Below are 51,066 nucleotides of genomic sequence, written 5' to 3' on the forward strand. Positions count from 1 at the left end.
GGTCAGGACCGATTGTCAGTGGTAGCCCCCACTATGGGTGGCACGGAGAAAGGAGGCTCGCCATGGCAGCTCCCGTAAGCGACATCCATCCTGTGCTGCGCCGCGCCACCGCGTCACCCGCCGCCCTTGACCTGCTCACCCAGGCACACCTCGGCCTCGAAGAGGCCGCCGTCCTGGAGACTCCGAACGAGCGCTACGCCACCGCCCACCTCGCCGCCCTGCGCACCGCCGCCGCGGTGCTCGCGGTACGCGGCCGACCCGAGCCCGCCCCGCGCCGCCGCCAGCGGATACGCACCGCCTGGGAGGTGCTGCCCGAGGTCGCGCCCGAACTGGCGGAGTGGAGCGCCCTGTTCGAGGCGGGCGCGGCCCGCAGGGCCCGCGCCGAGGCCGGCATAGCCGGAGCCGCGGGCCCCCGCGACGCCGACGACCTGCTGCGCGCCGCGACCATGTTCCTGCGCCTGGTGGAGCGCATGCTGCTCCTCCAGCCCGCGCTCGCGGGCAAGCCGCCCCTGATCCCGGCCCCCGCGGCCGCGGAGCCACCCCGCAGACGCGCCAACTGACACCCGGCCGCGCGCGGCGGCCCCGTCGTCCTGGTCACGCACGAGCACCCGGACCACGACACCCGGCCGCGCGCGCGGCGGCCCCACCTCGGCCGGGGGCTCTAGAGTGGAGCCGCCCAATGTGACCAGCCCCTGCGAGGAGCCGCGCGCCATGTCCCGTCAAGGAGGGGTGGACCCGATGCGCCCCCGTGCCAGTCTGCGTACCGCCGTGGTGTGGGAGGTCCTCAAGGACGCTCTCGAACGGCGGGCCAAGACCGCGGACACGGCGGCACTCGACGTCCTGGACACCGGCGGCGGCACCGGCAACTTCGCGGTGCCCGTCGCCCGGCTCGGCCACCGCGTCACCGTCGTCGACCCCAGCCCCGACGCGCTCTTCGCACTGGAGCGGCGAGCCGCCGAGGCCGGGGTCACCGACCGGGTCAGCGCCGTCCAGGGCGACACCCACGGGCTGCCCGACATCGTGCCCCGCGCGAGCTGGGACATGGTGCTGTGCCACGGCGTCCTGGAGTACGTGGACGACCCGGCGGAGGCCGTGCGCAACGTGGTCGGAACGCTCCGGCCCTCCGGCGCCCTCAGCCTGCTCGCGGCGGGCCGCGGCGGCGCCGTACTGGCCCGCGCCCTCGCCGGGCACTTCGCGGAGGCCCAGCACGCCCTCGGTGACCCGGACGGCCGATGGGGCGACGGCGATTCGCTGCCCCGCCGCTACACCGCGGACCAGCTCACCCGGCTGGTCACCGACGCGGGCCTGCGGGCCGCCGCCGTGCACGGCATCAGGGTCTTCGCCGACCTCGTCCCCGGCGTCCTGGTCGACACCGAGCCGGGCGCCCTGGAGGCGCTGCTGCGGCTGGAGCTGGCAGCGGCGGAGGAGCCCGGATTCCACTCGGTGGCCACCCAGCTCCACGTCCTCGGCGAGCGCGGCTGACGGACCCCGCGCGACCCCCGGAAGGACCTCTTCCGCTTCACCCGCCCCCGCCACCGGCCGGAGTAGTCGGTCACAGGCCCCCCGTACCGCCATTGCTGACCGTATGCTGGCATGACGTAACGGCGGACGGGGAATGAAGCCCCCGTCGGATTGGCGTAGTGGGGCGGGTTTCATGGGGGCGAATCCCTGCCTATCCTGAAAGGGTCGGACCGGTCGCCCCCCTGCGACCGACGAGTAGGAGGACTCCGTGCCGCTCTCGGAGCACGAGCAGCGCATGCTCGAGCAGATGGAGCGAGCGCTGTACGCCGAAGATCCCAAGTTCGCGTCGGCGCTTGAGGGAAGTGGGCTGCGCACGTACACCAGGCGGCGTGTCTACCAGTCGGTGGCGGGCTTCCTGGTCGGTATCGCGCTGCTCATGGGCGGCATGATCGCCAAGCAGCCCTGGATCAGTGTGGTGGGCTTCCTGGTCATGCTGGCCTGTGCGGTGCTGGCCGTCACCGGCTGGCGCAAGGCGGGCAAGCCGGGCGAGGCGGCGCCCGCCGCCGGGGTTCCCGGTGCCCCCGGCGCACCCGGCCGGCGGCTCAGCCGCCGCAACCAGGCCAAGCGGGGCAAGGTCATGGACCGGATCGAGGAGCGGTGGCAGCGCCGCCGCGACGAGCAGCAGGGTGGCCGCTAGAGGGCCACTTCCGCCAGCACGGCGCACCGTCCGAGGGTCCCGCACCCTCCCGACGGTGCGCCGATCTTTATGCCCCCCGTGCGCCCACCTGTCGCCGTGCGGCGAGCCGATCCCTGAGGGTCGCGGCTCTGAGGCCGTGCCGACGCAAGGCGTGTGCCCCGGAAGGGCGCTGGGGGCACCTCCCAGCGTTAGCTGGGGGAGGAACCGCGCGGTCCGCCGCCGGCCGCGCTGAGGAACCGCGCGGTCCGCCGCCGGCCGCGCTGAGGAACCGTGCGGTCGGTCGCCGGCCGCGCTGAGGAACCGCGCCGTCCGCCGCCGGCCGCGCTCCCGCAGGTCACCACCCGCCCCGGCGGGGCAGTCCGGTCGTTCCCGGACTACCGGCCCCTGGGGGCGGGCGCGCAGGTCCTCCCGCCCCTGATGGGGGCACGCCCCGCGCGGACGGCGCAGCCCCCTGAGGGGCGCCCCACCCGCGCGGTGGTGACTCACGCCTGGCGGGCCAGGCGCCTCCTCAGCGGAGCGACAAGGCGATGCCCGGCCTCGGACAGACGGAGAGTGACCGCGGACCACCGGTCAGAAAGGTGCCAGATCACCCGGGCGGAGGAACGCGGCAGAAGCACCGCCCGAAGGCGACCGCGGCGCCCGGCCGCCGCGTGCAGGCCCTCGCGGACGTGCCGGACATCGGCCGGCAACCCGGTGACCGGCTGGGGCCTGGGCGAGTAGAGCACCTGCTCCACCGCCGTGGCCAGGGCGCCCGCGGAGACCGCGGCCTGGCCGGTCAGACCGCCGTCCTGGACCAGCCGGGCCATCGCCCGCCGCGGGGTCTCGGAGTCGTCCGGCGGGACGCCGTAGTCCCAGCCGGTGTCGACCACCTCGCGCCAGGCGGACAGGGCGAGCCCTTCGGCCCTGTCCCGTCCGCCGCCGAGCCGTCTGGACCGCTGTCGGCGCCGCCAGAGCATGGGCAGCAGCGGGACGGCCAGCACCAGCAGCGCGAGCAGCGTGAGCACGGCGATCCTGCCGCCGCCGAACCCGCCGCCGCCGGAACCGCCGGAAGCGGCCACCGCCGTGTTGTCGCAGGAGCTCTGCGCCCGGTTGTCGCTGCCGCAGCTCGCGCTCGCCGACGGCGTCGGGGTCGGCGTCGTCGCCGTGCCGTGCTGTCCCTGGTCGGCGGGCTCGTTGGTGCCCGAGGGCGTCGTGGTCTGGGTGTACGAGGGGGCCGTGCCCCGGTACGGGGTCGGCTCGAACCGGGTCCAGCCGATGCCCTCGAAGTACAGCTCGGGCCAGGCGTGCGCGTCCTTGAGGCCCACCGACATCGTGCCGTCCGAGCCCTGCTGCGAGCCGGGGGTGAAGCCGACCGCCACCCGCGCCGGGATGTGCAGCGTGCGGGCCATCGCCGCCATGGTGAAGGCGAAGTGGATGCAGAAGCCTTCCTTGGTGCGCAGGAACCGCGCTATGGCGTCCACGCCGGTGCCCGACTGCGCCTTGGTGTTGTAGACGAACGCGCCCGAGGTGAAGTACCGCTGGAGCGCCAGCGCCTTCTCGTAGTCGTTGTTCGCCGACTCCGTCACCTGCTGCGCGGTCTGCGCGACCACCTTCGGCAGCGAGCCGGGCACCTTGGTGTACTCCTCGGCGACCCGTCCGGTGGCCGGGGGCGCGGCGGCGAGCTGCGCGGCCGTCGGCTGCACCTGCATGCTCGTGACCGAGTACGTCAGACCCGAGGTGTTCTGCCCGCGGTCGCCGATGATCGTCCGGCCCTCGGGCTCGAACCGCCAGTGCCCCGACACGTCGACGCCCAGCGCCGGGAAGGGCATCGGCAGCCAGCCCTGCGCGTAGCCGTCGTCGACCTTCACCGTCGTCTGGACCTTGGAGTACTTCACGTCGGAGGCCATGCCCGCGGGCTGCGGCAGCACCGACGGGATGTCCTCGATCTTCCGCTTCGACGGCTGCCACTGCGTGCCGTCGAACTGGTCGAGCGCCACGATCCGCAAGTACATGCTGGACAGATCGGTGGAGTTGGTCCTGTACGAGAGGACTTCGCGGTTGTCCTGCTGGTTGAGGTTGTCCTGGAGGGCCACCACCGGGTTGACCGCGGAGATCGTGCCGCCGCGCCCCGGTCCCGTACCGGTGCCCGAGGTGTCCAGCAGGCCGCTGCCCAGCGACGGCAGCACGGCGGGCGCGACCAGGGCCAGGCCCAGCGCCATCACGCCGATCCTGCGGCCGGTGCGCACCGGGGCCAGCGCCCGGCTGCCGGAGGCCGGGTTGGCGGAGCCGCCCCAGCCGTTGGCCGGCGGACCGCCGCCGAAGACCCGGCCCCAGCGCGAGAGCCGGTCCCGGCCCTCGGCCAGGAGCAGCAGCAGGTAACCGGCGGCGGCGACCACGAAGTACAGCCACTGCGCACCGCCGTTGGACAGCCCCGCGGCCACCGAGTACAGCGCCAGCAGCGGAAGTCCCGCGGGGGCCGCGCTGTTGTACGTGACGGCCAGCGCGTCCACCGCGAGCGCGACCACCAGCACACCGCCGACCAGCAGCATCCTGATGCCGGGGGTGACCGGCGCCGGGATGGCGAACTGGCTGACGTCGGTCAGCCCGTCGCGTACCAGGTCGCTGAGGTGGACGAAGGCGTTGGGACCGGGGATGACGCCGCCCAGTGCCTGGTGCGGCGCGAACATCACGGTCAGCACGAGCAGTGAGACCACCGCCTGCGCGAGGACGGTCAACGGCCGGGCCAGCGGCACCCGTCGGGCCAGCGCGCCGACCCCGGACTGGAGTGCCACGAAGAGCACGGCCTGGAACATCCAGCCCGCGGGGGTGGCCAGCGGCAGCAGCGAGCAGGCGGCCATCACGGAGGCGGCCGCCGCACACACCGTCAGCCGGGCACGTCCGCTCATGTTGTGGCCCCTGCCTCTTGCTGTTCCTCGCGTGAGCGGTAACGGTCGGCCCGCTGCCACAGTTCCGGCAGCGAGTCCCCGGCGCGTACCGACAGCACCGTCCAGCCCGCCTCGCGGAGCATCCGCAGCGGTGTCGGGGTGTCGTCGTCCTCGGCGCCGGTCTCCCGCGCGCCGTGCTCGGCCGGGGGCTCCGACCTGGCGCCCGGCTCGCGGGCCGTCCAGTCGTCGCTGTCCAGGACGAACGCGACGGCGCCGCCCGCCCGTTGCCGCATCCGGCCGACGTTGGCCGCCTGCTCCTCGTCCAGGTCGCCGAGGAAGGCCACCAGCAGCCCCTCGTGGCTGGACCGCAGCACCTCGTAGGCGCGGGACAGGCCGTCGCTGTGCGCGGCGTCGGGGCCGGAGCCGGAGCCGGGCGACTGCGCCAGGTCGTCGGAGTGGTCGACCACGGCGAGGGTGTCCAGCAGGACGCCCGCCATGTCCGAGGAGTCGCCGACGTAGCCGCCGGTGCCCTCGGGGCCGGGGACGCTGCTGCCGGTGTCGGTCAGCAGCCGTACCGCGAAGCCGCGTTCCAGCATGTGGGTGGAGACCGAGGCGGCGGCCGAGACCGCCCACTCGAACGCCGAGTCGGGGCCCGCGCCGTAGTAGGCGGAGCGCCGGGTGTCCAGCAGGACGGTGCAGCGCGCGCGGTGCGGCTGCTCCTCGCGGCGCACCATCAGCTCGCCGTACTTGGCGGTGGAGCGCCAGTGCACCCGGCGCAGGTCGTCGCCGTGCCGGTAGCCGCGCGGGATGACGTCGTCCTCGCCGGCGAAGGCCAGCGCGCGGGTGCGGCTCTCGCCGTAGCCGTTGGCCTCACCGGCCAGGCGTACCGGCGGCAGCGCCTCGACGCGCGGCACCACGGTGAGGGTGTCGAACGCGCTGAAGGAGCGGGTCAGTTCGCACATGCCGAAGGGGTCGGTCAGCCGCAGTTGCAGCGGGCCGAGCGGGTAGCGGCCCCGCAGGTCGGAGCGGACCCGGTAGGACACCTCGCGGTGGCCGCCGGGCTCCACCCGGTCCAGCACGAAGCGCGGGCGCGGGCCGAGCACGTACGGCACCCGGTCCTGGAGCATCAGCAGTCCGGTGGGGATGCGCGAGACGTTGTCGACCCGCAGGTGCACGCGGGACTCCGACATGGCGGGCACCCGCGACGGGGCGAGCCGCCTGCTGCCCGCGACCCGGTAGCGGGTGCGGTACAGGACGGCGACGCAGACCAGCGGCAGGATCGCCAGCAGCAGTCCGACCCGCAGCAGGTCGGGCTGGCCGAGCACGTAGGCGCATATCCCGGCGGCGACCCCGGCCGCGACGAAGGACCGGCCTCGGGTGGTGAGTCCGCCGAGCGCGGTACGGAATCCGCCGCTCGCCTGCTGCGGTCCCGCGGCGCCCGGCTGGCCGCCCTGGCGGCCCTGCGCCGGACCGCGCTGCGGCTGCGGCGCGGATTGTGGCGGTCGGGTCGGCGGCGGGGTCCCGGCGCCGGGCGTCGCCATCACAGGCCCCGCAGGCCCTGCGGGCGGGCGGACGGCTTCTGCGGCCAGCCGCCGGCCGCCGGGTCGGGCACCGGGACGCGCTGCACGATCTCGGCGACCACCTGTTCGGGGGTGCGCCGGTTCAACTGCGCCTGCGCGGTGGGCAGCAGGCGGTGCGCCAGTACGGAGGAGGCCAGGCCCTGCACGTCGTCGGGCAGCACGTAGTCCCGGCCGTCCAGCGCGGCGGAGGCCCTGGCGGCCCGCACCAGGTGCAAGGTGGCGCGCGGCGAGGCGCCGAGCCGCAGATCGGGGTGGTTGCGGGTGGCGCCGACCAGCGTCACCGCGTACCGCCGTACCGGCTCCGAGACATGCACCATCCGTACGGCCTCGACGAGCTTGACGATCTCGTGGGCGTGCGCGACGGGCTGGAGGTCGTCGAGCGGCGAGACACCGCCGTGCACGTCGAGCATCTTCAACTCGGCGTCCGGGCTGGGGTAGCCGATCGAGACCCGGGCGGTGAACCGGTCCCGCTGCGCCTCGGGCAGCGGATAGGTGCCCTCCATCTCCACCGGGTTCTGGGTGGCGATCACCATGAAGGGGCTCGGCAGTTCGTACGTGGTGCCGTCCACGGTGACCTGCCGCTCCTCCATCGACTCCAGCAGCGCCGACTGGGTCTTGGGCGAGGCGCGGTTGATCTCGTCGCCGACCACGATCTGCGCGAAGATCGCGCCCGGCTTGAACTCGAAGTCCCGCCGCTGCTGGTCGAAGACGCTCACTCCGGTGATGTCGGACGGCAGCAGGTCGGGTGTGAACTGGATGCGCCGCACCGAACAGTCGATCGACCGTGCCAGGGCCTTGGACAGCATCGTCTTACCGACACCCGGCACGTCCTCGATCAGCAGATGTCCCTCGGCGAGCAGCACCGTCAGTGCGATGCGGACGACTTCGGGCTTGCCCTCGATCACGTTCTCCACACTGCGGCGTACCCGGTCAGCGGTCGTCGTCAGATCGCTCAGGCTTGCTCGTGCGTCAAAGGTCGTCACCCGGTACTCCTCGGCCATGTTCCTCGGGACACGGTCATCCCTGGACCGGCCCACCCCACTTGCGTGCCGCTCGTGCTCGCGCCGGGCGAGGCAGTGCGGTGCCGCACGATGCATTCTTCCCTTACGCGGCACCCCACGTCACTCGCCTGCCGTTACTTGTTCGTGATTTCCCGGAGTAGACCAGTGTGCACGTCGAAGACGAACCCGCGCACGTCGTCGGTGTGCGCGAGGAAGGGCGAGGTGCGCACCCGGTTCATCGACTGCCGGACATCCTGGTCGATATCGGTGAACGCCTCCACCGACCAGGTCGGCCGCTGGCCGACCTCCCGTTCCAGTTCGGTACGGAAGTCCTCGGTGATGCTCTGCAGGCCGCAGTTGGTGTGGTGGATCAGCACGACGGAGCGGGTGCCCAGCGCGCGCTGGCTGATGGTGAGGGAGCGGATGGTGTCGTCGGTGACCACGCCGCCCGCGTTGCGGATGGTGTGGCAGTCGCCCAGCTCCAGGCCGAGCGCCCGGTGCAGGTCGATGCGGGCGTCCATGCAGGCCACGACGGCGACCTTCAGAACGGGCCTGGCATCCATGCCGGGGTCTTGGAACGCGTCGGCGTAGCGCTGGTTGGCTGCGACGAGCCGGTCGGTAACGGACGCGGTGGCGGTGTCTCCGGAGCGGCCGCTGACGTCGGTCGGCGCTGGGGAACCACTGGCAGATATCGACATGTCTCTGACGGTACGGCTCCGGGTGCCGTTCCACCTGCTGTGAGTTCCCACGAAATTTCGGCTCAAAAAGGATAAGCATCGGCAATTCCACGATGTGTGAGGTAGCCCACACGCCCTCCGGGGCTCACCGGAAAGGGGTGACGCGAGGGGACGCGAGGGGTGACGCGGAGGTCGCGGGGGACGTGACGCGCCCGGCTCCGCTCTGCGTTGACCGTGGGGGCCGGTGGAGTAAAGTGGCGCGAAGTGGTGCCGTCTGCTGGAGGTGTGCATGTTCCTCGGGACGTACACCCCGCGGCTCGACGACAAGAACCGGCTGGTGCTGCCCGCCAGGTTCCGCGAGCAGTTCGCCGACGGACTGGTGATCACCAAGGGGCAGGAACGCTGCTTGTGCGTGTGGTCGGTCGACGGCTTCAAGGCCGCCACCAGGAGCCTGTCCGACGCCCCGCTGACCTCGAAGGGCGCGCGGGACTACCTGCGCGTGCTGTTCGCCGGGGCGCATGACGAGGTCCCCGACAAGCAGGGCCGGGTCACGGTGCCGCAGCCGCTGCGCGCCTACGCCGGGCTGGTCAGGGACTGCGCGGTGATCGGCGCGGGCAGCCGGGTGGAGATCTGGTCCGCGACCGCCTGGGAGGGCTATCTCGCGGCCCAGGAAGACACCTTTTCGGCCCTGTCCGAGGAGGTTCCGCCCGGATTACTGTGAGCGCGGCCCGACCGGTCCGCGCCCCGGCGCACCTGCGCGCACCCCACGCTTGACTCCGTACCACCGCGCGGACGTACGGCCCGGCCTCCTCCCGCTCTGCCGCTCCGCTGGCACCACTTCCCCGGTGCCAGGGGAACGTTTCCTTTCGAGCGGGCGGGGACCCGGTTCTACGTCCCTCGTACCGCCGAGAAGGGCCCCATGAGCGACACCACCCCCGCGCAGCCCGAGCCGCGCCATGTGCCGGTCATGCTCCGGCGCTGCCTGGACCTGCTGGCCCCCGCGCTCGCCGAGCCGGGCGCGGTCGTCGTGGACGCCACCCTCGGCCTCGGCGGCCACAGCGAGGCGCTGCTCAGCACGTTCCCCGCCGCCCGGCTGGTCGCGCTCGACCGCGACACCGAGGCGCTGAAGCTCTCCGCCGAGCGACTCGCGCCCTTCGGCGACCGCGCCACCCTCGTGCACGCGGTCTACGACGAGCTGCCCGACGTCCTGGACCGGCTCGGCATCGTCCGCGTCCAGGGCGTCCTGTTCGACCTCGGCGTCTCCTCCATGCAGCTCGACGAGGCCGGCCGCGGCTTCGCCTACGCCCAGGACGCGCCGCTGGACATGCGGATGGACCAGACCACCGGGATCAGCGCCGCCGAGGTGCTCAACACGTATCCGCCGGGCGACCTGGTGCGCATCCTGCGCGCGTACGGCGAGGAGAAATTCGCCCGCAAGATCGTGGACGCGGTGGTGCGCGAGCGGGAACGGGAGCCGTTCAGCAACAGCGCGCGCCTGGTGGAGCTGATCCGTACGGCGCTGCCGCAGGCCGCGATGCGCACCGGCGGCAACCCGGCCAAGCGGACCTTCCAGGCCCTGCGGATCGAGGTCAACGGCGAGCTGTCGGTGCTGGAGCGCGCGGTCCCGGCGGCCGTCGGGGCGCTCGCGGTCGGCGGCCGGATCGCCGTGCTGTCGTACCAGTCGCTGGAGGACCGGCTGGTCAAGCAGGTCCTCGCGGCCGGGGCCGCCACGACCGCGCCGCCCGGCTTGCCGGTGGTGCCCGAGCAGTACCAGCCCCGCCTGAAGCTGCTCACCCGCGGCGCGGAACTGCCCACCGAGGACGAGATCGCCGAGAACCGGCGGGCCGCGCCCGCCCGGCTGCGCGGCGCCGAGCGGATCCGCGAGGACGCGCGGTGAGCCAGGACCGGCCGGGGGACCGGCGACGGCCCCCCGGCGACGACCGGGCACGCCGGGACCGGTCACCTGAGGGCCGGCCGGGCGACGGCCGGGCACGCGGGGAACCGGCGCGCGGACGCACCCCGCGCGAGGACCCCGCCCGTGGCCGCGCCCCGCGCCAGGAACCGCCCCGTAAGCGGGCCGCCGGTCAGGAACCGTCCCGCGAGCGGCCCGCCCGCCAGGACCGGCCGCCGCGCCAGGACCGCGGGGAGCCGCGCCGCGGGACCGCGAGGGTGCCCAGGCCGCCGCGCCCGCCCGGCCTGTCCGTACGGCCGTCCGCGGGCCGCGGGTCCGCCCGGTCCGCAACCGCCGCCCGTATGCCGTTCGTCCTTCTTGTCGTGACCCTCCTCGCGGGCGGCCTGCTCTCCCTGCTGCTGCTCAACGGAGCGGTCAACCAGGACTCCTTCGAGCTGAACAAGCTTCAAAAGGAGACCAACGGTTACACGGACGAGCAGCAGCAGCTCCAGCAGGAGGTCGATCAGTACGCGGCCCCCGGCGGCCTGGAACAGCGCGCCCGGCAGCTCGGCATGGTGCCGGGCGGCAACCCGGCCTTCCTCAACCCGGACGGCAGCGTCCGGGGCACCCCCGAGGAGGCCACGGCGCCGCCCGCGCCGCCGCCGACCAGCAAGGCGCCGCCGGCCCCGACCGGCACGCCCACCGCGACCCCGCCGAGCGGCACCCCGACCGGGGCGGCCGACGCCGCCGCGACCGGGTCGCCGACCGGCGCCCCCGGCACCACTCCTTCGGCCCCCACGACCCCCGGCGGCGCGCACGCCGCCGCCACGACCACTCCCACTCCTCCCGGCAGGTGACTTCGTGAAGCCTCAGCCACCCTCCCCGACCGCCCGTTCCCCGCGCCCCGCGCGGAGGGCCGGCCGGTGAGCGAGCCGAGACGACCGCAGCCGGGCCGCGCCCCGCGCCCCGGCGCGCCCCGCCCCCGCGCGTCCGGAGCGGGCAACGCGGGCGGCGCGGCGGCCGGAGCCGCAGGAGCCCCCGCGGGCCGGATTCGCCGCCCCCGCCCCGAAGGCGCCGCGCCCCGACCCGCCCAGCGCGCGGGCCAGCGGCTCGGCCAGCGCCCCGCCGCCCCCCGCCCGCGCCGCACCGCCCCGCCGCCGCGGGCCCCCCGCGGCCCCCGGCTGGTCAAGCTCGGCAGGCCCAAGCCCCGGCTGCGGCTGGTCGGCGTCGCCCTCACCCTGGTGATGGCCGCCTTCGTGATCCGGCTGCTCCAGGTCCAGGCCGTGGACGCCTCCACCTACGCGGCCAAGGCCGCGGTGAACCGCTGGGTGACCCACGACGTCACCGCCGACCGCGGCACCATCACCGACCGCTCCGGCGTCGACCTGGCCACGACCGTGGACGCGTACGACATCACCGCCGACCCGTATCTGTTCACCCCGGAACAGACCAAGACCAAGGACGCGCCGCTCCAGGCCGCCGAACTGCTCGCGCCGATCGTCGGCGGCGACCCGACGGCCATCGCCAAGGCGCTGGCCACCCCCAAGTCCCGCTACCAGGTGATCGCCCGCCAGCAGTCCCCGCAGGTCTGGAACCAGATCAAGGACCTGAAGAAGGCGTTCGCCGCCACGTACGCCAGGGGACAGGGCGCCAACGTGCTGGCCGGGGTCTTCAGCGAGACCCACACCAAACGCGTCTACCCCGGCGGCGACCTGGCCGCGGGCGTCCTCGGCTTCGTCAACAGCCAGGGCGTGGGCGGCGGCGGCCTCGAATCCATGCTCAACAAGGAACTCGCGGGCAAGAACGGCAAGATCCGCTACGCCCAGTCCGACGGCCGCCAGGTGCCCACCGCGGGCGTCCAGGAACACCCCGCCGTGCCCGGCTCCGACGTCGAGCTGACCCTGGACCGGGACATCCAGTGGGCCGCCCAGAGCGCGATCACCGCCCAGGTGCAGAAGTCCAAGGCCGACCGCGGCTATGTGATCGTCCAGGACTCCAGAACCGGCGAGGTGCTGGCCATGGCCGACGCCCCCGGCTTCGACCCCGGCGACCTCGCCCACGCCGACCCGCGCGCGCTCGGCAACGCGGCGATGCAGGACGCGTACGAGCCCGGCAGCGTCAGCAAGCTGATGTCGATGGCCGCGATCCTCGACACCGGCACCGCCACCCCCGACACCCGGGTCACCGTCCCCGGCACCCTGCCGCGCGCCGACCGGGTCTTCCACGACGACGTCGACCACGGCACCTGGTACCTGACGCTCAACGGCGTCCTGGCCAAGTCCAGCAACATCGGCACCATCCTGGCCAGCCAGCAGCTCGGCACGACCCAGCCGCAGGCCAACCGGGTGCTCTACTCGTACCTGAAGAAATTCGGCATCGGCGACCCCACCGGCATCGGCTTCCCCGGCGAGACACCCGGCATCCTGGCCAAGCCGCAGGACTGGAACGCCTCCCAGCAGTTCACCATCCCGTTCGGCCAGGGCCTGTCGGTCAACGCGCTCCAGGCCACCTCGGTCTACTCGACGATCGCCAACGGGGGCGTACGCGTCCAGCCCACGCTGATCCGCGGCACCACGGGACCCGACGGCCGCTACGTCCCCGCGGACCCGGCCAAGAAGACCCGGGTGGTCAGCGCGCAGACCGCCAAGACGCTCTCCACGATGCTCGAATCGGTCGTCGGCGACGAACAGGGCACCGGACTCCACGCGCGGATCGCCGGATACCGCGTCGCGGGCAAGACCGGTACGGCCAACCGGGTGGACCCGGAGACCGGCAAGTACAAGGGCTACACCTCGTCGTTCCTGGGCTTCGCGCCCGCCGACGACCCGCGCGTCACGGTCTCCTGCGTGATCCAGAATCCGACTAGGGGCAGCTACTTCGGCGGCTCCATCTGCGGCCCGGTCTTCAAGCAGGTCATGGAATTCGCGCTCAAGACGCTGAAGGTCCCGCCGTCCGGCACCAAGGCTCCCCATCTACCGGTCGACTTCGACCCGGCCCAGCCCGCGACGCCGCCCGGCACCGCGAAGCCCGGCACGGACAAGGCGCGGTGATCATGAATTTTGGCTCGCACCCCGGCCAGCCCGGTAACCTCACCGCCGTGCCCAAAGCTGATCAGCCCACCCTCACCCAGCCGGGCGCGCCGCGCCCGACGCGTATCCGCCCCAAAACCCTGCACGAACTCGCGGAACTCACCGGACCTCTCGGTACGCGGGTGCCGGACGGCCCCACCGCGCAGGTCACCGGCATCACGCACGACTCGCGCGCGGTCCGCCCCGGTGACCTGTACGCGGCGCTGCCCGGCGCGCGCTTCCACGGCGCGGACTTCGCCGCGCAGGCCGCCGCCGCCGGAGCCGTCGCCGTACTGACCGACCCGGCGGGCACCGAGCGCGCCGCCGCCACCGGACTGCCCGTCCTGACCGTGGACGACCCGCGGGCCCGGATGGGCGAACTGGCCGCCGCCGTCTACGACCAGCCCGGCGACGGCCTGCTGCGGGTCGGGATCACCGGCACGTCGGGCAAGACCACCACCGCCTACCTCGTCGAGGGCGGCCTGCGCGCCGCGCGCGACGGCGGCACCGGCCTCATCGGCACCGTCGAGACCCGGATCGGCGACGACCGGATCAAGAGCGAGCGCACCACACCGGAGGCCACCGACCTCCAGGCGCTCTTCGCCGTGATGCGCGAACGCGGTGTCGAATCGGTGGTCATGGAGGTCTCCAGCCACGCCCTGGTGCTCGGCCGGGTCGACGGGGCGGTGTTCGACGTGGCCGTCTTCAACAACCTCAGCCCCGAGCACATGGAGTTCCACGCGGGCATGGAGGACTACTTCCAGGCCAAGGCGCAGCTCTTCACCCCGCGCCGCAGCCGGCTCGGCGTGGTCAACCTGGACGACGCGTACGGCCGCAGGCTGGTCGGCGAGGCCACCGTGCCGCTGGTCACCTTCTCCGCCGAAGGGCGGCTGGACGCGGACTGGCGGGCCGAGGACGTCGAGGCGGGGCTGCACGGCAGCACCTTCACCGTGCTCGGCCCCAAGGGCGAGCGGGTGGACGCCACCGCGCCGCTGCCCGGCCCCTTCAACGTCGCCAACACCCTGGCCGCGATCACCGCGCTGGCCGCCGCGGGCCTCGACCCGCAGACCGCCGCCGACGGCATCGCCGCCGTCCCCGGCGTCCCCGGCCGCCTGGAGCGGGTCGACGCGGGACAGCCGTATCTGGCGGTCGTGGACTACGCGCACAAGACCGACGCCGTGGAGCTGATGCTGCGCGCGCTGCGCAAGACCACCCGCGGCCGGATCCACGCCGTGCTCGGCTGCGGCGGCGACCGCGACACCACCAAGCGCGGGCCGATGGGCGCGGCGGTCGCCCGGCTCGCCGACACCGCCGTACTGACCTCCGACAACCCGCGGTCGGAGGACCCGCTGGCCATCCTCGCCGCGATGCTGAACGGCGCGTGCGAGGTCCCCGCGCAGCAGCGCGGACACGTCATCGTCGAACCCGACAGAGCCGCCGCCGTCGCCGCCGCCGTCGCACGGGCCGAGCCCGGCGACATCGTGGTGGTGGCGGGCAAGGGCCATGAACAGGGCCAGGACATCGCCGGAGAGGTACGCCCCTTCGACGACCGAGAGGTGCTGCGCGCCGCGATCGAGAAGGACCGACAAGCACTGTGATCCCCCTCACCCTCGCCGAGGTCGCACGCGCGGTCGGCGGGAGCATGCACGACATACCGGACACGGAAGTACGTGTCACCGGCCCGGTGGTCAGGGACTCCCGCGAGGTGGTGCCCGGCGCGCTCTTCGTGGCGTTCGCCGGAGCCAAGGCCGACGGTCACGACTTCGCCGCCGACGTGGTCGCGGCGGGCGCCGTGGCGGTGCTCGCCACCCGGCCGGTCGGCGTACCCGCGATCGTCGTGGACGACGTACAGACCGCGCTCGGCGCCCTCGCCAAGCACGTCATCGAGCGGCTGGGCGCCACCGTGGTGGCGCTGACCGGCTCCGCGGGCAAGACCAGCACCAAGGACCTCATCGCGCAGCTCCTGGAGCGGCACGCGCCCACCGTGTGGACACCGGGCTCGCTCAACAACGAGATCGGGCTGCCGCTGACCGCGCTGAGCGCCGACGAGCACACCCGGCACCTGGTGCTGGAGATGGGCGCCCGCGGTATCGGCCACATCAGCTACCTGACCGGACTGACCCCGCCGCGGATCGGCCTGGTGCTCAACGTCGGCAGCGCGCACATCGGCGAGTTCGGCGGCCGGGAGCAGATCGCCCAGGCCAAGGGCGAGCTGGTCGAGGCGCTGCCCGCGGCGGCCGAGGGCGGCATCGCCGTACTCAACGCCGACGACCCGCTGGTCCGCGCCATGGCCTCCCGTACCAAGGCGCGCGTCGTGTACTTCGGCGAGTCGGCCAGGTCGGTCGACGGCGTGGACGTCGAGGTGACCGCCGAGAATGTCCGGCTCAACGACCGGGGTCAGGCCGTCTTCACGCTGCGAACACCCACCGGGTGCGCCGAGGTGACCTTGCGCCTGTACGGTGAGCACCACGTGTCGAACGCGCTCGCCGCGACCGCCGTAGCCCGTGAACTGGGCATGCCCGTCGACGAGATCGCCACCGCGCTCTCCGAGGCCGGCACGCTCTCGCACTGGCGCATGGAGGTCACCGAGCGGCCCGACGGCGTGACGGTCGTCAACGACGCCTACAACGCGAACCCCGAATCCATGAGGGCTGCCCTGCGCACACTCGCAGCGATGGGCAGATCCTCACAGGCGCGCGGGGGGCGTACGTGGGCGGTGCTCGGAAAGATGGCCGAACTCGGCGGGGAAGCACTCGTCGAGCACGACGCGGTGGGGCGGCTGGCCGTCCGGCTCAACGTCAGCAAGCTCGTGGCCGTGGGCGGTACCGAAGCCGCCTGGCTGCAAATGGGCGCCTATAACGAGGGTTCGTGGGGTGAGGAGTCGGTGCACGTGTCCGACGCGGAGGCGGCGATCGACCTGTTGCGCAGCGAAGTGCGCCCGGGGGACGTCGTACTGGTGAAGGCATCGAGGTCGGTCGGCCTGGAGTCCGTCGCCCTGGCGCTGCTCGAAGCCGACGGCTTCGACGGCTCGGCCCGTGAGGGTGCCGCCCTGTGAAGCAGATTCTCGTCTCCGGCGTCCTGGGGCTCTTCCTGTCGCTGGTCGGCACACCGCTGTTGATCCGCCTGCTGGCCCGCAAGGGCTACGGACAGATGATCCGGGACGACGGTCCGAAGGCGCACCACAGCAAGCGCGGCACGCCCACTATGGGCGGTATCGCGTTCATCCTGGCCACGCTGATCGCCTACGCGGCGACCAAGCTGATCACCGGTGACAAGCCGACCATGTCCGGCGTGCTGGTGCTCTTCCTCTTCGCCGGTATGGGCCTGGTCGGCTTCCTCGACGACTACATCAAGATCGTCAAGCAGCGCAGCCTCGGCCTGCGCGCCAAGGCGAAGATGTCGGGCCAGCTCATCGTCGGCATCGCCTTCGCGGCGCTCGCGCTGAACTTCAAGGACTCCCGCGGCCAGACCCCGGCCTCCACCAAGCTGTCGTTCACCACCGACTTCGGCTGGTCCATCGGCCCGGTGATCTTCGTGGTCTGGGCGCTGTTCATGATCCTGGCGATGTCCAACGGCGTGAACCTCACCGACGGCCTCGACGGCCTGGCCACCGGCGCCTCCACCATGGTCTTCGCCGCCTACACCGTCATCGGCGTGTGGCAGTACGGCCAGTGGTGCGGGGCCCCGGTCAGCGCGAACGGCGCGTGTTACGAGGTCCGCGACCCACTCGATCTCGCGGTGGTCGCGGCGGCCCTGATGGGAGCCTGCTTCGGCTTCCTGTGGTGGAACACCTCACCGGCCAAGATCTTCATGGGCGACACCGGCTCGCTGGCCCTGGGCGGCGCGCTCGCGGGCCTGGCGATCTGCTCCCGCACCGAGATGCTGCTGGCCATCCTCGGCGGCCTCTTCGTCCTGATCACGATGTCCGTGATCATCCAGGTCGGCTCCTTCCGGCTCACCGGCAAGCGGGTCTTCCGGATGGCGCCACTCCAGCACCACTTCGAACTCAAGGGGTGGAGCGAAGTCCTGGTCGTGGTCAGATTCTGGATCATCCAGGGCATGTGCATGGCCGTCGGACTCGGCATCTTCTACGCGGGCTGGGTGGCCGCGTCGTGACGACCGATTACCCGGCGTCCCCGGCGTCCCCGGCGTCTCCGGCCTCCCCGTCCGCCGCCGGGCAGGGCTTCGTGAACCCCGACTTCACGGACCTGCGCGTCACCGTCGCCGGGCTCGGCGTCTCCGGCGTGCCCGCCGCGAAGGCGCTGCACGCCCTCGGCGCCCGCGTCACCGTCGTCAACGGCGTCGCGGGCGAGCGGCAGCGGGCCGAGGCGGCCGAACTGGAGGCGCTCGGCATCACCGTGCGCCTCGGTGACGGCGCGACGCTGCCCGAGGGCACCGAACTCGTGGTCACCGCCCCCGGCTGGAAGCCGAGCAGCCCGCTGTTCACGGCCGCCGCCAAGGCGGGCGTGGAGATCTGGGGCGACGTCGAACTGGCCTGGCGGCTCAGGAAGCCCGGCGCGGCCCCCTGGCTCGCGGTCACCGGCACCAACGGCAAGACCACCACCACCCGCATGCTCGCCGCGATCCTCACCGCGGCGGGCCTGCGCACCGCGGCCGTCGGCAACATCGGCGTCTCCCTGCTGGACGCGGTCCTCGGCGACGAGCCGTACGACGTCCTCGCCGTCGAGCTGTCCAGCTACCAGCTCCACTGGGCGCCCAGCATCCGCCCGCACTCCGCCGCCGTGCTCAACCTGGCGCCCGACCACCTCGACTGGCACGGCTCGATGGCGGCGTACACCGCCGACAAGGGCCGGATCTACCAGGGCAACCAGGTCGCCTGCGTCTACAACCGCGCCGACCCGGAGACCGAGCGGCTGGTCCGCGAGGCCGACGTCGAAGAGGGCTGCCGGGCGATCGGCTTCACCCTCGACGCGCCCCGGCCCTCCGACTTCGGCCTGGTCGACGGCATCCTGGTCGACCGCGCCTTCGTGGACGACCGGGTCAACAGCGCGCAGGAGCTGGCCGAGACCGCCGACGTCAACCCGCCGGCCCCGCACAACATCGCCAACGCGCTGGCCGCCGCCGCCCTCGCCCGCGCCTACGGCGTCGAACCGGCCGCCGTACGCGAGGGCCTGCGGGCCTTCCGTCCGGACGCGCACCGCATCGCCGAGGTCGCCACCCGCGACGGCATCACCTGGGTCGACGACTCCAAGGCCACCAACACCCACGCGGCCGAGGCGTCGCTGGCCGCCTACCCGTCGATCGTCTGGCTCGCCGGCGGCCTCGCCAAGGGCGCGGTCTTCGACGACCTGGTCATCAAGTCCGCCGACCGGCTGCGGGCCGCCGTCCTGATCGGCGCCGACCGCGCCCTGATCCGTGAAGCGCTCGCGCGACACGCCCCCCAGGTCCCGGTGGTCGAGCTGGGCCGGACCGACACTGGGGCGATGGCCGCCGCCGTCGCCGTGGCGCGCGACCGGGCCCAGCCCGGCGACACCGTTCTGCTGGCACCGGCCTGTGCGTCGATGGACATGTTCGCCAATTACAACGAGCGCGGCGATATGTTCGCGGAAGCCGTCCGGCGCCTGGGCGCCGCCGACAGCGACAGCGACGAGCCCTAGCCGCAGGTGTCGTGCGGCGCCCTCGCTCCGATGGAGGTCCCATGACGGCCACTGCGTCCCCCCGCCGCCCCGCGCACCGCCCCCGCGGGGGGCGGGTATGAGCACGTACCCGGCCCGGCAGCGCGGCAGCGCGCTCCGGGGCGCCGCCCGGCTCCCCGAGCGGGTACGCGCCGCCTGGGACCGCCCGCTGACGGCGTACTACGTCATCCTCGGCGCGGCCCTGCTGATCACCGTGCTCGGCCTGGTGATGGTGTACTCCGCCTCGATGATCCAGGCGCTGCGCTACGGCCTGCCGTCCACGTACTACTTCCGCAAGCAGCTCCTCGCGGTCGCCCTCGGCTCCGTCCTGCTCTACGCCGCCGCCCGGATGCCGGTCAGGCTGCACCGCGCGCTCGCGTACCCGCTGCTGCTCGGCGCCGTCTTCCTGATGTGCCTGGTCCAGGTCCCCGGAATAGGGCAGACGGTCAACGGCAACACCAACTGGATCTCCATCGGCGGCCCGTTCCAGATCCAGCCCAGCGAATTCGGCAAGCTGGCCCTGGTGATGTGGGGCGCCGACCTGCTCGCCCGCAAGGGCGACCGGAATCTGCTGATCCAGTGGAAGCACCTGCTGGTGCCGCTCGTGCCCGTGACGTTCCTGCTGCTCGGACTGATCATGCTCGGCGGCGACATGGGCACCACGATGATCCTCACCGCGATCCTCTTCGGCATGCTCTGGCTCGCGGGCGCCCCCACCCGGCTCTTCGCGGGCGTGCTGTCCGGCGCGGCGGCGCTGGCGGCCCTGGCCATCATCACCAGCCCCAACCGGATGGGCCGGCTGCACTGCATCGCCGCCACCGACCCCGGCACCAACGACCAGTGCTGGCAGGCCGTGCACGGGATCTACGCCCTCGCCTCCGGTGGCTGGTTCGGGTCGGGACTCGGGGCGAGTGTGGAAAAATGGGGTGAACTCCCGGAGCCGCACACCGACTTCATCTTCGCCGTAACCGGGGAGGAATTGGGTCTGGCGGGGACGCTGTCGGTACTCGCCCTCTTCGCGGCACTAGGCTACGCGGGTATCCGCGTGGCCGGTCGTACGGAGGACCCCTTCGTCAGGTTCGCAGCGGGTGGCGTGACCACCTGGATCACGGCCCAGGCCGTGATCAACATCGGTGCGGTGCTCGGCCTGCTGCCGATCGCCGGAGTCCCGCTCCCGCTGTTCTCCTACGGAGGTTCAGCCATCCTGCCGACCATGTTCGCGATCGGGCTGCTCATCTCCTTCGCGAGAAACGAGCCCGGAGCGCGAGCGGCCCTGGCCATGCGGGGGCGTAGTGCTTTCAGCGGGGCAATGACACGGACGATGCGGCGGTACGTCACCAGGCGGCCGTCCGGAGAGCGGTGAATTTCGGTGCATGTCGTACTCGCCGGCGGGGGGACCGCCGGCCACATCGAGCCTGCGCTCGCGCTCGCCGATGCCCTGCGCAGGCAGGACCCGACCGTGGGCATCACGGCCCTCGGCACCGAGAAGGGCCTGGAGACCAGGCTGGTGCCGGAACGCGGTTATGAACTGGCGCTCATCCCGGCCGTCCCGCTGCCGCGCCGCCCCACCCCGGAACTGATCACCGTCCCCGGACGGCTGCGCGGCACCATCAAGGCCGCCGAGCAGATCCTGGAACGCACCAAGGCGGACTGCGTGGTCGGCTTCGGCGGCTACGTGGCGCTGCCCGGCTACCTGGCCGCCAAGCGGCTCGGCGTGCCGATCGTCGTGCACGAGGCCAACGCGCGGCCGGGCCTGGCCAACAAGATCGGGTCGCGGTACGCGCACGCGGTCGCGGTCTCCACCCCCGACAGCAAGCTGCGCGACGCCCGCTACATCGGCATCCCGCTGCGCCGCACCATCGCCACCCTCGACCGGGCCGCCGCCCGCCCCGAGGCCCGGCACGCGTTCGGCCTCGACCAGAACCTGCCCACCCTGCTGGTCTCCGGCGGCTCCCAGGGCGCCCGGCGGCTCAACGAGGTGATCGCCACCGTCGCGCCGCGGCTCCAGCAGTCCGGCGTGCAGATCCTGCACGCGGTCGGCCCCAAGAACGAACTCCCGCGGTCCGACAACATGCCCGGCATGCCGCCGTACCGCCCGGTGCCCTACGTCGACCGGATGGATCTCGCCTACGCCGCCGCCGACATGATGCTCTGCCGGGCCGGTGCCATGACCGTCGCCGAACTGTCCGCGGTCGGACTGCCCGCCGCCTACGTGCCGCTGCCCATCGGCAACGGCGAACAGCGGCTCAACGCCCAGCCGCTGGTGAAGGCCGGCGGCGGCCTGCTGGTCGACGACGCCGAACTCACCCCCGACTGGGTGCTGGGACACGTGCTGCCCGTCCTGACGGACCCGCACCGCCTGTACGACATGTCGCGCGCGGCAGCCGAGTTCGGCCGCCGCGACGCGGACGACCTGCTGGTCGCCATGGTGTACGAGGCGGTGGCCGCGGGCCGCCGCTGACGGTGGCCGCCGCGCCGAGGGCGTGTCCCGCGGCGCGGCGGACCGGGCCTGGCACGATAGGGCCCGCGGGGCGCGGACGCGCTCCGCATCCGTCGACGCGGGGAGGCCGGGTGACCGGGGTGACCGGGACGCAAGCGAAGCCGGTCGGCGCCGACCGGGACGGGGCGGCGCCCGGCGCCGGACGGCGCCCGCGCCCCCGGCCGACCCTCCCCAGCCGCCGGACGGCGATCATCACACTGGTCGTCCTCACCGTCCTCGTCGCGGGCGGCACCTGGGCCGTCTACGGCTCCTCCTGGTTCCGCGCCACGCGCGTGACCGTCACGGGCAACGACGTGCTGACGCCGCAGCAGATCGAGCGCGCCGCGGGCGTACCGCTGGGCGGCGCGCTGGCCTCCGTGGACACCGGCGCGGTCCGCAGACGGCTGCTCACCGCGCTGCCGCGGATCGACCATGTGGACGTGGAACGGTCGTGGCCGCACACGGTCCGGGTGAAAGTGACCGAACGAACGGCCTCCGCCGTACTGAAAAGCGGCGACAAGTTCACCGAAGTGGACCCGGGCGGTGTGCGATTCGCGACGGTCGACACCGCGCCGCGCGGCGTACCGCTCGTGCAATTGACGCCGGATCAGTCGCCGAGCCTTCGGCATTTCGGAACAAAGAGCCTGCTGCGGGCCGCCATTGCGGTCGCCGCCGATCTTCCGGAATCGCTGCACGGCCAGGCGACCGCGATCCGGGTCCGTTCCTACGACAACATCACCGTCGAACTCTCGCGCGGACGCAGCGTGATGTGGGGGAGCGCGGAACAGGGCGCGCGGAAGGCCGCGGTGCTCAATGCGCTCCTGAAGGTCCAGCCACACGCCTCCCACTACGACGTGAGTGCCCCCAGCGCCCCTGCGGCGTCAGGGAGTTGACGCCCCTTATGGCATTATTCGACCCCTGGCCCACCAGCCGGTGACGTGATCACATAGGGTCAAAAGAAAAACGGTAGGTTCGGCGTGTTCGTTGAACCACTACCGCTTGTCGACTTAGTGTCTCGTCCCAAGGAACACATGGGACATGCATACTGGTAACCCTAAACCTCACGGTTAGGGTTCGGAACGGCATCGGCGAGCGTACCGACCGTCCCACAAGATACGTAACTCGAGGCGAGAGGCCTTCGACGTGGCAGCACCGCAGAACTACCTCGCAGTCATCAAGGTCGTCGGCATCGGCGGCGGTGGCGTCAACGCCATCAACCGGATGATCGAGGTCGGTCTCAAGGGCGTCGAGTTCATCGCGATCAACACCGATGCGCAGGCCCTCCTGATGAGCGACGCCGACGTCAAGCTCGACGTCGGCCGTGAACTGACCCGGGGCCTCGGCGCCGGGGCCAACCCCGACGTGGGCCGCAAGGCCGCCGAGGACCACCGCGAGGAGATCGAAGAGGTGCTCAAGGGCGCCGACATGGTCTTCGTCACCGCGGGTGAGGGCGGCGGCACCGGCACCGGCGGCGCACCCGTCGTCGCCAACATCGCCCGCTCGCTCGGCGCCCTGACCATCGGGGTCGTCACCCGCCCCTTCACCTTCGAGGGCCGCCGCCGCGCCAACCAGGCGGAGGACGGCATCGCGGGGCTGCGGGAGAACGTCGACACCCTGATCGTCATCCCCAACGACCGTCTGCTGTCCATCTCGGACCGCCAGGTCAGCGTGCTCGACGCCTTCCGCTCGGCCGACCAGGTCCTGCTCTCCGGCGTGCAGGGCATCACCGACCTGATCACCACCCCCGGCCTGATCAACCTCGACTTCGCCGACGTGAAGTCCGTGATGTCCGAGGCGGGTTCGGCCCTCATGGGCATCGGCTCCGCGCGCGGTGACGACCGTGCGGTCGCCGCCGCCGAGATGGCGATCTCCTCGCCGCTGCTCGAAGCCTCCATCGACGGTGCCCGCGGGGTGCTGCTCTCCATCTCCGGCGGCTCCGACCTCGGCCTGTTCGAGATCAACGAGGCGGCCCAACTCGTCAGCGAGGCGGCCCACCCCGAGGCCAACATCATCTTCGGCGCGGTCATCGACGACGCGCTCGGCGACGAGGTGCGGGTCACCGTGATCGCCGCCGGGTTCGACGGCGGCCAGCCGCCCACCAAGAGCAGCGCCAAGGCGCTCGACGGATACCGCGACACGACCCCCGCCTCCGGCGCCCGGATCGCCAGCCAGCCCGAACCCGCCCGCCCGGCGACCTCGTACACCGGCCTCGGCAGTGTCCCGGTCGCCTCGTCGGACCGCGACAGCGACAACGAGCCCGTCGCGGAGGCGCCGACCCCGGTCCCGCCCCCGCACGTGCCGCCGGCCCGTCCCTACCAGGACACCGCGGCCGAAGAGCTCGACGTACCCGACTTCTTGAAGTGATAGGGCACCGCCAGACAGCGAGCGGCGCGCACTTCGCCTTCACCGACCGGTGGGGCGGGGTGAGCGCCGTTCCGCACGACAGCCTCAACCTCGGCGGCGCGGTGGGGGACGACCCCGCCGCCGTACGCGCCAACCGCGAGCGCGCCGCGGCCGATCTCGGCCGCGACCCCGACCGGGTGGTGTGGATGAACCAGGTGCACGGCCGCGAGGTCGCCGTCGTGGACGCCCCGTGGGGCGACCGGCCGGTCCCGGCCGTCGACGCGCTCGTCACCACCCGCGCCGACCTCACGCTCGCCGTACTCACCGCCGACTGCGTGCCCGTACTGCTCGCCGACCCGGTGGCCGGTGTCGTGGCCGCCGCGCACGCGGGACGGCCGGGACTGGTCGCGGGTGTGGTGCCCGCCGCCGTCGAGGCGATGACGGCGCGGGGGGCCGACCCCGCGCGGATCACCGCGCTGCTCGGACCCGCCGTGTGCGGAAAGTGCTATGAAGTGCCCGCCGCGATGCGGGACGAGGTCGCCCGGGCGGTGCCGGAGGCGTACGCCGAGACGAGCTGGGGCACTCCGGCGGTCGACGTGGCTTCGGGGGTGCGCGCCCAACTCGCGCGCGCCGGAGTGAACCTCGGGCCGAGCGCCGGATCATCCGACGGGCCGGGCGCGGGTGTGTGCACCCTGGAGTCCGCCGATCACTTCTCCTACCGCCGCGACGGTGTCACCGGTCGCCTGGCGGGCTATGTCTGGCTGGACGGCGCCGCGTGACCGAGCATCAGACCGACCCCGAGGCCGAGGACGGCGCCAGGCGCGCGGAACTCGCCGCGAATCTGGACCGTGTCGAGAAGCGGATCACCGCCGCCTGCGAGGCGGCCGGGCGGGACCGCGCGGACGTGACCCTGATCGTGGTCACCAAGACCTACCCGGCGAGCGACGTCCGGCTGCTGGCCGGCCTCGGCGTCCGGCACGTGGCGGAGAACCGCGACCAGGACGCCGCGCCCAAGGCGGCGGCGTGCGCCGATCTTCCGCTTACTTGGCATTTTGTGGGGCAGTTGCAGACCAACAAGGCTCGTTCAGTGGTCCGTTACTCTGATCATGTGCACTCGGTCGACCGGCTCCGGCTGGCCGGCGCGCTGTCGACCGCGGCGACCGCCGCGGAAAAGCGGCTCGGGTGCCTCGTTCAGGTCGCCCTGGACGCGGAGTCGGGCGCTCAGGGAGAGCGCGGCGGGGTGGCACCCGACGCGGTCGCCGCGCTCGCCGACGCGATCGCGGCGGCACCGGGGCTGCGTCTCGACGGCCTGATGACCGTCGCGCCGCTGGCCGGGGCATACGCGGGCCAACCCCGCGCCGCCTTCGATCGGTTGATGGAAATCTCATCCGGCCTGCGCGAGACCCATCCGGCTGCGACCATGGTCTCGGCAGGGATGAGCCAGGACCTCGACGAAGCCGTTGCGGCCGGAGCGACACATGTACGCGTCGGTACGGCGGTACTCGGAGTCCGTCCCGGGCTCGGGTAACGTCACCAACAAGTCGGACCACAGCATAAATATGGTGTGGCGGCCGTCCGAGCGGCGGCCGAGGACCGCAACCCCGCTGAGAGGACGCAGAGCATGGCCGGCGCGATGCGCAAGATGGCGGTCTACCTCGGCCTCGTGGAGGACGACGGATACGACGGGCCGGGATTTGACCCCGACGACGAGTTCGAGCCCGAGATGGCCGCTCCGCCCGCAGCACGGGCCAGCGCCGACCCCGAGCGTGCCCCTCGCCGTCAGCAGCAGGTCAGCCAGCACGTACCGCAGCACGTACCACAGAGCCAGCACCAGTCGTCGCAGGACGAACCGGCGCGTCTCGTACACGCCCCGGCGCCCCGTGAACCGCGGATCGCCCCCGTGGCGTCCATCACACCCGAACGTCACAGCCTGGAGAAGAACGCACCGGTGATCATGCCCAAGGTCGTGTCAGAGCGAGAGCCGTACCGGATCACGACACTGCACCCCCGGACCTACAACGAAGCCCGTACCATCGGGGAACACTTCCGCGAGGGAACGCCGGTGATCATGAATCTGACGGAGATGGACGACACGGACGCGAAGCGTCTTGTCGACTTCGCCGCCGGCCTGGTCTTCGGTCTTCACGGAAGCATCGAGCGGGTGACGCAGAAGGTGTTCCTCCTGTCGCCTGCTAACGTCGATGTCACGGCGGAGGACAAAGCCCGGATCGCCGAGGGCGGGTTCTTCAACCAGAGCTGAACGAGACGCAACCGCAGGGACCCGGCCACCGGGCCGAAGACGAGCAGGGGAGAGGGAAGCGCGATGAGTGTCGCACTCCAGGTGCTGTACATCGCGCTGTACTGCTTCCTGTTTGTGCTGATCTTCCGATTGGTGATGGATTACGTCTTCCAGTTCGCCCGTTCATGGCACCCTGGGAAGGCGATGGTGGTGGTCCTGGAGGGCACCTACACTGTCACCGATCCGCCACTCAAGCTCTTGCGGCGGTTCATCCCGCCGCTACGTCTCGGGGGCGTGGCGCTCGACCTGTCCTTCTTCGTATTGATGATCATCGTGTACATCCTGATCTCCGTCGTGGGGAACTTGATGTGAACGGTGCGGGCTCCCGATATGTCGACGATCACGTTGAGGTGAAGAGATGCCGCTGACCCCCGAGGACGTTCGGAACAAGCAGTTCACGACCGTCCGCCTCCGAGAGGGCTATGACGAGGATGAGGTCGACGCCTTCCTCGACGAGGTGGAGGCGGAGCTGACTCGATTGCTCCGCGAAAACGAGGACTTGCGCGCCAAACTGGCCGCGGCCACCCGTGCCGCCGCCCAGAACCAGCAACAGGGCATGCGCAAGCCCGAACAGCAGGACCGGCCGGTGCCCGCTGCCATATCCGGTCCGCAGCCGGTGCCGCAGCAGCAGATGGGTCCGCCGCAGCAGCAGGGCGGTATGCCGCAGTTGCCGCCCGGCCCCAGCGCCCAGCAGCAGCACGGGCCCGGCCCGATGCAGCAGCAGATGGGGCACCCCATGCAGCAGCAGGGGCCTGGTCCGATGGGCCAGCACCCGATGCAGCAGCAGGGACCCGGCCCCATGGGCCAGCACCCGATGCAGCAGCAGCAACAGCAGCAGCACCACCCGATGCAGCAGCAGGGACCCGGTGGCGACAGCGCCGCCCGCGTGCTCTCGCTCGCGCAGCAGACGGCGGACCAGGCCATCGCGGAAGCGCGTTCCGAGGCCAACAAGATCGTCGGCGAGGCCCGCAGCCGCGCCGAGGGCCTGGAGCGGGACGCCCGCGCCAAGGCGGACGCTCTTGAGCGGGACGCCCAGGAGAAGCACCGCGTCGCGATGGGCTCCCTGGAGTCCGCCCGCGCCACGTTGGAGCGCAAGGTCGAGGACCTGCGAGGCTTCGAGCGCGAGTACCGCACGCGTCTGAAGTCCTACCTGGAGTCCCAGCTCCGTCAGCTTGAGAACCAGGCCGACGACTCGCTGGCTCCGCCGCGTACCACCCCTGCGGCTCCCTCCCTCCCGGCCGCGTCCACCATGGGCGGCTCGATGGGCGGATCCATGGGCAACGGCGGTATGGGCAACGGCATGGCACCGGCCGGCGCGGGCGCCGGTATGGGACACGCGGGCTCCGCGCCGTCCTACGGCGGCCAGGGCATGGGCGGCGGTCACACCCCCGGCCCGACGTACGGCGGCCAGCAGCAGATGTCTCCTGCCATGACCCAGCCGATGGCACCGGTACGGCCGCAGGCGCCGCAGCCGATGCAGCAGGCGCCGACGCCGATGCGCGGTTTCCTGATCGACGAGGACGACAACTGACCTAGCGGTCGGCTGGACCCGCACCACACAGGGCCGGGCCCCCGGGGAATCCTTTTTCCCCGCGGGGCCCGGCCCTGTTCTGTGCGACGACCACCGTGCGAAGGGGACTTCGCCCCTACGCGGCTCAGCTCTTGCGCAGGTGGAAGGTCAGGGCCAGGGACTCGTCCGTGAACGCCGGGCCGAAGGAGGCATCGGCCGACGCGTCGGTGAAGCTGTCCGCCAGGACCTCCTCGGAGATGAGCGAGGCGTGGGCGGACAGGGCCGTCGAGACGTCGGGCTCGGCCGTGGCCCAGCGGACGTGAATCCGGTCGGCCACGTCGAAGCCGGAGGTCTTGCGGGCCTCCTGGATCAGCCGGATGGCGTCGCGGGCGAGCCCGGCCAGGCGGAGTTCGGGAGTGATCTCCAGGTCGAGCGCGACCGTGGCGCCGGAGTCGGAGGCGACCGACCACCCTTCGCGCGGGGTCTCGGTGATGATGACCTCTTCAGGAGCGAGCGCGACCTCCTCGCCGTCCACGACCACCGAGGCCGTACCGCCGTCGCGCAGCGCCGCCGACAGGGCCGCCGCGTCGGCGGCGGCGACCGCGGCCGCCACGGCCTGGACGCCCTTGCCGAAACGCTTGCCCAGCGCGCGGAAGTTGGCCTTGGCCGTGGTGTCGACCAGCGACCCGCCGACCTCGGACAGCGACGCCAGGGAGCTGACGTTCAACTCCTCGGTGATCTGCGCCCGCAGCTCGGCCGAGAGCCCCTCGAAGCCCGCGGCGGCGACCAGCGCGCGCGACAGCGGCTGACGCGTCTTGACACCGGACTCCGCGCGCGTGGCACGGCCCAGCTCGACCAGCCGCCGTACGAGCAGCATCCGCTCCGACAGGGCCGGGTCGACGTGCCGCTCGTCCACGACGGGCCAGGACGAGAGGTGGACGGAGTCGGGGGCACCGGGGACCACCGGCACCACCAGGTCCTGCCAGACCCGCTCGGTGATGAACGGCACCAGCGGGGCCATCAGCCGCGTCACGGTCTCCACCACGTCGTGCAGGGTGCGCAGCGCGGCCGGGTCGCCCTGCCAGAAGCGGCGCCGCGAACGGCGCACGTACCAGTTCGACAGGTCGTCCACGAAGGCCGACAGCAGCTTGCCCGCGCGCTGGGTGTCGTACGACTCCAGCGCGTCGGTCACCTCGCGCACCAGCACGTTCCGCTCGCCGACCAGCCAGCGGTCGAGCAGCGGGCGGTCCTCGACGGCCGGGTCGGCCGCCGAGGGAGCCCAGCCGGACGTACGGGCGTACAACGCCTGGAAGGCGACCGTGTTCCAGTACGTGAGCAGCGTCTTGCGGACGACCTCCTGGATCGTGCCGTGGCCGACCCGGCGGGCCGCCCACGGGGAGCCGCCGGCCGCCATGAACCAGCGCACCGCGTCGGCGCCGTGCTGGTCCATGAGCGGGATCGGCTGGAGGATGTTGCCCAGGTGCTTGGACATCTTGCGGCCGTCCTCGGCGAGGATGTGGCCGAGGCAGACCACGTTCTCGTAACTCGACCTGTCGAAGACGAGCGTGCCGATGGCCATCAGCGTGTAGAACCAGCCGCGGGTCTGGTCGATCGCCTCCGCGATGAACTGCGCCGGGTACGTGCGCTCGAAGATCTCTTTGTTGTGGAACGGGTAGCCCCACTGCGCGAACGGCATCGAACCCGAGTCGTACCAGGCGTCGATCACCTCGGGGACGCGGGTCGCGGTGCCGCCGCAGGACGGGCAGCCGAAGGTGACCGCGTCGATGTACGGGCGGTGCGGGTCGAGCCCGGACTGGTCGGTGCCGGTCAGTTCGCCGAGTTCGGCCAGCGAGCCGACACAGGTCAGATGGCCGTCCTCGCAGCGCCAGATCGGCAGCGGCGTACCCCAGTAGCGGTTGCGCGACAGCGCCCAGTCGACGTTGTTCTTCAGCCAGTCGCCGAAGCGGCCGTGCTTGACCGAGTCCGGGTGCCAGTTGGTCTTCTCGTTCTCCCGCAGCAGGGCGTCCTTGACCGCGGTGGTCCTGATGTACCAGGACGGCTGCGCGTAGTAGAGCAGCGCGGTGTGGCAGCGCCAGCAGTGCGGGTAGCTGTGCTCGTACGGCAGGTGCCGGAACAGCCGTCCCGAAGCGTGGAGTTCGGCGACCAGCGCCTCGTCGGCCTTCTTGAAGAAGACCCCGCCGACCAGGGGGACGTCCGGCTCGAAGGTGCCGTCGCGGCGCACCGGGTTGACCACCGGAAGGCCGTACGCGCGGCAGGTCTTGAGGTCGTCCTCACCGAAGGCGGGGGACTGGTGGACCAGGCCCGTGCCGTCCTCGGTGGTGACGTACTCGGCGTTCACCACATAGTGCGCGTCCGGGATCTCGACGAGGTCGAACGGCCGCTGATACGTCCAGCGTTCCATCTCGCGGCCGGTGAAGGACTGCCCGGTCGCCGTCCAGCCCTCGCCCAGCGCCTTGCCGAGCAGCGGCTCGGCGACGACCAGCTTCTCGGTGCCGTCGGTGGCGACGACGTACGTCACGTCGGGGTGCGCGGCGACGGCGGTGTTGGAGACCAGCGTCCAGGGCGTGGTCGTCCACACCAGCAGCGCGGCCTCGCCCGCCAGCGGGCCGCCGGTCAGCGGGAAGCGGACGAAGACCGACGGGTCGACGACCGTCTCGTAGCCCTGGGCCAGTTCGTGGTCGGACAGGCCGGTCTGGTCCTTCGGGCACCAGGGCGCCACCCGGTAGTCCTGGACCAGCAGGCCCTTGTCGAAGATCTGCTTGAGCGACCACCACACGGACTGGACGTACTCCGGGTCCATCGTCCGGTAGGCGTTGTCGAGGTCGACCCAGTAGCCCATGCGCGTGGTCAGGTCGGTGAAGGCGTCGGTGTACCGGGTCACCGACTCGCGGCACTTCGCGTTGAACTCCGCGACGCCGTAGTCCTCGATGTCCTGCTTGGTGGTGAAGCCCAGTTCCTTCTCCACCGCCAGCTCGACCGGCAGCCCGTGGCAGTCCCAGCCGGCCTTGCGGGTCACGTGGTGGCCCTGCATGGTCTTGAAGCGCGGGAAGACGTCCTTGAAGACGCGGGCCTCGATGTGGTGGGCGCCGGGCATGCCGTTGGCGGTCGGCGGGCCCTCGTAGAAGACCCAGTCGGGCAGTCCGCGGCTCTGCTCGACGGAACGGGCGAAGGTCTTCCGCTCGCTCCAGAGGTCGAGCACCTCGTGTTCGAGGGCGGGCAGGTCGACCTGGGCGGGCACCGGCCGGTACTGCGGCGGCTGCGGCTGTCCCTGCGCGGTCTGGTGGTCGCTCATCGGTGGTTTCCTCCGGCGGACACTGGTGCGTACTCCGTCGAAGGGACGAGAGCGAGCGCTCCCGCGGTACCACCCTCCTTGGCGGTGGAGGCACCCCGCACACGGGGAACCCACCGCCCCCTCATTGGGGCAGCGACGCCGGTTCTACTCGCCCGGGGGCCTTGAGGGGCCTCCCGCGGGCTTTCTTCCGGCGGCTCCGGGGTGATCTTCGCACCGCGCACACCCCCGGGCTTCCACCGTCCCCGGGTCGCTCATGGCTGCGTGCGGCGCTACTCGTCCCATCCACGCCTTTCGCTGCGCTCAGTGTACGGCGCTGGGAGCGGCCCGGCCGAACGGTTTACCGGGGCCGCCCACTGACCCGAATGGCCTGCTCCGCGCGCCCCGACGGCGACTGTCACGGATCGTTACCGCCAGGTACCGGAATACCTGGCGGTGAGCTGGGCACAACGGATGCAGACCTGCCCGCCCTCCGGGGCGGACCGGTCGGCCAGGCAGCGCGCCCCGTTGCCGCGGGTCCGGAGCCGATTTACCGTTTCCGGCACGATTCGCGAACAAGATCACGGATGTGAAGGGGTCGCGGCCATGGTCGTGAAGAAAAGGGGACGGCCTGCGGCCGGCTCCGACCATCCCGGTGTGACCGGGGCGTCCGTGGCGCCTGCCCGCGGGCCCGCGGCGGCGAGGAAGTCCGTGCGTACGGTCACGGTCGCCATCGATGCGGAGGAGGGCGACGCGGCCGAGGAGGCACCGCGGAAGAAGGCGGCTGCCAAGAAGGCCCCGGCCAAGAAGGCAGCCAAGAAGACGGCGGCGAAGAAGGCAGCGGCGAAGAAGACGGCAGCCAGGGAAACGGCTCCGGCAGGGAAGGCCGCCGCCGCGAAGGCGCCGGCGAAGAAGACGGCCGCGAAGAAGGCGGCGGCCGAAAAGGCGGCGACGGGCCGTACGGCGAAGAAGACGGGAGCCGGCAAGGTGGCAGCGAAGAAGACCGCGGCGGGTACGGCCGCGACCACGGGGGCCGCGTCCGCGGTGCCCGCCGCCCGCACCGCGGGCCCCGGCGGCCTGGCCGTCCTCCCCGGTGAGGACCCGTGGACGCCGGAAGAGGTCGAGGAGGCCCGCGCCGAGCTGCTGGGCGAGGTCCAGCGGCTCACGGAGGGCATCAGCTCCTCGGAGGCGGCCGTGGCGGGCCTGCTGCGCGACTCGGGCGACGGCGCGGGTGACGACGAGGCCGACACCGGCACCAAGAACATCACCCGCGAGTACGAGATGGCGCTGGCCGCCAACACCCGCGAGATGCTGGCGCAGACCAGGCACGCCCTGGAACGGCTGGACGAGGGCACGTACGGCCTCTGCGAGTCCTGCGGCAATCCGATCGGCAAGGCCCGCATGCAGGCGTTCCCGCGGGCCACGCTGTGCCTGGACTGCAAGCAGAAGCAGGAGCGGCGCTGAGGGCTCCGCCCGCGGACGGCCCCGGTCGTACGGGTGTGCCGTACCCTCGTCATCAGTCAGGATTCGGCCTGGCGGGCACGGAGCACAAAGGCTGAGGGACTCACGTGACGGAAGCGGAGCGCACCATCACCACGCCGGAGGAGACGCCGGACGCGACGCCTGACGGCGGGACGGGCGTCGAGGAGTCGGGCGTCGCCGAGCCGTCGGAGCAGGCCGCTCCGGCGGCGGACGGGACGGAAGGGCCGGCGCGGGGCGACGAGCCCGCCGGGCCGCAGGCCGTCTCGCGGCGGCGGCGCCGGATCGTCACCCTGATCGGGGTGGCGGCGCTGGCGTACCTCCTCGACCTGCTCTCCAAGATCTGGGTGGTCACCAGCCTGGAGAACCACGAGCCGGTCAACGTCTTCGGCCACTACCTGCGGCTGGACGCGATCCGCAACGCCGGGGCGGCCTTCGGCATGGGACAGGGCATGACGATCGTCTTCACGATGATCGCGGCCGGTGTCATCGTCGTGATCGCCCGGCTCTCCCGCCGTCTGCACAGCCTGCCGTGGGCCGTCGCGCTCGGCCTGCTCCTCGGCGGCGCCTTCGGCAACCTCACCGACCGCGTCTTCCGCGCTCCCGGCGGCTTCCAGGGCCGGGTGGTGGACTTCATCGCGCCCGAGCACTTCGCCGTCTTCAACCTCGCCGACTCCGCCATCTGCTGCGGCGGCGCCCTGATCGTCCTGCTCTCCTTCCGCGGCGTCGACCCGGACGGCACCGTCCACCGCGAGGACTGACTCCCGCCGGAGGCACCCGGTCCCGCACTGGTACGGCCGGGGGCGGCGGGTCCGGCATACTCGTGTGGTGAGTACCGTTCCGGAAATCCGTTCCCTGCCCGTGCCCGACGGCCTCGAGGGCGAGCGTGTCGACGCCGCCATCGCCCGGATGTTCGGCTTCTCGCGGACGAAGGCCGCGGAGCTGGCGGCGGCGGGCAAGGTGTCGATCGACGGGTCGGCCGCGGGGAAGTCCGAGCGGGTGCACGGCGGGGCGTGGCTGGAGGTCGAGATGCCCGAGGCCGCCTCCCCGGTGCGGATCGTCGCGGAGCCGGTCGAGGGCATGGAGATCGTCCACGACGACGAGGACATCGTCGTCGTCCTCAAGCCGGTCGGCGTCGCCGCCCACCCGAGCCCCGGCTGGACCGGCACCACCGTGATCGGCGGCCTCGCCGCCGCCGGATACCGGATCTCCACCTCGGGGGCCGCCGAGCGCCAGGGCATCGTGCACCGGCTCGACGTGGGCACCTCCGGCCTGATGGTGGTCGCCAAGTCCGAGCGGGCCTACACACTGCTCAAGGCGCAGTTCAGGGACCGTGTCGTGGACAAGCGCTACCACGCGCTGGTGCAGGGCCACCCGGACCCGATGAGCGGCACGATCGACGCGCCGATCGGCCGTCACCCCCACCACGACTACAAGTGGGCCGTCGTCGCCGACGGCAAGGCGTCCGTGACGCACTACGACCTCATCGAGGCGTTCCGCTCCGCCAGCCTGCTGGACATCAAGCTGGAGACCGGCCGCACCCACCAGATCCGGGTGCACATGTCCGCGCACCGCCACCCCTGCGTCGGCGACATCACCTACGGCGCCGACCCGACGCTCGCCAAGCGCCTGGGCCTGACCCGGCAGTGGCTGCACGCCAAGCAGTTGGGCTTCGAACACCCCTCGGACGGGCGCTGGGTGGAGTTCAGCAGCGAGTACCCGGACGACCTCCGGCACGCGCTCGACGTGATCCGCGCCGACAGCGAGTAGCCGTATCGGGGCCGGTGAAAGGCACGGCGGGGCGGCCGCGGGTCCGGCGGCGCGGAGCCGGTGTGGCATCGTGACGCCGTGGATCAGCTCGCTCTCTTCTTCTTCCTCATGCTCGCGGCCATCGTCATGGTGCCGCTCAGCGACCGGATCGGGCTGCCCTCGCCGGTCCTGATGACGCTGCTCGGCGGGGTCCTCGCGCTGCTCCCGCAGGTGCCCAACGTCCAGATCGACCCCGATCTGATCCTGCCGCTGGTGCTGCCCCCGCTGCTCTACGCGTCCGTACAGCGCACCTCCTGGCGGCAGTTCGCCGCGAACCGGCGGGCGATCTTCCTGCTCGCGGTCGCGCTGGTCTTCGTCACCACGGCCGCGGTGGCGGCGGTCGCCGACGCGGTCGTGCCGGAGATCACGCTGGCCGGGGCCTTCGCGCTCGGCGCGCTCGTGGCGCCCCCCGACCCGGTGGCCGCCACGGCCGTCGCGGGCAGCCTCGGACTGCCCCGGCGCATGATCTCCATCCTGGAGGGCGAGGGGCTGTTCAACGACGTCACCGCGATCGTGCTGTACCACGTGGCCGTAGCGGCGGCGCTGTCCGGCAACTTCTCCGCGCCCCACGCGGCCCTGGAACTCGTGCTGTCCGCCGTGGTCGCGATCGCGGTCGGCCTGGCCCTCGGCTGGGGCGCCAACAAGCTGATGGGCGTCGTCGGCGACCCCACCTTGCAGATCGGCCTGTCACTGCTGGTGCCCTTCGCCTCCTACGCGCTGGCCGAGGAGTTCGGGGGCTCCGGGGTCCTGGCCGTGCTCACCACCGCGCTGTTCCTGGCCGAATACGCCTTCGAGGCCGACGACGTGACGGCCCGTCTGGCGGGCAACACCTTCTGGGAGATCGTCGACACCCTCGTCACCGGCATCGCCTTCGGCCTGATCGGCCTCGAACTGCACAATGTGTTCCGGGTCGGCGCGGGCGACTGGGGCCCGATGGTGCGGCACGCCGCCATAGTGGTCGCGGTGGTCATCGGCGTGCGGCTGCTGTATCTGCTGCCCGCGACCTGGGCGGCGCGCAAGATGCACAAGCTGCGCGACCTGGACGAGGACATCCCGATGAGCTGGCGCGAGAGCGTCATCATGTGGTGGTCGGGGATGCGCGGGGTGGCGTCCGTCGCGCTGGCCCTGGCCATCCCGCTGACCACCGACAGCGGCGACGGCTTCCCGGCCCGCACGGAGATCTTGTTCATCGCCTTCGCGGTGGTGCTCAGCACCCTGGTGCTCCAGGGGCTGACGCTGCCGTGGCTGGTGAAACGGCTCGGGGTGCGCAGCGACATCGACGCCGAGCACGACCTGGAGAAGATGCTGGCGCTGCGGGCCATGACGGCCGCCAAGGCGCGGCTGCGCGACATCGAGTCCGTCGAGCCGCTGAGCGACGACCTGTCGGAGCTGCTGCACCGCCGCGCCTTCGACCTCGGCGCGCGGATCTGCCCGGACATCGTGGACGACGAGCGGCGCGAGAGCCACGCCAAGCGCGTCAAGCGGCTCAAGTCGGTCCGCCGCATCCAGGACGAGATGATGTCCGCCGCCCGGCACGAGGTGCTGTCGGCGCGCAGCGAGGCGGGGTACGACCCGGAGGTCGTCGACCGGGTGCTGCGCCAGCTGGACCTGCGCTCGATGCGCGGCTGACAGGTGAGAGCCTCTCACTGCCGTAACGCCCCGCAGCGTGAGGGCCCCGTGGGGGCGTAAGAGCCTCTTACCTGGTGCCCGGTCCCGGGCCCAGATCGCCCGATTCCGGCGCCGGGGCCGCCTCCCGGCCCGGGTCCTGCTCCTGGCCGGGCGCGGGCGCGGTGCTGAGCCTGGGCAGCGCGTACGGGTGCTCGCAGCGCAGCCAGTCGATCAGCTGCTCGCGGACGATGCAGCGCAGGTTGAAGATGTCGTCCGAGTCCTTCGCGGTGGCCAGCGCTCTGACCTGGATCGTGGTCGGGGTGGAGTCGATCACGACGAGCCCCCATGCCCTGCGGTCCCACTCCGCGCAGCTCTCCAGGATCTCCAGCAGCCGCTTGCGCATCAGCGCCACCGGCGCCGAGTGGTCCAGGTGCAGCAGGACGGTGCCGGTCATCCGCGGGTCGCCGCGCGACCAGTTCTCGAACGGATTGCTGGTGAAGTACGACACCGGCATCGTGATCCGCCGCTCGTCCCAGGTGCGCACGCTCAGGAAGGTGAGGGTGATCTCCTCGACCACACCCCACTGGCCCTCCACGACCACGGTGTCGCCGATCCGCACCATGTCGCCGAAGGCGATCTGGAGACCGGCGAAGAGATTCGCGAGCGTGGACTGGGCGGCCACACCGGCGACGATGCCGATGATGCCCGCGGAGGCCAGCACCGACGCCCCGACCGTCCGCATCGCGGGGAAGGTGAAGAGCATCGACGCGACGACGATGACCGTCACGATCGCGGTGAACACCCGCTGGATCAGCGTGAGCTGGGTGCGCAGGCGGCGGATCTTGGGCACGTCGTGGCTGACCGCGACATAGCGCGCGTACGAGGAGTCGATGACCGCGGCGGCGACCCGTACCACCAGCCAGCCGGACGCGGCGATCAGCACCAGCACGAGGAACTGGCCGACGGCCTCCGCGTGGTCCTTCGACAGATGGGCGGACCGGTAGCCGCCGCGCAGTATGGCGGTGCAGATCACCACCTGGAGGGGTATGCCGCAGCGGCGCAGCAGATGCCACAGCGGGGTCTCCGGGTGCCGGCCGTCCACCTTGCGCAGGGAGCGGTCGACGGTCCACCCCACGACCAGCGAGACCCCGACCGCCACACAGACGACGAGAACCGGGCGCAGCGCGCTGTCCATCACCATCCCGCGTCCACCTCGGCTTTCTTGTAGGAAACCCGGATCATCGGGTCTTCGTATCGCGGCGCTCCGCCCAAGGAGGGTAGCTGGCACCATGGTCGCGTACCGAACCCGAACAAAGGCAGCACTGTGACGATCGTCCTGTTCCACTCCGTCTACGGACCGCGTCCCGCCGTGCACGCCGCCGCCGACCGGCTGCGGGCGGCCGGGCACGAGGTCGTCGTGCCCGATCTGTACGACGGCCGGGTCGTGGACACCGTCGAGGCGGGACGGGCGATCCGCGAGGAGATCGGCAACGAGGAGCTGCTGCGCCGGGCGGTCCTCGCGGCGGCGCCGTACTCGGAGCGGGAGCTGGTCTACGCGGGCTTCTCGCTGGGCGGGGCCCTCGCGCAGACCGTGGCGCTCGGCGACGAGAAGGCGCGCGGGCTGCTGCTCCTGCACGGCACCTCGGACATCGCCGACGACGCGGCCACCGACATCCCCGTACAGCTCCATGTCGCCGACCCCGACCCCTTCGAGCCGGAGGACTGGCTGAACTCCTGGTACCTGGGGATGCGCAAGGCCGGCGCCGACGTCGAGGTGCACCGCTACCGGGGCGCCGGCCACCTCTACACCGACCCCGACCTGCCGGACCACGACGCCGAGGCCGCCGAGAAGACCTGGGCGGTCGCGCTGGACTTCCTGGCCGGGCTGTAGGACCGCGGGGCCGCAGGAGACCGGGCCGCGCGAAACGGCGGGAGCCGGTCCCGTACGCGTACGGGACCGGCTCCCGCCGTTCGGAGCGGTGTGCCGCTACTTCAGGGCCGCCGTGATCTGGTCCATCACGCCGTCGGCGGTCAGCGCCTTGCCGTTGAGCCTGATGGTCGGCGTGGACTTGATGCCCGCCGCGTTGAACGCGTCGGAGGAGTCCAGCGCCCACTTGTCGTAGGTGCCCTCCTTGACCGCGGTCTGGAACGCGGCGTTGTCCTTGAGCGCCGGGACCAACTGCGCCAGCTTGATCATGTTGGCGTCGTCCGCGAACAGGTCGGGGCCGGACTCCTCCGGGTGGTGGTCCTTGGAGTAGAGCAGCGTGTGGTACGCCTCGAAGGCGTCCAGGCTCACGTTGGCCGCCGCGCCGACCGCGCTCAGCGCGTTCTTGGAGCCGGTGCCGCCGAGGTTGCCGTCCAGGAACGTGCCGAAGTGGTACGTGATCTTGTACTTGCCGTCCTTGGCGCCCTTGAGGACGTCCGCGCCCGAGGTCTGCTCGAACTGCGCGCACGCCGGGCAGCGCAGGTCCTCGTACAGGTCGAGGTTGTTCTTGTTCTTCGGGTCGCCGACCACGATGGTCGAGCCGTTGGTGCCCGAGGTGTTCGCGGGCTTGACCAGCTTGTCCTTCTTGGCGGACTCCCAGTAGCTGGGCTTGTTCGCCGCGTTGACCGCGACGGCGACACCGCCCGCGATGGCCAGCACCGCGACGACGCCGACGCCGACGAATATCTGGCGGCGGACCTTCGCCCGCTTCGCCTCGCGCTCGCGCTCCGCGCGCAGCCGCTCGCGGGCGGCCTGCTTGCTGGCCTTGCTGTTCCTGCTGCTCATGGGGGATCTCCGTGATGACGCGTGGTGGTATGAGAGGAGAGTGCCGGTACGACGGTCAGACTGCGACCGCGACGGGCGGACCACGGCGTACGACGGAGTGCAGCAGCGGGCGCGCGGCGAGCGGGCCCGCCGAGGCGCGGGCGGCCGGGCGGAACCGGCGCGGCGGCACCGCGAGCCCGGTGCGGGCGGCCACGGCCAGCAGCAGCGGCCGGAAGGCGGCGGCGGCCATCACGCGCAGCACCCGGTGCAGCGCGGCCTCACCGCGCCGCAGCCACCAGGACGCGACCAGGCCGACGGTCACATGGACGGCCAGCAGCAGCCACGGCAGCGCGGTGGACGGCATCTGCGCCGCGGCGGCGCCGCCCGGTACCGCGGACAGCCCCTGGCCGCCGACCTGGCCGCCGTTGCACAGGAACGTCTCGTGGAACGACCACCACGAACCGGTCACCGGGCCGCCCGCGGGCCCGTAACAGGCCTGCTGGCCCGCGGTGAAGACGGTGTCGACGGCCAGTTCCAGCGGGACCATCAGGCCCGCGATCGGCCAGAAGCCGCGCTCGTGCCGGCCACCGAGCAGATACGCCAGCGCGAAGACACCGCCGAACGCGCCGCCGACCACGGTCAGCGGCAGCGGGGTGTGCGACATCAGCACATGGGAGGTGGAGGAGAGGGTGACGCACAGCGCGGCGAAAAGGGCAGCGCGCAGCGCCCTCAGCCTCGGCCGTATGTCCTCCATGGCGACAGAGTGTGCCATGCGCGAGCGTATGTGTGACCTAAAGGCGGGTAACGGATGGGACTACAGAGGGCGGCCGGCACGCGGCGGACTCCTCCGGCGGACCGGCGCGGGTGGCGGTACGGGGAGCCGCGCCGCGTTGTCGGACCCGAGTCGTAGACTCGCAGCGCCGCCAGAATCAGCCAGCGACGCACCAGCAGTCCGCCCCCTCTCGCCGGAGGTATCGCCGCCCGTGACCGACCAGCCCTTCACCCATCTCCATGTCCACACCCAGTACTCGCTGCTGGACGGAGCGGCGAGATTGAAGGACATGTTCAAGGCGTGCAACGAGATGGGGATGAGCCATGTGGCCATCACCGACCACGGCAATCTGCACGGGGCGTACGACTTCTTCCACCAGGCCAAGGACGCCGGTGTCACGCCGGTGATGGGCATCGAGGCGTATCTGGCGCCCGAGTCGCGGCGGTACAACAAGCCCGTCAAGTGGGGCGCGCCGCACCAGAAGCGGGACGACATCTCGGGTGCGGGCGCGTACACCCACATGACCATCTGGGCGCGCAACGCCGTCGGGCTGCACAATCTCTTCCGCGCCCAGTCGCGGGCGGCCTTCGAGGGCTACTTCCGCAAGCCCCGGATGGACCGCGAACTGCTCAGCGAGTACGCCGAGGGCCTGATGGGCACCACGGGCTGCCCCTCCGGCGAGATCTCCACCCGCATCCGGCTCGGGCAGATGGACGAGGCGATCAAGGCCGCCGGCGAGTACCAGGACATCTTCGGCAAAGAGAACTTCTTCGTCGAGATCATGGACCACGACATCGACATCGACCGCCGGGCCCGCGCGGGCCTGGAGGAGATCGCCAAGAAGATCGACGCGCCCTTCGTCGTCACCAACGACTCGCACTACACGTACGCCAACGAGTCCTCGGCGCACGACACCCTGCTGTGCATCCAGACCGGCTCGAACATGTCGGACCCCGACCGGTTCAAGTTCGACGGCAGCGGTTACTACCTGAAGTCCGCCGCCGAGATGTACGCGATCGACTCCTCGGACGCGTGGCAGGAGGGCTGCCGCAACAGCCAGCTCCTGATCGCGAACCGGATCGAGACCGAGGGCATGTTCGAGACGAAGAACCTGATGCCCAGGTTCGACGTCCCCGAGGGCTACACCGAAGTGACCTGGTTCCGCGAGGAAGTGGCCCGCGGCATGGCCCGGCGCTTCCCCGCCGGCATCCCCGAGGACCGGCAGAAGCTCGCCGACTACGAGATGGACACCATCGTCCAGATGGGGTTCCCCGGCTACTTCCTCGTCGTCGCCGACTTCATCATGTGGGCGAAGAACAACGGCATCGCGGTCGGCCCCGGGCGTGGTTCCGCGGCCGGTTCGATCGTCGCCTACGCCATGGGCATCACCGACCTCGACCCGGTCCCGCACGGCCTGATCTTCGAGCGCTTCCTCAACCCCGAGCGCGTGTCCATGCCCGATGTCGACATCGACTTCGACGAGCGTCGGCGCGGCGAGGTCATCCGCTACGTGACCGAGAAGTACGGCTCCGACAAGGTCGCGCAGATCGCCACCTACGGCACCATCAAGGCCAAGGCCGCGATCAAGGACTCGGCCCGCGTGCTCGGTTACCCCTTCTCCATGGGCGACCGGATCACCAAGGCCATGCCCGCCGACGTCCTCGGCAAGGGCATCCCGCTCTCCGGCATCACCGACAAGGACCACCCGCGCTACAGCGAGGCGGGCGAGGTCCGGGCGATGTACGAGAACGAGCCGGACGTCACCAAGGTGATCAACTCGGCCAAGGGCATCGAGGGCCTGGTCCGGCAGATGGGCGTGCACGCGGCGGGCGTGATCATGTCCGCCGAGCCGCTGATCGACCACGTGCCGATCTTCTCGCCGAAGAACGACGGCGCGGTCGTCACGCAGTGGGACTACCCGAGCTGTGAGTCGCTCGGCCTGCTGAAGATGGACTTCCTCGGCCTGCGCAACCTGACGATCATGGATGACGCGGTCAAGTCGATCAAGGCCAACAAGGGCATCGACATCGACCTGCTGTCCCTGCCGCTGGACGACCCCAACACGTACGCGCTGCTCGGGCGCGGCGACACCCTGGGCGTCTTCCAGTTCGACGGCGGCCCCATGCGCGCCCTGCTGCGCATGATGAAGCCCGACAACTTCGAGGACATCTCCGCCGTCTCGGCCCTGTACCGGCCGGGCCCGATGGGCATGAATTCGCACATCAACTACGCGCTGCGCAAGAACAAGCAGCAGGAGATCACCCCGATCCACAAGGAGCTGGAAGAGCCGCTCCGCGAAGTCCTCGACATCACCTACGGCCTGATCGTCTATCAGGAGCAGGTGCAGAAGGCCGCCCAGGTGCTGGCCGGTTACTCGCTCGGCCAGGCCGACCTGCTGCGCCGCGCGATGGGCAAGAAGAAGAAGGAAGTCCTCGACAAGGAGTTCATCCCCTTCCAGGCGGGCATGCGCGAGCGCGGCTACTCCGACCAGGCCATCCAGGCGGTCTGGGACGTGCTGGTGCCGTTCGCCGGATACGCCTTCAACAAGGCGCACTCCGCCGCGTACGGCCTGGTCTCCTACTGGACCGCGTATCTCAAGGCCAACTACCCGGCCGAGTACATGGCGGGCCTGCTGACCTCGGTCAAGGACGACAAGGACAAGATGGCGCTCTATCTCAACGAGTGCCGCCGGATGGGTATCAAGGTGCTGCCGCCGGACGTCAACGAGTCCAACGCCAACTTCACACCGCGCGGCGACGACACGATCGTCTTCGGCCTCACCGCCGTGCGCAACGTCGGGACGAACGTGGTGGAGTCGGTGGTCCGCAGCCGCAAGGCCAAGGGGCGGTACGCGACCTTCCCGGACTTCCTCGACAAGGTTGAGGTGGTGGCGTGCAACAAGCGGACCGTCGAATCGCTGATCAAGGCCGGCGCGTTCGACACGATGAAGCACACCAGGCGCGGTCTGACCGAGCACTTCGAGACGATGATCGACAACGTGGTGCAGGTCAAACGCAAGGAGGCCGAGGGCCAGTTCGACCTGTTCGGCGGCGCGGGGGAGGAGGGCGACGACACCCCGGCCTTCGGGATGGACGTGGTCTTCTCCGACATCGAGTGGGACAAGACGTATCTGCTCGCGCAGGAACGGGAGATGCTCGGCCTCTACGTCTCCGACCATCCGCTCTTCGGCATCGAGCACATCCTCAACGACAAGACGGACGCCGCGATCGCCGCGCTGGCCGGTGACTACTCCGACGGCGCGATCGTCACCATCGGCGGCATCATCTCCGGGCTCCAGCGGAAGATGACCAAGCAGGGCAACGCGTGGGCGATCGCCACCGTCGAGGACCTGGCGGGCTCGGTCGACTGCATGTTCTTCCCCGCCACCTACCAACTGGTCTCGACCCAACTCGTCGAGGACGCCGTGGTCTTCGTCAAGGGGCGGCTCGACAAGCGGGAGGACATCCCGCGGCTGGTGGCGATGGAGCTGATGGTCCCCGACCTGTCGGACGTGGGCACCAACGCGCCGGTGATGATCTCCATCCCGACGGTCAAGGTGACCCCGCCGCTGGTGGCCAGGCTCGGCGAAGTGCTCTCCAGCCACAAGGGCAACACCGAGGTACGGGTGAAGCTCCAGGGCGCGCGCACGACCACGGTGCTGCGGCTCGACCGGCACCGGGTGACCGCGGATCCCTCGCTCTTCGGCGACCTCAAGGCCCTGTTGGGCCCCGCGTGCCTGGGCGCCGCGCAGCAGCAGGCGGGTTGACCGCCGGGGCGCGGGCCGCGCGAGCCCGGCGCGCGTGATGTGAGTGCGGGGGCACCCCTGGTGGAGGGGTGCCCCCGCGACCACGCGGTGGGACTAGTTGTGGCCGAACTTCTGCTTGTTCTGCTTGTGCGAGAAGTCCTGCGCGGGCGCCATCTCCGGCTGGTTCTCGTCCATCGGGCGCTGCGTGCGCTCCCGCTCCTCGGTGGCGGCGGCGCCGCGCTGCTGGTTCTGGTTCTCGCGCTGACGGTTCTGGTTCTTGTTCTTAGCCACGATCGTCTCTCCTAGTGGGGGATGTCGGCCGTTGGCCTGGTGGCCCATCGGCCGCCATCAGATTTGCATGGGAGTACGAAGCGCGCATTTCGGGCAGTTGACGGAGTGGGGCGGCCGGAAAAGTGACCACCGCCACGCCGATGATCGGGTTCGAGGTCATAACCCCCGAGCATTCGGGCAGACTCGGGGGAAATCCGTGCCGGGGGGCGACCGGAAGAGGTGCAACATGGACCGCTGCGTCGTCCTGGTGGACGCAGGCTACCTACTGGGTGCTGCGGCGAGTCTGTTGGCGGGTGAACCCTCCCGGTCCCGGATCACCGTTGATCATGCCGCCGTCGTCGCTGGCCTGCGCGAACGTGCCGAGTTGGAGACCGGTCAGCCACTGCTGCGGATCTACTGGTTCGACGGCGCACCCGACCGGGTTCCGCAACCGGAACACCGTCGGCTGCGGGTGATGCCCCGAGTGACCGTACGACTGGGCGCACTCACCCGGACGGACGGCCGGTGGGCGCAGAAGGGCGTGGACGCCGCCATGCACGCCGAGCTGTCGGAGCTGGCCCGCAACCGCGCGTGCTCCGACGTCGTCCTGGTGACCGGTGACGGCGATCTGCTGCCCGGCATGATGTCCGCCAAGGAGCACGGCGTCGCCGTCCACCTGTGGGCCGTCCAGGCCGCCGACGGGGACTACAACCAGTCGGAAGACCTGGTCGCGGAGGCCGATGAGCGGCGCGTGCTGGACCGCCAGTGGATCACCGCGGCGATCAGGGCCCGCGAGATCCCCGGCGTCTGTCCGCCGCCCGGCCCGCGCCCGGAGATCGCCGCGATCCTCTCCGCGCCGCTGCCCGAGTCGGCCTCGGGCGGCGAGCGGCTGGCGCCCCCGGAGGAGCGGCCGGGCAAGAACGGCACCGCGCCGGAACCGGCGGCGGCCGAGAGCACACCGCCGGGCAAGGTTGCCCCTCCGGAACCCGCCGGTCCCACCGTGCCCACCCCGAAGGATCTCGCCGATCTGGGCCGCAGCCACGCCGCCCCCGCGCCGCCGCCGGCCCAGCCGGCCCCCAGCGCCACCCTGCGCTGGTCGTCGGACAAGGGCTGGACCGACCGCGGCGCGGGCGCCGACCTGCCCGACACCAGCGGCCTGCCCACCCTCGCCCAGCTCACCTCCGCCGAGCAGCGCTGGGCGGACCGCGAGGCCGACATCACGGCGGTCAGCGGCGACCCTTTCGAGGTCGGCCAGGTCTTCGCCCGCCGCTGGATCGCCCGCCTCACCGACACCTCCCAGCTCCAGCAGCTCTCCACCCACTACCCCCGCGTCCCGCACCGCATAGACGGTGAGCTGCTGCGATACGCCGCCCGCTTCGGCCTGCTCGCCCACAAGGACGACCAGATCGACGAGCACGACCGGTACGCGATCAGGGCCGGATTCTGGCGCGAGGTCGACGCCCACGCGGTCGCCGAGCACGCACCCGCGGGGGAGTGAGCAGCCGGGCCCGCGCCCTCCCGCGCCTCGGGCGGGTCCGAGGGGAAAGCGGGTGAACCGGGCCCCCCTTGCGCCGGATGCCGCGTGCGGCGCGTACTCTCGATCCTCGTGAGTACGGGCACGGAGGAGACGGCGCCCCCAGCGGTCGCCACAGCCCGCGACACGGTGTGCACCGTGCGCGGTCTGGTCAGAACGTACCCGGCCGGTTCCGCGGCCAGGGGCCGAGGGCTGCGCCGCCGCCGTACCGCCGCCGACCAGGCACCCGAGACCGCCGCCGCGCCCAGGCCCGGTGTCGTACGCGCCAACGACGGCATCGACCTCGACGTCGGCCGCGGCGAACTCTTCGGCATCCTCGGCCCCAACGGCGCGGGCAAGACCACCCTGGTCCGCCAGCTCACCGGCCTGCTGCGGCCCGACGCCGGATCGATCGACCTGCTCGGCCACGACCTCGTACGCCACCCGGACCGGGCCTCCCGGCTGGTGGGCTACCTCGGCCAGGAGTCGTCCGCGCTGGACGAGCTGACCGTCGCGCTCGCCGCCGAGACCACCGGACGGCTGCGCGGCCTGGACGCGCGCGCCGCCCGCGCCGAACGCGACGCCGTCCTGGACGAACTCGAACTCGGCCCGATCGCGGGACGCCCCATCAAGCGCCTCTCCGGCGGCCAGCGGCGGCTGGCCTGCTTCGCGGCCGTCCTGGTCGGCCAGCGGCCCGTCCTGGTCCTCGACGAGCCCACCACCGGCATGGACCCGGTCGCCCGGCGCGCGGTGTGGGCCGCGGTCGGCCGCCGCAGGACCGAGCACGGCGCGACGGTGCTGCTGGTCACCCACAACGTCATCGAGGCGGAGAACGTCCTGGACCGGGTCGCCGTGCTCGACCACGGCAAGGTCATCGCCTGCGACACCCCCACGGGCCTGCGGTCGCTGGTCGCCGACGAGGTCAGGCTCGACCTCGTGTGGCGCGACGAGCCGCCGATGTCGCTGCCCGCCATCGCCGCCCTGCACCCGCTCGCCGACATCTCGGGCCGCCGCTGGACGCTGCGGCTGCCCCAGGAGCGGGCCCGCGCCGCCGTCGCCGAGGTCACCGGGGGACCGGCCTTCGCCGCCCTGGACGACTTCACCCTGGCGATGCCCAGCCTGGAGGACGTCTACCTCGCGCTCGGCGGCAGGGGAGAGGGCCTGGTGAAGTCATGAGACGGGTCCCCTCGCGGTCCGCGCCGCCCCGACCGGCGGTCGCGCCGTACGCACCCGCCCTCCGGCCGTACGCACCCGCCCTCCGGCCGTACGCCCCCGTCCCCCGGCCGTGCGACCCCGTGCTTTCGCCGTACGACACGGCCCCGCCGTGTTCCGCACCGACGCGTGGAGCCTGCGTATGAGCGTGCTCACCCCAACCGTTCCCGCGCCCCGGGGCGTCGCCGCGCAGCAGTCCGGCGCCGCGCCGCTCGCGCCGCGGGCCCGGCTGTGGCCCGCCTTCGGCGCGGTCTACCGCGCGCAGCTCTCGCGGGCCCGGGTGGCCCGGATACCGCTGCTGTTCGTCGCCACCTTCCAGTCCGTCGGGATCATGGTGATGATGCGCGGAGTGGTCGACGGCGGAGACGGGGAGGCGGCGCGCTCGGTCGTCGCGGGCTCCAGCGTCCTGGTGGTCGCCTTCGTCGCGCTCAATCTGCTCGCGCAGTACTTCGGACAGCTCAGGGCGTCCGGCGGACTCGACCACTACGCGACGCTGCCGGTGCCGCCGGCCGCCGTCGTCCTCGGCGCGGCGGGCGCGTACGCGTCCTTCACCGTGCCCGGCACCCTCGTGACCGCCGTGACCGGCTGCGTCCTGTTCCATCTGCCGCTGGCCAATCTGTGGATCCTCGCCGTCGTGATCCCGCTGGCCGGAGCCGCGCTCTCCGGCCTCGGCGCGGCCCTCGGGCTGCTCGCGCCGCGGCAGGAGATCGCCACGCTCTTCGGCCAGTTGGGCATGTCGGCGGCGCTGCTGCTCGGCGTGCTGCCCGCCTCGCACATGCCCGCGCCGATCTCCTGGGCGCGCGATCTGCTGCCCTCCACGTACGGCGTCGAGGCGTTCGCCCGCACCTTCGGCGGGCATCCGCACTGGGCCGCGGTCGTCGGCGACCTGTCCGTGTGCGCGGTCGTCGGCGTCGGCTCGCTGGCCGTCGCCACCTGGGCCTACCGCAGGGCGGCCTGCCGATGAAGCGACGGACAGGCAGACCTGGCACGATGGGCGGGTGACCGCACCCCTGACGCCGCATGACCAGCCGCCGCCGTTTCCGCCGTACCCGGGCGCAGGCCCCGGTGGAGGCGACGGCAAGGGGGACCGGCCCTCACCGGTCGCCGAGTTGGGCCGCGCCGCGCTCGTCGCGGTCGCCGTCACGGTGTGCGGGGTGTTCCTCGGGCTGCTGTGGGCGTGGCTGTCACCGCGCGTCCCGCTGATCTCGGACGGCAAGTACATCTACCTCAAGGACACCGAGGGCGAAGAGGCGATCGGCGGCGACGGCACCTTCGTGCTGATCGCGCTGTGCCTGGGCGCGCTGACCGCCCTCGGCGTCTTCCTCTGGTACCGCCGCGGCGGCGTCGCCGTGGTCCTCGGCCTCGCGGTCGGCGGCGTCCTCGCCTCCCTCGTCGGCTGGCGGCTGGGCATCGCCCTCGGACCGACCGTCCACATCAAGGCACACGCCAAGGAGGTCGGCCCGAACGTCGTCTTCGACGGGCCGCTGAAGCTGCGCGCCAAGAGCGCGCTGGTCGCCTGGTCGGCGGCGGCGATGCTGGTGCACCTGGGCCTGACCTCGCTCTTCGGGCCGCGCGACCCGCAGCCGGTGTACGTGGCGCCGCAGCCGTGGGGCGCGCCGCCGCCTCCGCCGCCGCCCCCGGCGCAGTGACGCTCTCCCGCTCAAGCCGAGGTCGAGACGTCCCGGTCAGATACGGGAGATCCGGGCCGTCACCGCTGAGGTGAGCGTCACCAGGTCGGCGGGGGACAGCTCCAGCTCCAGGCCGCGCTTGCCCGCGGAGACGAAGACCGTGGGGAAGCCGAGCGCCGAGGCGTCCAGGGCCGTGGGCAGGCGCTTGCGCTGGCCCAGCGGGGAGATCCCGCCGAGCACGTAACCGGTGCTGCGCTCGGCGTCGGCCGGCGCCGCCATCGTCGCGCGCTTGCCGCCGACCGCCGCGGCCAGCGCCTTGAGGTCGAGCGAGCCCGCGACCGGGACGACCGCCACGGTCAAAGCGCCGTCCACCTCCGCGACCAGCGTCTTGAAGACCCGGCCCCGGACCTCGTCGGGGGGCACCCCGAGCGCCGCGCCCAGCGCCGCCGCGGCCTCGGCGCCGTAGGAGAGTTCGGAGGCCGGGTCGTGCGCGTAGGCGTGCACGGTGAACGGCAGGCCCGCCTTCTCCAGGGCGACCGTGGCCGGGGTGCCTCCGGCCGCACGCGCCTTCTTCGCCATCGCCGACCCCCTGATACGCGCTAGTTGGCGCTGATCGCCTGGTGGGTGAGTTCCACCGCGGGCAGTGACGGCAGCTTGTCGATCACCGCGCTCTCGCGGCGCAGCAGCCGCAGTTCGGCCGTCAGCCGGGCCGCGGTGTCCGCCGCCTCCAGCAGCTCCTGCTTCACCGAGGTCTCCACGACCACCGCCGCCGCGACGAGATACGACAGCACCGTGGCGTCGTCGGGGAACTCCTGCCCCGGCGCGAGGGTGCGCTCGCGCGCCCCGGCCAGCCGCTTCTGATACGTGCCGAACACCCGTGAGACCTCGGAGGCCAGCGCGCCCGCCCCCGCGCCGGGCTCGTCCGGCAGCTCCTCGTACTCGGCCGTCAGATAGGGCCCGCTCGCGTCCACCGACAGCAGCTTGAACCGGATCAGGCCCGTGGCCACCAGTTCGTACCCGCCGTCGTCGCGCTCCGCGATGCCCGCCGCGTCCGCGATGCACCCGTAGCCGTACAGCGCCGCCTCCGGGTCCTCGCCGAGACCGGCGGCCGGACCGGTGTCCCCGCCGTCCTGGCCCGTCGGAGCGACCTCCTGGCCGTTCTTGATCGCCACCACGCCGAAACGCCGCGGCGCGTTCTCGGGCAGCGCCAGCAGATCGCCCACGAGCGCGCGGTACCGCTCCTCGAAGACGTTCAGCGGCAGCACCAGGCCGGGAAAGAGCGCCGTACTGAGCGGGAAGAGCGGAAGACGATCGGTCACAGTGAGCAAGGGTACGGGCAGTACGCCCGCCTTAGGCATCCGCTGCGCCCCTCGGTGCCGCGGCGGGCCCCGAAACGCCGCCGATCGGTTGAGCGGGGGTGACGCACCTCATGGCTGCCGCCCGGCTCTCCCGCACACGGCGCCCGCCTGGCCCTGACGGCTGTCGTCCGGCTCGCCCGGCCCTGACGGCTGTCGTCCGGCCGTCCGGCCCGCCCGGCTCTGACGGCTGTCGTCCGGCTCGACCGCGGCTGAGGGCGGCCGCCCGTGCTCAACCGCGGCTGAGCATGCGGGAGGCGCCCGCGGCGACCGTGGTGGCGAGGGTCCAGCCGAGCAGGGTGAGCAGGGAGGCCACCCACTGGCTGACGCCGACCTCCCGCCACGCGTTGTCCTGGCCGAGGTCGATCACCGGCAGGAGCAGGTCAAGGGCGTAGAGCGCGGGGCTCCAATGCGGCCGGTAGTCGTTCCCCGCCGGGGGCGGCGTCCTGTGGAGGGCGAAGTACAGCGCGCCCAGAGCCCACAGCACCGCCATCCACACCGCGGCCCGGCCGGGCCGGTAGCCGTATCCGACCGTCACGTCCTGGAGCCACCCCCACGCCCGCCCGGCCGGCGGCAGCGACTCGCGGCGGCGGCGCTGCTTGGCCAGCAGCACCTCGCGGGCGTGCGCGTCCTCGCCGCCCGCCCGCAGCGCGGCGGCCAGCCGCTCGTACGGGCCGGGACTGTATTCCGGCGTCGCCGCGTTCAGCCACGCGACGCGCTCGCGCAGCGGGAAGGCGGTGCGCGGGGTCAGCGCCTCGTACGAGAAGTCCGTCAGATCGACCTGCCCCGGCCCCGGCCAGCTCTGCGGCGCGTCGGTCAGCCGCCCCACCCGCGCGCCCGCCAACGACACCGGCCCGCTGGGCGGCGTCCCCAAGGTGATCCGCAACTCGGGCGTCTGCAAGCGCCGTAGCGAGAGCTGCTGCCCTTCCCCCAGCCGGAACCGCGCCCGGTCGATCACCACGGCGTTGCCCACCCGGGCGTCGTCCAGCCGCACCCCGCCCTCCGCGCTGAACTCCCTGCGGGCCGTGCCGGACGGCTCGCCGCCGCCCGCGGGGTCCGTCCCGCCGGGAGCCGCGGTCGTGTCGGGCGAGCGGTTCGCGGGCCAACTGGTGGTGAGGTAGACGGTGTGCTCGACCGTCGTGCGGGCGGCGTTGAGCGCGTCGCGGCCGTACGGATTGCGCAGGGTGGCCCCGCGCAGGTTGAGACGGCCGCCGACGCGGGCGCTGCGGAGGCTGAACTCGCCGCGCAGGTCGAGGAGTTCGGCGTCCAGGTCCTGGCCGACGGTGAGACCGTCGGCGGCGATGGCGCGGCCGTGGCGGTCGCGGCGGACGGTGAGCTGGTTGAGCAGGAGGTCGGTGCCGATCTGGGCGTCGGTCAGGCGGATGCCGCCGGTCACGACGCACTGCGGCAGATGCAGGTCACCGGTGATCTGGAGCCGGGCGGCCTCCAGCCGCGGGAGGTGGCAGCGCACCAGCCGGACACTGCCCGCCCGGCACTCCGGCAGCAGCACCTGGTCCTCGAAGCGGCAGTCGTCGAACTGCACGTAGGGGGCGACGGTGCCGCCCGCCAGCGACAGACGGCCGGTGATCCGCAGGCCCGCCAGTTTGAGCGCCGCCACCCGCCCCGGCTCCGGCGGCGGCCCGTCCAGCAGCAGCTGCGCGACGGCGTCGGCCCGTACCGCGGGCGTCCCCCCGGCCCCCGCCCCGAAGGCCGCACCGAGCCGGAAGGCCCGCCACATCCCCTGCTCCACAGCCGTCCAGTCGCCCGGCGGCCCCTCACCACGACGCTCGCTCACCCTTCCCCCTCCCACGACCCGCCGCCACGCTAGGGCGTGTCCGTAAAGTCTCGTCTGGCCGGCGGCGCCTGGCACGCACGCTCGCCGCGTTGTCGGGCTCATCCGAATAGGCCCACTATGAGGACGGCCCTACGCCTTGCGATCGCACGCACCAGACACCGCCAGCCCCGCCCTCCGGGCGGACGACGCGACTTTACGGACACGCCCTAGGTGTATTGATCACGAGCGTTGTTGACATGTCCCGGTGCTTGATCATGGCGAAGACCTCCGGTGTGGTGGAGCTGTCTAGGACTGCACCGCACGGAGGTCTTCGTGTCCCACCGTAATGCCCGGCTG

Annotated in this window: 42 protein-coding genes; 30 read left to right on the forward strand and 12 right to left on the reverse strand. The window is 72.1% G+C overall.

Annotated features, from left to right (window positions below; all coding sequences use genetic code 11):
• The first annotated feature begins 62 nt into the window (after positions 1-62).
• The 3 genes from ACZ4EF_RS29730 (at position 63) to ACZ4EF_RS29740 (ending at position 2,158) form a co-directional block, all read left to right on the forward strand.
• A complete protein-coding gene (locus ACZ4EF_RS29730; protein WP_355334148.1) occupies positions 63-560 on the forward strand; it encodes an SAV_6107 family HEPN domain-containing protein in 498 nt (165 codons plus the stop codon).
• A 151-nt stretch (positions 561-711) separates the two neighbouring features.
• Positions 712-1,482, forward strand: a complete 771-nt coding sequence (locus ACZ4EF_RS29735) for a methyltransferase domain-containing protein (RefSeq protein WP_467507170.1) — start codon at positions 712-714, stop codon at positions 1,480-1,482.
• A gap of 247 nt (positions 1,483-1,729) precedes the next feature.
• Positions 1,730-2,158 (forward strand): DUF3040 domain-containing protein, encoded by a 429-nt coding sequence (locus tag ACZ4EF_RS29740; protein WP_355334142.1) that lies wholly within the window; start codon positions 1,730-1,732, stop codon positions 2,156-2,158.
• A gap of 482 nt (positions 2,159-2,640) precedes the next feature.
• Here ACZ4EF_RS29740 and ACZ4EF_RS29745 read toward each other — a convergent pair whose 3' ends face one another.
• The 4 genes from ACZ4EF_RS29745 to ACZ4EF_RS29760 all read right to left on the reverse strand — a co-directional run bounded on the left by ACZ4EF_RS29745 (position 2,641) and on the right by ACZ4EF_RS29760 (position 8,301).
• Positions 2,641-5,043 carry a transglutaminase TgpA family protein gene (locus tag ACZ4EF_RS29745; RefSeq protein ID WP_391043952.1) on the reverse strand — a complete coding sequence of 801 codons (2,403 nt, stop codon included), beginning with the start codon at positions 5,041-5,043 and terminating at the stop codon, positions 2,641-2,643.
• Entirely contained in the window at positions 5,040-6,563 is a 1,524-nt protein-coding gene (locus ACZ4EF_RS29750) for a DUF58 domain-containing protein (RefSeq protein WP_467507173.1), read from the reverse strand. Before ACZ4EF_RS29750 ends, ACZ4EF_RS29745 begins: the two co-directional genes overlap by 4 nt.
• Positions 6,563-7,585, reverse strand: coding sequence for an AAA family ATPase (locus tag ACZ4EF_RS29755; protein WP_188283215.1), 1,023 nt, complete (start codon positions 7,583-7,585; stop codon positions 6,563-6,565). The genes ACZ4EF_RS29750 and ACZ4EF_RS29755 overlap by 1 nt, the downstream gene beginning before the upstream one ends.
• Positions 7,586-7,737: 152 nt before the next feature.
• On the reverse strand, positions 7,738-8,301 hold the full coding sequence (locus ACZ4EF_RS29760) for a beta-class carbonic anhydrase (RefSeq protein WP_355334136.1): 564 nt from the start codon (positions 8,299-8,301) through the stop codon (positions 7,738-7,740).
• A gap of 268 nt (positions 8,302-8,569) precedes the next feature.
• Here ACZ4EF_RS29760 and mraZ point away from each other — a divergent pair, with 268 nt between their 5' ends.
• From mraZ to ACZ4EF_RS29845, 17 genes are all read left to right on the forward strand, one after another.
• A complete protein-coding gene (gene mraZ, locus ACZ4EF_RS29765; protein ID WP_355334133.1) occupies positions 8,570-9,001 on the forward strand; it encodes a division/cell wall cluster transcriptional repressor MraZ in 432 nt (143 codons plus the stop codon).
• A gap of 198 nt (positions 9,002-9,199) precedes the next feature.
• Positions 9,200-10,177, forward strand: a complete 978-nt coding sequence (gene rsmH, locus ACZ4EF_RS29770; protein WP_355334131.1) for a 16S rRNA (cytosine(1402)-N(4))-methyltransferase RsmH — start codon at positions 9,200-9,202, stop codon at positions 10,175-10,177.
• 356 nt (positions 10,178-10,533) lie between these two features.
• Positions 10,534-11,028, forward strand: a complete 495-nt coding sequence (gene ftsL, locus ACZ4EF_RS29775) for a cell division protein FtsL (RefSeq protein ID WP_401303762.1) — start codon at positions 10,534-10,536, stop codon at positions 11,026-11,028.
• A gap of 66 nt (positions 11,029-11,094) precedes the next feature.
• Complete coding sequence (locus ACZ4EF_RS29780; protein ID WP_355334127.1) at positions 11,095-13,221, forward strand: peptidoglycan D,D-transpeptidase FtsI family protein; 2,127 nt, start codon at positions 11,095-11,097, stop codon at positions 13,219-13,221.
• 2 nt (positions 13,222-13,223) lie between these two features.
• Entirely contained in the window at positions 13,224-14,837 is a 1,614-nt protein-coding gene (locus tag ACZ4EF_RS29785; protein WP_355334124.1) for a UDP-N-acetylmuramoyl-L-alanyl-D-glutamate--2,6-diaminopimelate ligase, read from the forward strand.
• Positions 14,834-16,294: a UDP-N-acetylmuramoyl-tripeptide--D-alanyl-D-alanine ligase gene (locus tag ACZ4EF_RS29790; protein WP_467507177.1), complete on the forward strand. Its 1,461-nt coding sequence runs from the start codon at positions 14,834-14,836 to the stop codon at positions 16,292-16,294. Before ACZ4EF_RS29785 ends, ACZ4EF_RS29790 begins: the two co-directional genes overlap by 4 nt.
• Positions 16,291-17,355 carry a phospho-N-acetylmuramoyl-pentapeptide-transferase gene (gene mraY, locus ACZ4EF_RS29795; RefSeq protein ID WP_188282125.1) on the forward strand — a complete coding sequence of 355 codons (1,065 nt, stop codon included), beginning with the start codon at positions 16,291-16,293 and terminating at the stop codon, positions 17,353-17,355. Before ACZ4EF_RS29790 ends, mraY begins: the two co-directional genes overlap by 4 nt.
• Positions 17,356-17,426: 71 nt before the next feature.
• Positions 17,427-18,857 (forward strand): UDP-N-acetylmuramoyl-L-alanine--D-glutamate ligase, encoded by a 1,431-nt coding sequence (gene murD, locus ACZ4EF_RS29800; protein WP_355334707.1) that lies wholly within the window; start codon positions 17,427-17,429, stop codon positions 18,855-18,857.
• A gap of 97 nt (positions 18,858-18,954) precedes the next feature.
• Positions 18,955-20,238 carry a putative lipid II flippase FtsW gene (gene ftsW, locus ACZ4EF_RS29805; RefSeq protein WP_355334118.1) on the forward strand — a complete coding sequence of 428 codons (1,284 nt, stop codon included), beginning with the start codon at positions 18,955-18,957 and terminating at the stop codon, positions 20,236-20,238.
• Positions 20,239-20,244: 6 nt separating this feature from the next.
• Complete coding sequence (gene murG, locus ACZ4EF_RS29810) at positions 20,245-21,336, forward strand: undecaprenyldiphospho-muramoylpentapeptide beta-N-acetylglucosaminyltransferase (protein WP_355334117.1); 1,092 nt, start codon at positions 20,245-20,247, stop codon at positions 21,334-21,336.
• Positions 21,337-21,455: 119 nt separating this feature from the next.
• Positions 21,456-22,247, forward strand: coding sequence for a cell division protein FtsQ/DivIB (locus ACZ4EF_RS29815; protein ID WP_401852843.1), 792 nt, complete (start codon positions 21,456-21,458; stop codon positions 22,245-22,247).
• A gap of 250 nt (positions 22,248-22,497) precedes the next feature.
• Complete coding sequence (ftsZ, locus tag ACZ4EF_RS29820; protein WP_355334113.1) at positions 22,498-23,718, forward strand: cell division protein FtsZ; 1,221 nt, start codon at positions 22,498-22,500, stop codon at positions 23,716-23,718.
• Positions 23,715-24,476, forward strand: a complete 762-nt coding sequence (gene pgeF, locus ACZ4EF_RS29825) for a peptidoglycan editing factor PgeF (RefSeq protein WP_355334110.1) — start codon at positions 23,715-23,717, stop codon at positions 24,474-24,476. Before ftsZ ends, pgeF begins: the two co-directional genes overlap by 4 nt.
• Positions 24,473-25,225: a YggS family pyridoxal phosphate-dependent enzyme gene (locus ACZ4EF_RS29830; RefSeq protein ID WP_401303751.1), complete on the forward strand. Its 753-nt coding sequence runs from the start codon at positions 24,473-24,475 to the stop codon at positions 25,223-25,225. Before pgeF ends, ACZ4EF_RS29830 begins: the two co-directional genes overlap by 4 nt.
• 93 nt (positions 25,226-25,318) lie before the next feature.
• The gene (locus tag ACZ4EF_RS29835) at positions 25,319-25,957 is read left to right on the forward strand and encodes a cell division protein SepF (RefSeq protein WP_188282131.1); all 639 of its coding nucleotides are present in this window, start codon (positions 25,319-25,321) and stop codon (positions 25,955-25,957) included.
• A 63-nt stretch (positions 25,958-26,020) separates the two neighbouring features.
• Complete coding sequence (locus ACZ4EF_RS29840) at positions 26,021-26,308, forward strand: YggT family protein (RefSeq protein ID WP_355334104.1); 288 nt, start codon at positions 26,021-26,023, stop codon at positions 26,306-26,308.
• Between the two features lie 46 nt (positions 26,309-26,354).
• A complete protein-coding gene (locus ACZ4EF_RS29845) occupies positions 26,355-27,527 on the forward strand; it encodes a DivIVA domain-containing protein (RefSeq protein ID WP_355334102.1) in 1,173 nt (390 codons plus the stop codon).
• 124 nt (positions 27,528-27,651) lie between these two features.
• Here the strand turns inward: ACZ4EF_RS29845 and ileS are convergent, their stop codons facing one another.
• Positions 27,652-30,819, reverse strand: a complete 3,168-nt coding sequence (gene ileS, locus ACZ4EF_RS29850) for an isoleucine--tRNA ligase (protein WP_467507182.1) — start codon at positions 30,817-30,819, stop codon at positions 27,652-27,654.
• Between the two features lie 582 nt (positions 30,820-31,401).
• Between ileS and ACZ4EF_RS29855 the strand changes: the two genes are divergently transcribed.
• From ACZ4EF_RS29855 to ACZ4EF_RS29870, 4 genes are all read left to right on the forward strand, one after another.
• Entirely contained in the window at positions 31,402-32,259 is an 858-nt protein-coding gene (locus tag ACZ4EF_RS29855) for a TraR/DksA family transcriptional regulator (protein WP_401303743.1), read from the forward strand.
• A gap of 104 nt (positions 32,260-32,363) precedes the next feature.
• On the forward strand, positions 32,364-33,035 hold the full coding sequence (gene lspA / locus ACZ4EF_RS29860) for a signal peptidase II (protein ID WP_401303740.1): 672 nt from the start codon (positions 32,364-32,366) through the stop codon (positions 33,033-33,035).
• Between the two features lie 67 nt (positions 33,036-33,102).
• On the forward strand, positions 33,103-34,044 hold the full coding sequence (locus tag ACZ4EF_RS29865; protein WP_467507185.1) for an RluA family pseudouridine synthase: 942 nt from the start codon (positions 33,103-33,105) through the stop codon (positions 34,042-34,044).
• Positions 34,045-34,122: 78 nt separating this feature from the next.
• Entirely contained in the window at positions 34,123-35,712 is a 1,590-nt protein-coding gene (locus ACZ4EF_RS29870) for a Na+/H+ antiporter (RefSeq protein WP_355334089.1), read from the forward strand.
• Between the two features lie 67 nt (positions 35,713-35,779).
• On the opposite strand, the gene ACZ4EF_RS29875 is transcribed toward ACZ4EF_RS29870, so the two are convergent.
• Positions 35,780-36,886, reverse strand: coding sequence for a mechanosensitive ion channel family protein (locus ACZ4EF_RS29875; RefSeq protein WP_391044271.1), 1,107 nt, complete (start codon positions 36,884-36,886; stop codon positions 35,780-35,782).
• 42 nt (positions 36,887-36,928) lie between these two features.
• Here ACZ4EF_RS29875 and ACZ4EF_RS29880 point away from each other — a divergent pair, with 42 nt between their 5' ends.
• Positions 36,929-37,582, forward strand: coding sequence for a dienelactone hydrolase family protein (locus ACZ4EF_RS29880; protein ID WP_355334701.1), 654 nt, complete (start codon positions 36,929-36,931; stop codon positions 37,580-37,582).
• Positions 37,583-37,678: 96 nt separating this feature from the next.
• Here ACZ4EF_RS29880 and ACZ4EF_RS29885 read toward each other — a convergent pair whose 3' ends face one another.
• The gene (locus tag ACZ4EF_RS29885) at positions 37,679-38,461 is read right to left on the reverse strand and encodes a thioredoxin domain-containing protein (RefSeq protein ID WP_467507188.1); all 783 of its coding nucleotides are present in this window, start codon (positions 38,459-38,461) and stop codon (positions 37,679-37,681) included.
• 55 nt (positions 38,462-38,516) lie between these two features.
• The gene (locus tag ACZ4EF_RS29890; RefSeq protein WP_355334084.1) at positions 38,517-39,212 is read right to left on the reverse strand and encodes a hypothetical protein; all 696 of its coding nucleotides are present in this window, start codon (positions 39,210-39,212) and stop codon (positions 38,517-38,519) included.
• A 211-nt stretch (positions 39,213-39,423) separates the two neighbouring features.
• Between ACZ4EF_RS29890 and dnaE the strand changes: the two genes are divergently transcribed.
• Positions 39,424-42,978: a DNA polymerase III subunit alpha gene (dnaE, locus tag ACZ4EF_RS29895; protein WP_355334082.1), complete on the forward strand. Its 3,555-nt coding sequence runs from the start codon at positions 39,424-39,426 to the stop codon at positions 42,976-42,978.
• A 93-nt stretch (positions 42,979-43,071) separates the two neighbouring features.
• Here dnaE and ACZ4EF_RS29900 read toward each other — a convergent pair whose 3' ends face one another.
• The gene (locus tag ACZ4EF_RS29900; RefSeq protein ID WP_355334079.1) at positions 43,072-43,248 is read right to left on the reverse strand and encodes a hypothetical protein; all 177 of its coding nucleotides are present in this window, start codon (positions 43,246-43,248) and stop codon (positions 43,072-43,074) included.
• A gap of 226 nt (positions 43,249-43,474) precedes the next feature.
• Here ACZ4EF_RS29900 and ACZ4EF_RS29905 point away from each other — a divergent pair, with 226 nt between their 5' ends.
• From ACZ4EF_RS29905 to ACZ4EF_RS29920, 4 genes are all read left to right on the forward strand, one after another.
• Entirely contained in the window at positions 43,475-44,725 is a 1,251-nt protein-coding gene (locus ACZ4EF_RS29905; protein ID WP_391043988.1) for an NYN domain-containing protein, read from the forward strand.
• Positions 44,726-44,833: 108 nt separating this feature from the next.
• Positions 44,834-45,916 carry an ABC transporter ATP-binding protein gene (locus ACZ4EF_RS29910; RefSeq protein ID WP_355334073.1) on the forward strand — a complete coding sequence of 361 codons (1,083 nt, stop codon included), beginning with the start codon at positions 44,834-44,836 and terminating at the stop codon, positions 45,914-45,916.
• A 178-nt stretch (positions 45,917-46,094) separates the two neighbouring features.
• On the forward strand, positions 46,095-46,916 hold the full coding sequence (locus ACZ4EF_RS29915) for an ABC transporter permease (RefSeq protein ID WP_467507192.1): 822 nt from the start codon (positions 46,095-46,097) through the stop codon (positions 46,914-46,916).
• Positions 46,917-46,950: 34 nt separating this feature from the next.
• Positions 46,951-47,601 carry a hypothetical protein gene (locus tag ACZ4EF_RS29920; RefSeq protein WP_355334067.1) on the forward strand — a complete coding sequence of 217 codons (651 nt, stop codon included), beginning with the start codon at positions 46,951-46,953 and terminating at the stop codon, positions 47,599-47,601.
• Positions 47,602-47,637: 36 nt separating this feature from the next.
• Here ACZ4EF_RS29920 and ybaK read toward each other — a convergent pair whose 3' ends face one another.
• From ybaK to ACZ4EF_RS29935, 3 genes are all read right to left on the reverse strand, one after another.
• Positions 47,638-48,159, reverse strand: coding sequence for a Cys-tRNA(Pro) deacylase (ybaK, locus tag ACZ4EF_RS29925; RefSeq protein WP_401714689.1), 522 nt, complete (start codon positions 48,157-48,159; stop codon positions 47,638-47,640).
• A gap of 20 nt (positions 48,160-48,179) precedes the next feature.
• Positions 48,180-48,938: an LON peptidase substrate-binding domain-containing protein gene (locus tag ACZ4EF_RS29930; protein ID WP_355334061.1), complete on the reverse strand. Its 759-nt coding sequence runs from the start codon at positions 48,936-48,938 to the stop codon at positions 48,180-48,182.
• A 229-nt stretch (positions 48,939-49,167) separates the two neighbouring features.
• Positions 49,168-50,673 carry an oxidoreductase gene (locus tag ACZ4EF_RS29935; RefSeq protein WP_355334698.1) on the reverse strand — a complete coding sequence of 502 codons (1,506 nt, stop codon included), beginning with the start codon at positions 50,671-50,673 and terminating at the stop codon, positions 49,168-49,170.
• Between the last annotated feature and the right edge of the window lie 393 nt (positions 50,674-51,066).

This window comes from Streptomyces sp. NPDC025721 (assembly GCF_055558595.1).

What these genes read in the sequence shown, in the direction of transcription:
- ACZ4EF_RS29730 (WP_355334148.1), top strand. Translation starts at nt 63, where the DNA reads ATGGCAGCTCCCGTAAGCGACATCCATCCTGTGCTGCGCCGCGCCACC.
- ACZ4EF_RS29735 (WP_467507170.1), top strand. Translation starts at nt 712, where the DNA reads ATGTCCCGTCAAGGAGGGGTGGACCCGATGCGCCCCCGTGCCAGTCTG.
- ACZ4EF_RS29745 (WP_391043952.1), bottom strand. Translation starts at nt 5,043, where the DNA reads ATGAGCGGACGTGCCCGGCTGACGGTGTGTGCGGCGGCCGCCTCCGTG.
- ACZ4EF_RS29750 (WP_467507173.1), bottom strand. Translation starts at nt 6,563, where the DNA reads ATGGCGACGCCCGGCGCCGGGACCCCGCCGCCGACCCGACCGCCACAA.
- ACZ4EF_RS29760 (WP_355334136.1), bottom strand. Translation starts at nt 8,301, where the DNA reads ATGTCGATATCTGCCAGTGGTTCCCCAGCGCCGACCGACGTCAGCGGC.
- mraZ (WP_355334133.1), top strand. Translation starts at nt 8,570, where the DNA reads ATGTTCCTCGGGACGTACACCCCGCGGCTCGACGACAAGAACCGGCTG.
- rsmH (WP_355334131.1), top strand. Translation starts at nt 9,200, where the DNA reads ATGAGCGACACCACCCCCGCGCAGCCCGAGCCGCGCCATGTGCCGGTC.
- ftsL (WP_401303762.1), top strand. Translation starts at nt 10,534, where the DNA reads ATGCCGTTCGTCCTTCTTGTCGTGACCCTCCTCGCGGGCGGCCTGCTC.
- ACZ4EF_RS29785 (WP_355334124.1), top strand. Translation starts at nt 13,224, where the DNA reads ATGAATTTTGGCTCGCACCCCGGCCAGCCCGGTAACCTCACCGCCGTG.
- ftsW (WP_355334118.1), top strand. Translation starts at nt 18,955, where the DNA reads ATGAGCACGTACCCGGCCCGGCAGCGCGGCAGCGCGCTCCGGGGCGCC.
- ACZ4EF_RS29835 (WP_188282131.1), top strand. Translation starts at nt 25,319, where the DNA reads ATGGCCGGCGCGATGCGCAAGATGGCGGTCTACCTCGGCCTCGTGGAG.
- ACZ4EF_RS29840 (WP_355334104.1), top strand. Translation starts at nt 26,021, where the DNA reads ATGAGTGTCGCACTCCAGGTGCTGTACATCGCGCTGTACTGCTTCCTG.
- ACZ4EF_RS29845 (WP_355334102.1), top strand. Translation starts at nt 26,355, where the DNA reads ATGCCGCTGACCCCCGAGGACGTTCGGAACAAGCAGTTCACGACCGTC.
- ileS (WP_467507182.1), bottom strand. Translation starts at nt 30,819, where the DNA reads ATGAGCGACCACCAGACCGCGCAGGGACAGCCGCAGCCGCCGCAGTAC.
- ACZ4EF_RS29855 (WP_401303743.1), top strand. Translation starts at nt 31,402, where the DNA reads ATGGTCGTGAAGAAAAGGGGACGGCCTGCGGCCGGCTCCGACCATCCC.
- ACZ4EF_RS29875 (WP_391044271.1), bottom strand. Translation starts at nt 36,886, where the DNA reads ATGGACAGCGCGCTGCGCCCGGTTCTCGTCGTCTGTGTGGCGGTCGGG.
- ACZ4EF_RS29885 (WP_467507188.1), bottom strand. Translation starts at nt 38,461, where the DNA reads ATGAGCAGCAGGAACAGCAAGGCCAGCAAGCAGGCCGCCCGCGAGCGG.
- ACZ4EF_RS29890 (WP_355334084.1), bottom strand. Translation starts at nt 39,212, where the DNA reads ATGGCACACTCTGTCGCCATGGAGGACATACGGCCGAGGCTGAGGGCG.
- ACZ4EF_RS29905 (WP_391043988.1), top strand. Translation starts at nt 43,475, where the DNA reads ATGGACCGCTGCGTCGTCCTGGTGGACGCAGGCTACCTACTGGGTGCT.
- ACZ4EF_RS29915 (WP_467507192.1), top strand. Translation starts at nt 46,095, where the DNA reads ATGAGCGTGCTCACCCCAACCGTTCCCGCGCCCCGGGGCGTCGCCGCG.
- ybaK (WP_401714689.1), bottom strand. Translation starts at nt 48,159, where the DNA reads ATGGCGAAGAAGGCGCGTGCGGCCGGAGGCACCCCGGCCACGGTCGCC.
- ACZ4EF_RS29930 (WP_355334061.1), bottom strand. Translation starts at nt 48,938, where the DNA reads ATGCCTAAGGCGGGCGTACTGCCCGTACCCTTGCTCACTGTGACCGAT.
- ACZ4EF_RS29935 (WP_355334698.1), bottom strand. Translation starts at nt 50,673, where the DNA reads ATGTGGCGGGCCTTCCGGCTCGGTGCGGCCTTCGGGGCGGGGGCCGGG.